Below are 57,671 nucleotides of genomic sequence, written 5' to 3'. Positions count from 1 at the left end.
AGAGATTGCCAATCGATATCTTCGCCATCTTTCTTTAAGTGACCGGTAATAAACTGGACGCTTTGCGCGTGGTCACGGTGAGTCAGTGGTATCCCCGCATAAGCCGTAGCACCAGCGGCTGCTGTAATACCAGGAATGACTTCAAATCTCACAGCATTCTCAGCCAGAGTTTCACACTCTTCACCACCGCGACCAAAGATAAACGAGTCACCACCTTTTAGGCGTACTACATGCTTATCCTCCTGCGCTTTGGTGACCAATAATTGGTTGATCTGATCTTGCGGTACGCAGTGATGATCAAGCTTTTTACCCACATACAGCATTTCTGCTTCTGGGTTAGCCATCGCTAAGATATCTTTTGATACCAAGCGGTCATATACCAACACGTCTGCTTGTTGAATCACTCGTGCTGCTTTTAGTGTAAGTAAGTCTGGGTCGCCAGGACCTGCACCTACCAATGAAACAAATCCTTTGTTTACTTCTTTAACATTCGATGACGATACTTCTGACATGCTGTGCTCCGAAGGTTTGCTTGTTTTATCTCAAGCTTCAATCTATGTGATAAGTCACTGTATTCATGATGACTTATCCAAATCCTTAACCCTTAGATTATCAGGTGTTGATATAAATATTCAGTTTAAATACTAACGAAGATAGAAGTAATTATAACAAAACGATCTATTGCAGGTATTAGATACCAATCGTAGTAAATAACTGTTCATCCTAGCTGGTTAAAACGCTCGATAACTTCGTTAGAATTTTTGATTGTAGGATAACTACTTATCGAAAAATTCTGTCTCGTTCTCAAGCCTTTTTCCTGCGCTATTTCTGATCACTTACTTACTGTGATTGGTATTACTCAATAAGAATCAACACCTTGGTGGTGCTTAAGGCATTTGAACTAAAAAAGCCCCAAACATTTCGTTGGGGCTTTCAATCTCATACTAAATTACGTTTCACCGTATTCAGAATTACTTAGCGCCTAGAGAAGGAGCTGTTTTAGCGTGAGTTAGGTATAGAGGAACACACGTCATTAGTAGACCACCAACGATGTTACCTAGGATTGTTGGGATAAGGTTGAAGTTCAACCATGTCGCAATACCGAAGTCAGCGCCAAGAATCATACCCAGTGGGAATAGGAACATGTTTACTACTGTGTGCTCAAATACTAGTGCGAAGAAGATGAAGATTGGGAACCACATCATTGCTACACGGCCAGACACAGTACGCGCTGTCATGTTACCAATCACACCTAGACATACCATTAGGTTACAGAAGATGCCGCGAACGAAACACGTAATCCATCCGTCCATACCCATGTTTTCAAAACCTAGGCTACGGCCTGTAGAGACAGCAATGAATTTTTGAGCAACAGCGTTTGGCTCTAGAGAGAAGTTACCCGTTAATGAAACAGCAACTAAGAAAGCAACAATCAAAGAACCGATAAGGTTACCAAGACCAACAATACCCCAACAACGTAGGATACGGCCCCAAGTGATGCCTGGGCGGTTGTCGAATTTAGCTAAAGGAGCAAGGCCGAAAACGCCAGTTACTAGGTCGTAACCCATAACACTTAGAATTACGAAACCAACCGGGAACACTAGTGCGCCAACAAGACCAATGCCTGTTTGTACCATTGCTGTAATAGCAACAACAACCGCTAGAGAAAGAATGATACCAGCCATAGTGCTTCGAATCAGAAGATCGCGAGTACTTGTTTTAGTTTTCGCTTCACCCACATCAATCATCGTTTGAACGAATTCAGCTGGTTTGTAATCAGGAGACATAATGTTGTCCTTAAAAAAGTAAAATTAAAAGTTAAAATTGGATAGGAAAAGGCTCTAGTTGCCGAGTTAAGGCAATATCGAGAACTAGAACCCTTGAACTATCAAATCTTACTCATCCAAAGATTAAGCAGAGATTTCTACAGCACCTTTGGTAACACGAGCTTTGTACGCTTTCACGTTGAAATTCTCGTCTTCCATGCACGCACCGGTTGTCAGGTTGAAGCGTTGTTTCTTAAGTGGGCTTGCCACCCAAAGCTCTTCTTTGTGCTCAACAATCAGGCCACGTGATAACACGTTAGACTGGAAGTAAGGGTCTGTGTTGCTAATCGCGAATACTTCTTCAGCCTTAGTTGGGCGGAAGACAGCCACTTGCTCACCACCAACCAACGCACAAACACCTGTACCTGGGATAATGTCTTCGATCTTACAAACTTTGGTAAATGCCATGATGTCGTCTCCCCTTAAACAGATTCTACGTGAATGATGTCGCCCTGATGCTTCGAAGTAATGGCTTCAGGGTGTTTCTCAGTGAATGTAGCTGGACGGTGTTGTTCACGGCCATCATCAACAAACACAACGTTTTCATCACGGTCATCAGCATTGATGAAGTGTGCAAAGCGTTTAAGTTGAGCTTCGTCGTTGATTGTATCTGTCCACTCACAAGCAAAGTTATCTACTAGGCCAGCAATGTCAGTTTCAAGTTGGTCATTGATACCAAGCTTGTTGTCTACAATCACTTCACGTAGGTAATCAACACCACCTTCTAGGTTGTCCATCCATACCGAAGTACGTTGTAGCGGAGCAGCCGTGCGGATGTAGAACATCATGAAACGGTCGATGTATTTGATCAGCGTTTCTTGGTCTAGGTCGCTTGCTAGCAGGTCTGCGTGACGAGGCTTCATACCACCGTTACCACACACGTACATATTCCAACCTGCATCAGTCGCGATGATACCTAAGTCTTTACCTTGAGCTTCAGCACACTCACGAGTACAACCAGACACACCAAACTTCATCTTATGAGGCGTACGGATGCCTTTGTAACGATTCTCGATCATCACGCCAAGACCAACTGAATCTTGAACGCCGTAACGACACCAAGTAGAACCAACACATGTCTTAGCCATACGAAGTGCTTTTGCGTAAGCTTGACCCGTTTCGTAACCTGCGGCGATTAACTTTTTCCAGATTGCTGGTAAGTCATCTTTTTGAGCACCGAACAGGCCGATACGTTGTGCACCAGTGATCTTAGTGTAAAGGTTATATTCAGCCGCAACATCAGCCAGAACGCTTAGCGCTTGAGGCGTTACTTCACCACCCGCCATACGAGGGATAACAGAGTAAGTACCGTCTTTTTGCATGTTACCTAAGAAGTTATCGTTGGTATCGTGCAACTTCACTAGCTCAGGCTTAAGAATGTGTTCACCCCAGCAAGAAGCAAGGATAGAACCTGCTAGAGGCTTACATACTCCACAGCCGTAGCCTTTACCGTATTTCTCTAGTAGCTCATCGAACGTTTTGATTTCTTCGATGCGAATTAGGTGGAAAAGCTCTTGGCGAGAGTAAGCAAAGTGCTCACACACATCGTTCTTAACTTCTACCCCTGCTTTAGCAAGTTCAGCATTAAGTACTGAAGTCACTAGTGGAATACAACCACCACAGCCAGTACCCGCGCCCGTTACTGCTTTGATATCACCGATGGTGTGGTGACCTTCAGCAACCGCTTGAGCGATCTTGCCTTTGGTTACATCAAAACAAGAACAGATAACTGCAGATTCAGGAAGCGAGTCTGCGCCAAGTGTTGGCTTTTCAGCCCCAGCGTGTGCAGGAAGAATCAACGCATCTGGGTGTTCTGGAAGGTCGATTTCATTCAGCATAAGCTGTAGAAGATCACCGTAGTCAGACGTGTCACCAACCATTACTGCACCAAGCAGCTTCTTGTTGTCTTCAGAAACGATTAGACGCTTGTAAACTTCTTGCTCTTCGTTTTGGTAAACGTAGCTCTTACAGCCAGGAGTACGACCGTTTGCATCACCGATAGAACCTACTTTCACGCCTAGAAGCTTAAGCTTCGCAGACATGTCAGCACCTTCAAATGTGCTTTCGTTGCCAACAATGTGGTCAACTGCGACTGTCGCCATTTTGTAACCAGGAGCTACTAGGCCGTAGAACGTTTGGTTCCAAGAGGCACACTCACCGATTGCGTAGATGTCTTTGTCTGTCGTTTGACAGTGGTCGTTAATCTCAATACCGCCACGAGGCGCAATACCCAGCCCCATTTGACGAGCAAGTTTGTCTTGAGGGCGAATACCGGCAGAGAATACGATGAAATCAGTTTCTAGCTCAGTACCGTCTGCAAAGCGCATTACGTTACGAGCTTCAGTGCCTTCAGGAGCAATCTCAAGCGTGTTCTTACTTGTATGTACGTTAACGCCCATGCGTTCGATTTTTTGACGAAGTTGGTTACCACCCGCTTGGTCAAGTTGCTCAGCCATTAGCTTAGGAGCAAACTCAACAACGTGTGTGGTTACGCCAAGTGCTTTAAGTGCGCCTGCCGCTTCAAGGCCAAGTAGGCCACCACCAACAACAACGCCAGATTTAGAGTTCTTAGCCGTCGCTTCGATAGCTTTTAGATCTTCGATGGTGCGGTAAACAAAACAGTCTTTACCTTCGTTACCTTTGATTGGTGGAACGAATGGGTATGAACCTGTAGCAAGGATAAGTTTGTCGTATTGAATTTCACGACCAGTGCTTGAGTAAACTGTTTTCTTTTCACGGTTAACGTTAATAGCACGTTCGCCGATCAGCATATTGATACCGTGTTTCTCGTAGAAGCCTTCTTTGACTAAAGAAAGTTCGTCCGCAGTATGGTGTGAAAAATAAGAAGAAAGGTGTACACGATCATAGGCTACGCGAGGCTCTTCACAGAACACCGTAATGTCCATGTTAGCAACATCTGTCTTCTCGACTAAATCTTCGATATAGCGATGACCGACCATCCCGTTACCGATTACGACTAACTTCATCTTGCTCATAAGAATTCCTGAAGGTTATATATTTCTTAACTGAGCGAATAATGAATTATGAAAGAAAATGAAAATATGATGTAAATCAATTACGAAATCGAACTACCCAAAAGGGGTAGGACAAAAGAGGTAGAAGTGGCTAACTTTAAGCCATAGCAAACGAATAACCATAGATTTGATAAGGTTTAGAGGCGTTTTATAGGCAATTTCACACACAAGCATGCTTGTTGTAATATTTCACAATAGACTAGCAACAATGCAAGTAAATGACAATCATTTTCATTTGTAGTCATAAGAAGTGTAATAACTCATGAAAGCGTTACAGGTTCATGAGCAACTGTGTATAAATGTGAAGAACTGGAGCACAGAAACACAACCGCCCCGCCCCCCTACCCATCGATTCCATTTACAAATTGCACACTCGATTAACTTGGGCTGTCTTACTTAGCTAAAAACAGTTTTCTTCATACGACTTTCTCAGAAATACGTTTGGTTCAACTTATTAAACCTGTGTAATAAAGTGCCTTGATAACGTAGAAATCCGTAAAACAGAGCGATCAGCATAGAGTCATCTAGCCGGAAGTGAAATTCAATGAATGGACGGCGTTAGAAATTAGGAAAGCGTGAAGAAATGGAATTTCAGATAGCAAAAAGGCCAGCATATCTGCTGGCCTTTCGACTTTGAATGTGGAGGCGCCTCCCGGAGTCGAACCGAGGTCCACGGATTTGCAATCCGCTGCATAGCCACTCTGCCAAGGCGCCTTCAATAGTGTTTCGAGAGAACAACTCTTTTGAATGCTACCTAGAGAAGTAACAACCAAATAGATGGTGCCCCGGGCCGGACTTGAACCGGCACAACGCGAACGTCGAGGGATTTTAAATCCCTTGTGTCTACCAATTCCACCACCAGGGCACGCAATTCTTTATTGCGATGCCGATTACTGAAAAGTAAAACACCATCTTAATGTCGATACGAATCAACATTACAAAATTTGGAGCGATACATCGGGTTCGAACCGATGACCTCAACCTTGGCAAGGTTGCGCTCTACCAACTGAGCTAGTATCGCATTTTCATTCATCTGCTTTCTAAAATGAAAGAGAGAATGGAGGCGCCTCCCGGAGTCGAACCGAGGTCCACGGATTTGCAATCCGCTGCATAGCCACTCTGCCAAGGCGCCTTTAATAGTGATTTAAGAGAACAACTCTTGGTTCATCACTCTACTCAAAAGTAGGAGCAAGATAGATGGTGCCCCGGGCCGGACTTGAACCGGCACAGCGCGAACGCCGAGGGATTTTAAATCCCTTGTGTCTACCAATTCCACCACCAGGGCAACGCAATTATGCATGCCTATTACTGAAATAGAACACCATTGCTCAGCGACCTAAGCCGTGAGAACGAGGTGTACTTTAACGGATGGAAAAAATTCGTCAACAATAAATTTTATCTTTTAATTCAAGTGATTAATTATCGCTCTCCAAAGAATAAATTTAGCCCAGCTTGTATGGTTCTTATACTTACCTATAAAGTTCAATGGTGTGTTCAACTCTGAATGAGCAGTTCGAACTATAGCTATCTCCTACTCTTTCGTCTTATTAAAGCATTCAATTCGCGTTTTCATGTGCTTTTCACATTCAACGACTAGAGTTTTAAGTAACTCTTATTAAAGTTTAAAGCTGTGAAACCACTAAAACGATACCAGTACGAGCGCTATGCCGTTCTTTGTAACCTCGCCTACCCTAGAGTTTTTAAGCAAACTCGCTATGGTTTCGATCCAAATGGACAGCGCGTCATAAAGAACCAGTTTGGTAAGACGATGATTCGGGTGCTTTGGAGTAGCGACAAAGATGAAGTGGTTGTGGTTATTAAAGGGTCACACAGTGTATCAGACTGGCTGCTTAACTTTGCTCTTTGGACGAGAAGCTGCAAAAGGATTGGACTCAACTATCGTGTTCACGCGGGGTTTTATCACCTGATGTTTCAAGAGAGCCAGCCGAGCCGCAACGAAGACAAGTTAGGTTTAAGCGTGATTGAGCGATTAGAATCGGTTCTTATACCGTTATTGGAACAAGGGAAAAGGATTGCGATTACTGGGCACTCCTCCGGCGGCGCCATTGGTTGTGTCTTTGCGGATTATTTTGACAAGAAATACCCTGGCTGCATTAAGCGAATCGTGACCTTTGGACAACCAGCAATTGGTGATTGGAGCTTTAAGAAGCGTTATCGCCTTCGCAAAAAAACCTATCGTATCTGTTGTGACATCGACATTGTGACCTTCATGCCGCCCGTACCTTTACTTTATTGGCATGTAGGAAAGGTACTTTGGCTCTACAACGGCAGAATCTATGAGAACACCCCAACGTTTATTCGCCTTGGACGTTCTATTTTTAGCTGGTTGATTAGGCCTTTCTCTTACCACTTGATGAGTAAATACATACGTAATAAAGACTTCTTTGATCAGCATTGAAACTCGTATTTGCACCGCAAAGAAAGAGCACAAACTGCTAGCAGTCTGTGCTCTGGTATTTACTAATCTATCTGTATTGCGCTTTGATTGTTAAAGCTTGAATCGAGACAACTCTTGTTTCAAATCACTTGCTAAATTGCTGAGCTGATCCGCCTGAGACACAGCATCCGTCGCATCAAGTGCCATAACGTCACTCACTTCACGAACAGATTCAGTATTAGCATTAATTTCAGCAGTAACCAGTGACTGCTCTTCCGCAGCAGAAGCAATTTGAGTCGCCATATCACTGATCACTTGAATCGCTTCACGGATTTGAGCCAAGCTTTCTCCCGCCATATCAACATCATGCACACTTGTCTCTGCCATGTCGTGGCTTTGAGTCATCACTTTAACCGCGCTATTTGTCGCCTGTTGCAAGCGCTTGATCTTATCTTCAATTTCTTCCGTTGAAGCATGAGTACGCTGTGACAATACTCGAACCTCATCCGCTACAACGGCAAAGCCACGACCTTGTTCACCAGCCCTCGCCGCTTCAATCGCAGCATTTAGTGCCAGTAGGTTAGTTTGTTCAGCGATCTCACGTATCGTCGCTAAGATAGACGCAATTTGTTGCCCATGCTCTTCTAGCTCGCTGATAATAGATACAGCACTCGTCAGTTCAGTAGCAAGCTCATTGATTGATGATTGGCTTTTTGCCATCTGCTGGAAGCCTTGCTCGCTTAATTCAACCGAATGACTGGCGCTTTTCGCTGTATTGTCTGCGTTAGAAGCGATCTCAGCCGTCGCAGTCGCCATTTCAGTTACCGCAGTAGCTACCATCGTAATTTCATCTTGCTGTCGGCTGACGCTATCACTGCGCTTAAGGGCACTCTCATTGGCATGCTCAGCACCATTGTTCATTGCTGTGGATACTTGAGTAACGTTGGTCATCATTCCATGCAGTCGATCGACAAACACATTGAACTTATCGGCCAACTGACCAACTTCATCTTTGCTGGATACTTGAAGGCGTTGCGTTAAGTCACCTTCACCCTCTGCGATATCTGCGAGAGCTTCGCTCACTCGTCCTAGCTCCATCAACTGGCGAGCAACAAACCAAGACGTCGCTGCAGCCATCACAATCAATACAATCAAGCCTGTAGTGATCTGACTGACCAACATGTCGAACAGAGGTTGTTCCAAGACATCTTTATCCATCTCAATCACAAGCAACCAATCTGTACCACTGATTGGCTCCGCCATGATCACTCGTTCGTGACCATCAACTTGGGTAAAGATCGTCGTTAGATTCTGCGCTGCACTGTTTAAACCAGCAACACTCAACTCCGGAGCGATGTCATTCACCTGTTTAAGAATAAAGTCTTCGTTTTGGTGAGCGACCACCGTACCTTGTTTGTCGATAAGGATCGCTCGACCATTTCCTGGAACCTGGATAGCTAATACGTCTTTAATCAGCTTGTCCAAGGCGAGGTTCGAAGCAACAACACCAATAATGGATCCGTTCTCGGTGACCGGGTCGGTCAGTGTAACCACGAGCGCCTGCATCGTAACGCTTACATACGGCTTGGTTGTGACGGCTTTATTTTGCGCTAACGTCTCTTTATACCAACCACGAACTCTTGGGTCGTACCCTGCTTTATTGAGAGAAGGATCATGACGGAACATCTCCCCGTCTTTATTGCCGTAATAACTCAATCCAAAGCCACCAGATACAAGGGTTTGACGTAAGTGCGGGACAATATCTAATGAAGGGTTAAGTTGAACTTGTTGTTGAAGACCATGTACGGCTTGTTTCTTGTCGTAAAACCAATCACTGATCCCTTTTGCATGGGCGTTCAGCGTATTACGACTTTCACTCTCTATAGCCTGCCAGCTGTTACTTTGAAACGTCTTATAACCCATAAAAAGAAGAATTGCGGATGTAAAAGCAATCGCCAAAACTACAGAGAAAACCATTTTCCTCTTTAGACTAAATTGCATATTAAGAACCTCTTATAGAACAATTAAAGAAATATAAAGAGAAATCCTATCACCCATACTCATGTTTTTATTAGGGTTATCCCAAAAAACCATGAAACAAATTGAGCATTATGTTTAATTGTGACTTTGATTTATTTACTGGTTTATCAACGATAAAGATTATTTAGCCCCAAACAAAAGCGAGTTGTAGAAAACAAAGGAAAAGTAAAAGCAGAGTGCTTAAACAGAGCAGATAAGCAGATAAGCAGATAAGCAGATAAGCAGATAAGCAGATAAGCAGATAAAAAAATAAGACGCCAGATACGAAAAAACCAGCCACTAAGACTGGTTTTTTCTGAATGATGGAGGCGCCTCCCGGAGTCGAACCGAGGTCCACGGATTTGCAATCCGCTGCATAGCCACTCTGCCAAGGCGCCTTCAATAGTGTTTTAAGAGAACAACTCTGTTGAGCATCACCAAACAAGGTAACAATCAAATAGATGGTGCCCCGGGCCGGACTTGAACCGGCACAACGCGAACGTCGAGGGATTTTAAATCCCTTGTGTCTACCAATTCCACCACCAGGGCACGCAATTCTTCATTGCGATGCCGATTACTGAAAAGTAAAACACCATCTTAACGTCGAAATGAATCAACATTACAAAATTTGGAGCGACACACGAGGTTCGAACTCGTGACCTCAACCTTGGCAAGGTTGCGCTCTACCAGCTGAGCTAGTGTCGCATTTTCATTATTCTGCTCTAGAGATCAGAGAGATAATGGAGGCGCCTCCCGGAGTCGAACCGAGGTCCACGGATTTGCAATCCGCTGCATAGCCACTCTGCCAAGGCGCCTTTTTATTTCAACACTTTAGGGACTAAGTAAGTCACTCCGCTGTGTTCGGGTGCCTACTTTACGGATTAAGGAGAGATAGTCAAACAAAAAAGTGAATTTAAATTCTGTTTGCTGACATTTAAATCAAATTGCTGCATGTTCGATCTTTTCAGCTAAAAAAAACACAGCAAATTGGTTTAAGTTCGTGACTCGCGGTCTACCACTTCTTCATGAAGCGACCAACCAAGCTCGGGTGATATGCCCAACAATGATCAAACATGGTCATCAATTGAGGGTTACCGTACTTAGAAAGGCTTACTGCGTGGAAACGGTTCTTATGTTCCTTCAACTTTTCAACCTGAGCGATCATCTCGTCAGACTGCTTAGGGGCAATAAAATCAGACAGTACGATTAAATCGGCATTCTTGTATTTGTCGCCTGTCATCAAATCGATCGATTTCATCAATACAGGTTCCAAATCTGTACCTCCGTGAAATGAATAGCTCAAGAAGTCACTCGCTTCACGTAAGCCATCTTGTCTTGTTAGCTCGTAAGTAATCTGTTCCGAAGAGAAAAGGATCACGTAACAATCTCGTTCTTCCGCAAGAGCAATTTGCATTAGTGCATAGGCCATTGCTTTAGCAGATTGCTCAGGAAAGCCACTCATGGAACCAGAGGCATCTACACAAACAATAAACGGCCCCTTTTCAATATCAACGTGTTTACTGTCTGGCTTTTGCGCCTTAACTTTACGTAACGTACGAGACTTACCTTTGGAGCGGTAACTTAGTAAGCGTTTGTCTGCCAAGTGTTTGTAGAAGATAACTTCAAGCTCTGGGTAAGCCAAGAACATGGTTTCGTTTGGCAGCATCTTGTTAAGATCATCGCTTTCATGAATCCCGACGATATCGTCTACGGCTTCATCGCTTTTCTCTTCAACCATCTGCAGCTCTTCTACAGGGGCTTTATGTAACGAAGGATCGTCTTCCATGCCCGCCATACGACCCAGTTTCTCAGCGATCTCTTGTAGACCTTTGTGTTTATTTAAAAACTCGGCGTGACGCTTCATTACGGTTAAGTCCGTTTTACTTAACTTAGCAGAAGCCATATCCCACAAACGCCCAACACTGCCCTCATCACCAGATTCCGTCACTTTATCCATGTTTTTCATGGTTTCCATACGTTGGTAGAGATCCGCTAACACTTTCTCTTTACTGGTTTCAAGTTCTGTCACTTGGGCTTGCTTGATAGCATCTGACAGCGATTGGTACCACTGATCGCAGAAGTAGTGTGGGAACATCGCATTATAAACGCCCTTGTTGTTTTCCATCAGGCGTCTAGCTTGCAGATAAAACGCTGAGTGCCACTCCAATTTTTTGATGACATTATCGATCTCATCAAAAAACTGGGGTTCATCCCAGTGAATCACTTCTTGATAAAGCGCGATTTCTTCTTGGAATCGGTCGGTCTCACACACCTTCGTAACGCGTTTTTTTACTTTACCGCGCCATTTCACTAGGTGGTTTTTCACCGACGTTTTTACCCCTTTATTCTCAGCAGCCATCATCACTTGAGAACGGGCGATGAGATCATTCATCGCCGTATCAATGATGCCTGAGTCAGCAACCATTAAAGCAAGGTTTAAACCGTCTGCTCCTAACATACTTGTCCCCTCTACTCGAAGTACTGACTCATAAATTTAAGACGCTGAGCAATCTTGCTGCTCTTCACTTTCGCGGTCTCAAGCTCTTGTGTTACCGCTTGTAAACTTGACTCCATCGCTTTTGGTAGCTCTGGGTCAATATAGTTGTGAGGTAGCGCATCGTGGAAATCGGTACGTACTCGTTTCAGCTTGAATTCAGCTTCGTTTAGCTGCTCAAGTGCTCGCTCAGCGCCACTCAACCATTTGTTGTAAAGCTCTTGGTCTAAACCATCAGTGGTCACAACACTGACTAATACCGAGCGGTTCGCGATGTCTTTAATCACTAGCTGGTTCGATGCATCAAGATCCAACTTCAAGCGACACAGATTCTTGTTTTCGTTTACATAACCGTAAATATCTCCGTGCCCTTCTTTAAGCACACGATCGAAATCATCTTTCGCTACGTAAACCCAACGACTATCGCCTTTCTCTGATTCTGAAACTGACATGTTGCTTTGCAGCAGAACTAACTTAACTAAATTGTAAGCACTACCGACGCTGTAAGTCTTCGCGTTTTTAATATCGCTGTGGTAAACGTCTTTACGTAGAAGGCCGCTGGTTGTCTCCATTGAGAGGGAAACAGAAAGTGTTGATTCAACTTCGTCTTGGATATCTTCAAGCTCTTCACGTGACATTTCGATTTGAGCTTTGGACTCTTGTTGATCAAAAGCTCGATTCAACGCAAAGTCTTTAACCACACTACGAACCACATCTCGTGATTCTGGGCTGTGCCACAAACAATCTTGCAGTAAAAGAATATCAAGCGGGTTTACGCTATCACGACCACTGAAGAATGCACTCGCCTTCAGCAGTTTCACAGCTTTCTTCCAACGTCTGTCTGAAACATACAGATCGGATTCAGAAGTTGAACCCTGCTGCTTAACCGTTTCTTCTAGCATGGTTTTTAACTCATACAGCTTATTGAATGCGTTATCTGTCAGTTCAAGCTTGTCGAGTTCTTTTTGCCACTGATGATATTCAATATCCGTGATCGCCAACCCCTTCGGGATCTCAGCTTCTTGAGAAGTGCCTGCAGTCAGCATCGACTTGAAGTTTTGTTTGTTCTGAATGCGGTTTACAAACACGCGAACAAGCATTCGGTCATAAAGCGCTTCTAGACCACTATCTTCATCTGGAAGTTCATTCGACGCAGAGACCAATAAGCGCATTGGTACGCGTTCAATATCACTACCGTTCTTGAACGTTTTTTCATTCACAACAGTAAGGAGTGTATTAAGGATTGCCGGACCAGCTTTCCAGATTTCATCAAGAAAGACGACTTGAGCGGTTGGAAGGTAGCCTTCCGTCAGCCTTACGTAGCGACCGTTGTCTTTCAGTTCTTGGATACTTAGAGGGCCGAACACTTCTTCAGGCGTTGAGAAGCGTGTCATCAAATATTCGAAATAGCTGCTGTTATCGAAAGCTTGGATTAGGCGTTTAGCGATAAGACTTTTTGCAATGCCTGGAGGGCCTAGTAGGAAAACACTTTCACCAGCCAAAGCAGCCAGTAAACAGAGCTTAATGGTATCCTCTCTTTCGTAGACACCATCAGAGAGAGCATGCGCTAATTTGTTAATTCTTTCAGAGAGTAGCGCCTTGTCAGCATGTGAAGAAATAGAAGGGGTCATGCATTACTCCGAAAATCTTTGAACAATAAAGAGTGTAGATTTGTTTTTATACATTTGTTAGCACTTTGTTACAAGTGTATTTTATTATTGAGTTGCATTTATATCAGATGGTTACGTCAGTAATTTCAATGTAATCATAGATTGCAAATTTGAGAGTAGAGTCACGGATGGTGTGAAATTTAATTCAAAACTATGTCTAAATTTTCTTTTATTTTCGACACCATAGGCGTTATGGTGAAGCACGTCTTTCGAATACGAAAAATTGGCAAGGAATGTGGCCAGACTGCATGAATAAAGTTATCCATCAATGGAAAAGTATATCTCTCATAGAAGAGAACGTGACGCTCCCTACGAACGTCGTGGTAAAACATACAACAATCAATCACCCTGGTGCGGCCGTTATTCTTCCTATCACCTCATCTGGAAAAATCATCCTGATTAACCAGTTTCGTCCTTCCCTTAAAAAGTGGCTTTTAGAACTGCCTGCAGGCACGATGGAAGTTGACGAGACACCACTCGAGTGTGCTCAACGCGAGCTAGAAGAAGAAACCGGTTATAGCGCAACGTCTTTTCAAAGCTTGGGGCAAGTTACGCCTTTAGCTGGCTTCTGCGATGAGATACAGCATCTATTCGTCGCAAAAGACCTTAGCCTCACTACCCGCTTTGAATGTGACGAAGATGAAGTCATAGAAGTGATCGAGCTGTGCTTAGAAGAACTGCACGACAAAATACGACACGATCAAATCACCGATACAAAAACTATCGCTTGTTTAAGTAAAGCCCAACTCTGCGGCTACCTATAATACTCTAGGAGAGAAACATGGACTTTCGTTCTGATACCGTAACTAAACCCTCACAAGCAATGCGCAGTGTAATGGCAAACGCAGAAGTCGGTGATGATGTATATGGTGACGACCCAACAGTAAACGAACTTGAGCAGTGGGCTGCCAACGAGACAGGTTTTGAAGCAGCAATGTTCACTTCTTCGGGTACACAAGCCAACCTACTGGGCTTAATGGCGCACTGTGAGCGTGGTCACGAATACCTTTGTGGCCAGCAAGCACATAACTACAAATACGAAGCAGGCGGCGCTGCGGTACTGGGTTCGATTCAACCTCAACCAATCGAGAACAACCCAGACGGCACTCTTGATTTCAAAAAGCTTGCCGCTGCTATTAAGCCAGACGACAGCCACTTCGCTCGCACTAAACTCCTAAGCTTAGAAAACACGATTAACGGCAAAGTACTGCCAATGTCTTACCTAGCGGAAGCTCGTGATTTCGTAAACCAACACGGTTTGCAAATGCACCTAGATGGCGCACGAGTATATAACGCAGCAGTGGCACTAGACGTGCACATCAAAGAGATCGCACAACACTTCGATTCGATGACGATTTGTTTATCAAAAGGTTTGGGTGCTCCGATTGGCTCTCTGCTACTTGGTAGTAAAGAGTACATCGCTAAAGCACGTCGACTACGTAAAATGGTCGGTGGTGGTATGCGCCAAGCGGGTATTCTTGCTGCAGCAGGAAAAATGGCGCTGACTGAGAACGTTACTCAGCTCAAAGCTGACCACGAGAACGCGAAAAACCTAGCTATTGGCTTGAGTAAATTGGAAGGCTTCTCGGTTAACCCGGATTTCGTTCAAACGAATATCGTATTTGCTAAGCTAGACGAGTCAGTGGACATCAACCGTATCGCAGGTGAGCTTAGCGAACAAGGTATTACAATGACACCTGGTAACCCTGTACGTTTTGTTACTCACCGCGACATTAGCGCAGAGGATATTTCTCGTTTCCTAACGGAATTGGAAAAAGCGCTGTAACTCTCTCCAAAGTTCGCAATCTATTGCTATTAATACTTGAGCTTCCCCTAAGGGGAAGCTTTATACTTTTGTTTTCACAGGAGTATATACGTGTTTAGTAAATCCATAATCTTCTTAACTGCTACTCTCTCTTTCTCATTACACGCCAACGGTTTCGGGGACTCAGAACTTGGTAAGCTGAAATCACCTAGCTGCATTTTTTGTCATTCAATTACTGGTGACAACACGGACAATGCTTACCCTAAAATTACTGGTCAAGACCCCACCTACCTCTTCAATACGATGAAAGCGTATCAAAAAGGAAGTAGAAAAGGTGATTACGCAGAAATGATGCAAGCACAACTAAGCAAACTTAATGACCAGGATTTAAGAGATATCGCGGCATTTTATTCTTCACAGAAATGATAGCTTTCACTGCATTAAGTTAATCACAAGCTGAGTAAACATCGCCAAGTCGCCTATACTTCAAGCAAATTCGCATAGCTCATTAAACGTCAGGATAGATATGGCTTTACACGCCCTATTGAACCCTTACAATGTGCAGCAACTATATTTATCAAGGTTTATCTCTATGTCTATTCAATGGTTTCCGGGTCACATGCATAAAGCCCGCAAAGAAATCGAAGAAGTTATCCCACAGGTTGATGTGATCATCGAAGTACTGGATGCGCGTATCCCGTTCAGTAGTGAAAACCCTATGATCTCCTCACTGCGCGGCGATAAGCCTTGTGTAAAAGTGCTGAACAAACGTGACCTTGCCGACCCAGAGTTAACTGAACGTTGGATCGAGCATTTCGAAAAAGAGCAAGGTGTAAAGGCTATTGCAATTACCACCAGCGTTAAAGAAGAAGTAAATCACATCATGGAACTGGTTCGTAAGCTTGCACCACACCGTGAAGAGATTGGTAAGAATATTCGTACTATGATCATGGGTATCCCTAATGTGGGTAAATCAACCATCATCAACTGCCTAGCAGGACGCACAATCGCAGTGACAGGTAACCAACCTGCGGTAACTCGTCGTCAACAGCGTATAAACCTACAAAATGGCGTGATCCTTTCTGATACCCCAGGAATTCTTTGGCCTAAAGTAGAAAACCCGCACAGTGGTTTCCGCCTAGCGGCTACAGGCGCAGTAAAAGATACAGCGATGGAGTACGATGAAGTAGCATTCTACACCGTTGAGTATCTTGCGAAGCAGTACCCTCACCTACTGCAAGAGCGTTACCAAATTGAAGAGCTGCCAGAGTCTGACATCGAGTTGATGGAAGCGATCGGTCGTAAGCGTGGAGCACTTCGTGCTGGCGGTCATATCGACCTTCATAAGTGTTCTGAAATCTTACTTCACGAGCTTCGTAACGGCACTTTGGGTAAGGTAACTCTAGAACTACCAGAAATGATCACAAAAGAGCTGATCGAAGTTGAAGAAGCCGCAGCACTAAAAGCCGAGCAACAAGCTAAGAAAAAAGAAGAGCGTCGTAAGCGTTACTTGAAGAACAAGCGTTAATAGCGATTAATCACTCTCATATATCCCTCTAAACATATTCACGTTCTATTTCATGTAGTACGTGAATATCGTGCCCCTCCTTTGTTGATCTAGCTAACATACTGACAAATCTATAGAAATGCTCGTTTACAATCATCAAGACTGTGACATACTACGCAAATTATTGTGTATCAATTTCGGCTAGTTTCTCAATGCGCTCTTACATCGGGTTCAAAAATCAACGATTTAAAACCTATTTCGACAATGAAATTTATCTGCCGTACATAAATTTCATCTACATCCCGATCTCAATATTCTGTGCTTTTATTGTCACGGACTATATTCACTTCGGTACAGAGTGTATTACACCAATTGCCTTTCGCATCGTACTGTTCTTGATGATGATGGTTGTTGCTCGGTATTGCATCAAGCACAGGCCTAACGTTTTAGAGTTCGTTGAAAGCACCTTTCTTGTCATTAGCTCGCTGTTTCTAGTCTACGTTGGGCGGCTCGCGATTGACCTAGGGAATTTCGATTACCAAGGTGGTATCGTCCTCGTGATGATCTACATAGGTACGTTTTCTAGATTATCGGCCAAATACAGCATCACAACACTTTCATTTATTTTTGCCACCTACCTAATCGGATTATCTCCTTTGCTGTATGCTGCAGAACCTGCGAATGAAGTCGAAACCATTTCTATTTATGTGTCCGCTTATATTTTGATTTCAGCGGCCTGTATTAGACGTGACTTAGAAGTTCACAAACGCTTCGCACAATCGGAACAACTTCGAAAACAAGCGATACAATTACGTAAACAGTCGAATATGTTTGAAGCGCTTTCCTATAAAGACGCGCTCACCGGCTGCTATAATCGACTCTACTTACACCAAGTGATCGAACCGAGCATTGATCGCGACTTATCCATCACATCGATTATGATCGACATTGACCATTTCAAAACCATTAATGATACCTACGGGCACCAGATGGGCGATCTGGTCATTAAAGAGTTGGCCATCGAAATTCAGAAAAAACTACCACTGGGCAGTAACTGTTTTCGATATGGAGGAGAAGAGTTTCTGATTTTGGTACAAAACGGGACTGAAGATTCAATTCAATCACTCGTAGATTCGCTGCTAGAGTGTCCCTCTCGCCTGCGTTTAGAAGTCACAATTTCAATTGGCGTTAAACATTCACCTCAAGCACTAGGCTCGGTAGAGCAACTCATCGATGACGCCGATCAAGCACTCTATATTTCAAAGAAAAACGGCCGAAACCGTACATCTTGGTCTAATTAACTTCTTACCGACGCCCTTTTCTATTGCAAGCGAAACGAAAAAGCCCCAAACATCTGCGTGCTTGGGGCATTAATTGTATTCTCAGTCGCAAAATTGCATCATGACGAACAAAGCGTCAGAGCGTGACAATTACGAAAACGCAGCGCTTTTGGTTCTCTGCTCGAGGTCAACGGGAGAAGCCCAAGAGATCACTTTCTCGTTAACTTGACTTCCGCATGGCGCGTTCCACACCTGCTCCAATTCTTGTTTTCCACCAATCGCTTCATAAAATGCAATAGCTTGATGATTTTCAGACATCACCTCTAGGTAAAGCCCTGAATCAGAATAGTATTGTTGTAATCGTTGAGACAGTTCAGACAACAAACGCTTGCCTAAGCCACGGCCTCGGTAGTTACTGTCTACATGCAATGCATCGATGAACGTCCCGCGTTCAAAGTTATGATTGCCAAATGCGCAGACAAAACCAACCAGTAAACCGCCTTCCTCGAGTAATAGAACATGTTGATTAAAAGGAGGATTAATCAAACGTGTCTGCCAAATAACAGACCTGTCCTCCAAAACCTCATGTTCTAGGTAATCATCAGCAAGAATGCCACGGTAATATAGCTTCCAGCTATCCGCGTGTAATTGGGCAATCCGCTCATAATCTTTATATTCAGCTACCTTAATTTCCATTTATTAGCCCTTAGTACTTCCATTTATGACTTGCTACTACATTTTACACTACCTTTATACAATATTTAAGTAAAACATACTAATACACGTTTACACTTTCAATATTGACTTACACGTGTACGCTGATATTCTAGCGCACAGATGTAAGCTCAATGGAAAATTGCTAATGAATAGTGCCGACAAACCATCAACAAAAAAGCCGCCGTTAATTTGGCTCAATATCTTTGTATTCTCGTTTAGTATGCTGCTTGCTGTTGTTGCGGCTCCCGTTTACGGCTACTTTTTTGGCTATGGAATGGAACATTGGGTATGGCTAGCGATCTGTTTTAGCTTCTGTAACCTTTCAATCACGACTGGCTACCACCGCTTATGGTCACACAAAGCCTTTGAAGCGCATTCGAGCCTCAGATTCCTATTTGCTTTGGGCGGTGCCTTTGCCTTACAAAACAGTGCTCTTCATTGGTCTTCAGACCACCGTGTTCATCACAAGCATGTCGATAACAACGACAAAGATCCATACTCTGCAAAGCGTGGCTTTTGGTACTCACATATAGGCTGGATGATTCGCAACTACAACACGTCTATCTATAAAGATCACGAGAACTGTCGCGACTTGAAGAAAGACAAGATCGTAATGTGGCAGCACAAACACTACATTCTTCTTGCGCTCATCATGAACTTTGGTGTGCCTATCGCATTGGGCCTGATCTATGGCGATGTGATTGGCATGCTGTTAATCGTAGGTGCGGTTCGTTTGGTACTTAACCACCACACCACATTCTTCATTAACTCTCTTGCGCACATCTGGGGCAGCCAACCTTTTACCGACAAGAACACAGCACGCGATAATGGTGTGCTTGCCGTACTTACTTTTGGCGAAGGCTACCACAACTTCCACCATATCTTTGAGAACGACTACCGTAACGGAATTTACTGGTGGCAATATGATCCAACGAAATGGCTGATTAAGAGTGCTTCGTTGATGGGGCTGGCGAGTAAACTTAAGAAAACACCACAAGCACGCATTGAAAAAGCCGAAGCGGCAATGCTATTAAAACGCACGCAGCAGAAGATTATGCACCGTGCGGATAACATTCAAATCGCGGAGAAACTGCAGGCAGAATTTGACTCTCTTGTATCCAATATGAATGAATATTACGAAGTCAAAAAGCAGCTACTAGAAAGCAAGCGCGAAGACGTTGTGAAAAAGTACGAACATTCAGTGCTTAAGGTCCGTTATCAGCAAATCAAGATGAACTTCGAACAGCAAAAGAAAAATTGGGCAATGACGGTCGAGCAATACGCTTAAAATAAAGCAGTATACTTAACACACCAATAACAATACTGTTTGGTTCTTATTCGAAGGCCCTCGTGCAAAGCATGAGGGCTTTTTTATTTTAAAGGTCTAATTAAACACCTGAATTTAAAGCTTTTCTTCAAATTACAAATACCGGTTCCATTTGTCACATTTTTGATGCAATAGCATGTATTACGAAGCCCTTTGTCGTGACCACCATCACTTACAGGTTAATCCTCGTCTCATACCATACGCGTCCCAAAATTCTTTCAGCAATTAGCGGACACACTTTATGAAATTGTTAAAAACATCTATCGCTTTCGCCATCTCTTCTGCGCTTTTGATTGGTTGCAGCAGCGATACCGATTACGTTCAACCTGAAGAAGTAAAGATCGCTACTTATAACCTGTCTTTTGATCGTGACACCTTCCAAGATCTTGTAACGGAAATGCAGATTGAACCAAGCGCTCAAGCAGTACTTGTATCTGACTATCTCAACAACACAATTAGTGCGGCTGACAAAGAGACAGCGGCAAAAGTGATTCAAATCCGCAACGTAGCAGCCGTGATTCAAAAGAATCGACCTGATGTACTGATGATGGCCGAATTTAACAATGACGGTACTGGAACGGACAAGTCAGCACTAGAAGGCTTCCAGAAAAACTACCTTTCTGTTGCTCAAAGCCTTGACGGTGCGGGCGGTGACGCGAACCTAGAGCCAATTTCATACCCTTACTTTGAAAGTTACGCTACCAACACGGGCTTATTGAATGAATTTGGCTTTGACCTAGACAACGACGGCAACGCGGGCACATTACCTGGAGATGCTTGGGGCTTTGGTTTGTACCATGGTCAATACGCGTTTGCTCTGATGTCTAAATATGAGATAGACACTGCCAACACTCGTACATTCCAAGAATTTAAATGGAAAGATCTCGAAGGTGCCACTATTCCAACAATCACTGTTTGCGATGACCCGAGTAAGTTCCCTGCAAATATGGACTGTGGTGACGAGTGGTACACCGCTGCTGAATGGGAAGAAGTTCGTTTATCTTCAAAGAACCACGTTGATGCACCAATCCTAATCCCTACCAAAGATGGTACTGAAACCGTTCACTTACTGATGTCACACCCTACTCCACCGGCTTTTGACGTGGGTAAAAACATCGAGCAAAACGCAGCAGAAGTCGGCTTCTGGCACCAATACATCCAAAACAAATCGTACATCTATGATGACTCTGGAAAAACTGGCGGTCTGGAGCAAGGTCAACACTTTGTCATGATGGGTGATCAAAACCTAGATCCTGTTGATGGCGACGGTATTAGTTCTGTAATGCAAGACTTGCACAATGATGCATTAGTTAACCAAGAAGTCACCAACGGAAGTTTATACCCTACAAGTGATGGCGCCGCTGAACATGCGGTAGATAAATCATCGTCTCACCCACAGCCGAACCGTATCACTTCAACATTTGGACTTGCTGTAGATTACGCACTGCCTTCAGCAACACTTAACATCGTTGATTCTGGTGTTTACTGGTCCGCTTCTTATGAAGAAGGACGCAAGCTATTCAATGACTCACGAATTGGTGATTATGGTAACGGCAAGGACGTATCCTCTGATCACCGAATGATCTGGGTAAAGGCTGATTTCAGTAACTAATTCATTCACTTTTTAAGATGCCCGGCTTAGTGTCGGGCTTTTTTATGAGCGTAATTCACTAATCATCTCGCGATTAAAAAAAGAATTATGGACTAAAATGACCATAGTCATTGGATAGAACGTATCTTTTTCTCTGATTTATAGATACTTATATTATTCGGACAAAGAGATTTATTGCCCTAGGGATTCACAATGACTAAGCTAACCATTATTGCGACAATCGTCTGTAAAGAAGAGAAGATCGAGTTTGTAAAATCAGAGATGATTAATCTCATCGATAAAACCCGATCCGAAGAAGGCTGTATCAACTACGACCTCCATCAAGACAACAGTAACCCGGCTCAATTTGTGTTTCACGAGAATTGGGAATCAGAAGCACTTCTCCAAAAGCACCTAGCAAGCCAACATATCGCAGACTACGTTAAGGCAACTGAAGGTTGTACAGAATCCTTTGTTATCAATCGAATGACACACATCGCCTGACTAGCGGTTTATTACTAACTCAGTAACAAGCCCTGCTCTTAAAGCAGGGCTTCGTTTTTCTATCGCATTACGCTTTATCGATCTCACTTGTGAAACGAAAAAACCCGCCAGAGTAGCGGGTATGGTCAATAATCATGACTGTCAAAAACAGATAGATAATACCAATCGTAGTAAATAACTGTTAGCCTAGCTGGTTCAAAAACTCTACAACTGCGTTAGAATTTTTGATTGTAGAATAACTACTTATCGAAACTTCTTGTCGAAACGAGCAGCCTTGTTCTCAAGTCTTTTTCCTGCGCTATTTCTAATCACTTACTTACCGTGATTGGTATAACAACCATCAATCCAATATTGAGTGCCACTTTACAATGGCACTCTGACATTTCTTTTGCTGATCGCTAGCACGGGGGTACTAGTTAAAAGCACGAGCCAAAATGCCATTCCCTTGATATTGGTAAACACTTGAATTACTACTTACAAAGACTGATTCTCCGGGCTTAAGAGAAACTGACCGTCCTTCTGAAGTGACGGTCGCCTCTCCTTCCACACAGAACAAGATCTCCGCGCTACGTAAATACTGTGACTTGCTCTCATCAGTCGCAGACAAGATATCAAAGCCAAAGTCATCCACCGGAATCGGATAGCTCATCTTGCCCTCTTTCAATACAGGCTTAAGACGAATATCTTCTGGCTTAATCGGCTCAAAGATCGTGTTGTCGATAAGCTCAGGAACGTCTATGTATTTAGGGGTGAGACCGGCACGCAGCACATTGTCTGAGTTTGCCATGATCTCCAAGCCTGTGCCTTGAACATAAGCATGTGGGGTTTCTGCGAATAGGAACATCGCTTCACCCGGCGCCAGTTCAACTGTGTTGAGCATCAATGGGGCAAACAAACCAATATCACCCGGATAGTACTGTTTGAATTCGATGCTGTATTGCAGAGCTTCACGCCCCATGACCGTTTTGGCTGGTCGCGCATGCGCAGCATAAAGCTCATTAAGCGCAGACGCTTTTCGGTCACCTTCAAGAGACATAATGGCGCTAAAGAAAGACTTCAGAGAATCACTGTCGGCATTGGCTTTAAGTACATTAAGTTCAATCGCTAACGAAGGAATATCCGCTTCTTCGAACAAGGCAATAATGTCGTCGATTGGACGAAAGCCATTCATCGCTTTGTAGAAGGTCAGCGCATAAACCAACTCAGGTTTATGGTTTGGATCTTTGTAGTTGCGATTAGACGCATTCAAAGGGATACCAAGTGCATTCTCACGCTCAAAACCTAATTCTGATTTTCGCTTGTTCGGGTGAACCTGAATCGATAACGGTGTTTCAGCGGCCAACACCTTAAACAAGAAAGGCAATTCACCGAAACGTGCCGCCGTGTATCCGCCTAAGACATCGATTTTGTTTTCATCAATCATGTGAGAAAGCGATTCACCGGTATCGCCTACCTTTGAACAACCATTTGGATGAGCACCCATCCAAATTTCTGCTTGAGGCTCCTGGTTTGGGTTCACAATACCAAACAATTGGTTAATGGAGTCTTTGCTTCCCCATGCGTAGTTTTGAATAACGTTGTCGAGTTTAAATAGAGACATAATTACTTCTCATTAAAAATCTGGCTACCAAGCTTGAGCGTGGCGGCGATATTAAGGGCAGTACGAGTCAGGTTTTGATTCGCTTCTGATAAAACTTGGTCTAGAGACTGAGGTGAACGTACGGTTCCAAATAAGCTAGACATTGAACCGTAAAGCTTTTCAACGTCTTGCCCCAAAGAGCCCGCTATTCCAATGGTTGGAATATTCAGCTTTTGAGCTCGCTGAGCGATGCCGTAAGGTGTTTTACCTTGCAGGGTTTGGTTGTCCATCTGCCCCTCTCCAGTCACGACCAGTGAAGCGCCTTCAAGAACCTTATCTGCATCCAAAGCATCTAATACCATCTCAATACCCGCTTTAATTTGGATATTGAATGCAAGACTTAACCCCAGAGGTGTACCACCAGCAGCACCAAATCCAGCTGTGTCGCGATGATTAGTCCCCGTATGCGCCTGAGCGATATCAGCAAAGTGTCCGATCGCAGTATCAAGCTGTTCAACTTGAGCTTTTGATGCGCCTTTTTGCGGACCAAACACGGCACTGGCTCCGCTTTCGCCACATAATGGATTATTCACATCACACGCGACCACGAACGTCACTTCCTTGCATCTAGGGTGCAGCCCATCAAGATCGATACTTGCTAGCTGGCTTAACTCGGCGCCACCACCAGATAGCTCGTTGCCTTGCTTGTCTAATAACTTGCCTCCCAACGCTTGTAAGATGCCAGCACCTGCGTCATTGGTGGCACTACCACCCAAGCCAATAATGATTTGCTCTGTACCTTTATCTAGCGCATCTCTAATCAGCAACCCAGTGCCGTAAGATGATGCTGTGAGAGGTGATCTTTCTTCTACGGTTAATCGATCTAAACCCGATGCTTGGGCAAATTCCACCAAGGCAGTTTTTACCTTTTTTCCATTAACTGTCTGTTCTAACGAAGCCCAATAAGCCGTACATTCGCGACCTAGTGCGTCTGTTGTTTGTAGCAGCTGTTTCTTACCGTTAAGCGCGGTTAGCAGCACGTCTACGGTACCTTCACCACCATCAGCGAGAGGCAGTTTTACGAACTCTGCGTAAGGGAAAACATCGGCAAATCCACGCTCAATGCAAGACGCAACTTGATGAGCGTCGAGTGATTCTTTAAATGAATCAGGGGCAATTACAATTTTCATTGTCGTTCACCATTCCCGCCCACCAAGGTGAGCGGGTGATTGAAATTAGAATTTGATTTGGAATGTTTTCGCTTGGCAAGATGCCAGTTGGCCGAAGGTTTCTGTTGCTACATCACCTTCGCGTACTCGCTCATCCATACTTGTCTCTTTCCAGCTTGAAACCGGTTGAGTGAAGGAGATTGAATCCGACACTGAGCCTGTTTCTGCCGGGTTGTAAACACGCATGATCAACGCATCTTCATCTTCCGCTTTCTTAAGTACGCTTAGTACCGCACCTGCTTGTTGCTTCGATAGCAAGCTGAAGTTCATTGGTAGGTTTTGCTCGCCCACATTCAGCTTCATCGCGTTGTAAGGGATCTTGTTGTAACATTCGATTTGAGTGACATTGTCACGTGCTTGCGCCATGATGTTCGCGTCAATGTGGTTGCCAGAGAAGCCACACAGTGTGAACTCACAAACCAACTTGCCGCGCACTTGTGAATCCGGTGTCGGGATCTTGATACCAGAAGGGCGACCCGGACGAAGCAATAGCTCTTCTTTACCTAGCACGCCGATACCACGGAACAGTGTCAGTGCGAAGGTATCTCGGTTGTCGTCACCTTGAGATGCAATCACTTCAAATTCACGTAGACCATTCGACATGATCGCCATGCCCGCTCTACCGTTTTCTAATGCAGCGAAGTTCATCAGTTGGTAAACCGGAACCGGTGCTTCTTTCCACTTCTCTTCTTCCCAAACCGCCATTGCTGGGTCATTGGTTGGTCGAGTAATACAACCGAACTGGTTATCTGCGACCACAGTTTCAGAAACGAATGGCGTTGGTACTAGCACACGTACACGGTGGTCATCGGCTTGGTTGTCTAGCTCCATACGAACTTCGATGCGGCGAGAACCTTGCTTCAATATCACTTGGCATTGCGCTTCAATGAATCCGTTTTGACCCGTGCGTTCTTCACGCTCTGCCAGGTTTGCAGGCACCTTCATACGGAAAGCGATGTTCGCTACAGATTGGAAGCCTTGGTGGTCAATCGAGGTTTCTACTGGGAATTCGTCTGAGTACAACAGCCACTCTTGACGAGATGGTGAGTAATCGTACTCATCGCCGTCATCAGAACCGTCTTCTAAACGAAGCACTTGGTCGAACACTTGCTCTGTCTCTTTATCGAAAATAGTCAGAGTACCGTTGTCGTTTACATTGATTCGGTAGTATTCGTTCTCTAGCAAGTAGTCTTTCTGCTCCGCGACTTTAACTGCGCCCTTTTCGTTACCTTGAATGTGTAACGTGGTGAAGCCCATTGCTGGTACAGTGCGTTTGATTTGAATATCAAACTCCATGAACGGGTCGTAGTTACCGTAGTGAACGATTTGACGGTCTACTTTACCTGGGTCGATTTGGCGCTTGTCTCGGATGAAGTACTCAACTGGGTTTTCGTTTTCATCAAAGATAGAAAATTCTTGAGCACGGATAGTGATGGTTGTGTTCACCACTTCTTCACGCTCGTACGGAGAAAGGTTAAACATCGCTAGTTTGTCGCAACCTTCGCGATCCGGCATATGGTCGACAATCTTACGCTTATAGAAATGAATCAGGTTTGTCGCCATGTCGTCCGCAAGGATGTAACGGTTTAAGATTTCAGCGTGTACCTTGTCTGAACAACAGCAACCAATCGAGTCATGAGCGTGGTTCTTCATGCTCTCTTTCCACATTTTCTCAATCAAACCGTGGTGGTATTCAAAGCCTAATGTCCAAGCGATAGACGCTAGCGGTTCTAAGATATTTACAATCTTGTTTTCGATTTCTGCGTGGATCAGTTTGATGTCCATACGCGTAGAAGAGATCGTACGGTGAACACGCATGTATTTGCCGTCGTTGAATTCGCCTTTGATTGTGTCGAGTTGGTCGCGTGCCGCCTCTACTTTCTCGAACACTTCTTCGTAACGGCTCATTGAGAACTCGCGATCTGGGTAGATTTCACGAAGCTTGTCCATTACTTCAAAGATGTCTTTTTGAATTGGCATTTGGTCGTGACCGTTCGGTAACAGGATGTCTTTGGTTACCGATGGTTTCTCTAACACTGGGAAGTACTTATCTAGACGAGCACGCAGGCCTTCTTCATCTTGTGGAAGGTATTTACCAATCGCGTAACCCAGCGGAAGTACTTGTGCCGTTACTTCACTGCCGTCGTTTGATTGCCATAAGAATTCTGTTTTGTTGGTACCGTGACGCTCTGAACAACCACGCCAGAACATTGCGCGCGTGATGTCGAAGCCGTTGTAGATCATTGGCAGCTGTGAGCTCATGCTGAATGAATCTGGTAGATAACCGATCTTCATTGCATCGCCAAATTTCATACAGTCGCGAATGCCATACATCATGTTACGTACAATCGACTCACCAGAAACTTGCATTGTGTCGGTTTGAGAGTACCAAGGGCCAATAATTAGCTTGCCCGCTTCAACCAATGCTTTTACGCGTTCTGTGTTCTCTGGTTTGATCGCGAAGTAATCTTCTAGAACGGCGGTTTGACCATCTAAAACGTAGTATTTGTATTCTGGATCGCTCTCCAGACGGTTCATGATTTCTTCCATGTTGTTCACAAGAAGAATACGAGACTCTTCTGTTGTGAAATACCATTCACGATCCCAGTGCATGTGAGGAGTAATATGTACGCGTGATGTAGTCATAATCATTTACCTAAATGTGTCGCTTCGAGTAAAACTAAAGTTCGAACCCAAATACGACTAAATTAAAGTTTTTCAAGGGGTTAAAATTGGCTGCCACTAAATTTAGGGTGCAGAAAACCACGCCCAGAATCTGTGTGAATAAAACCGTTAGGAGCACAGGTATTTAGGACAGCCAAGTTGTTCGTTATTTTTTATATATTGATTTCGCAGTGAGTTAGAAGCTAACTCAAAATTCAGTTAGTTCTGTGTTGCAGTACTTGCTTCAAACTTACCCTTCTCTACAGCGTGACCACGCCACATCAGAAGAGTAATGGTTGAAATCACTGTGCCGACAATCGCAGCACCGAACCAGATCGCAGCAGCAGAGAAAGCGCCTAAACCAGAATCGTGTAACAAGAAGATAGAGAAGATACCTGCGCCCGGAGTGGATAGACCAATACCTGCCGCACCCACCATTGCACCTGTTACTACAGAGCCTAGTAAGAATGAGCCGATTACACGGATTGGATCTTCAATCGCCATTGGGATTGCACCTTCAGTAATACCCGCAAGACCAAGTAGCCATGTCGATTTACCGGTTTCAATCTCAAAGTCTTTGAATAAACGGGGAGCAATCATGGTTGAAGCCGTTACCGTGAACGCCGATACCATTTTTACTGAGCCAAAGATTGCGTAAGGACCATAAACACCGTTTGCCATTGCACCTAAACAGAATGCGTAAGCAGCTTTGTTTACCGGGCCACCTAGGTCGAATGATACAAACAGACCTAAAATTGCACCCAATAACAACGCATTGGTGCCTGACATACCGTTCAACCAGTCCGTTAAACCTTGGTTTAAGAACGCAACAGGTTTACCGATAACAAACAGCATCAAGCTACCCGCTACCAAAGTACCAATCACAGGGTAAAGGTAGAAAGTGAGGAAACCGTTAAACGCAGGACCCAAGCGAACATGCTCTTTTACCCAACGCATTACGTAACCAGCAATCAAACCACCAACAACACCGCCTAAGAAACCTGAACCAATGATGTTTGCAGCAATACCCGCAGCAAAACCAGGACCAAGTGCCGGTTTGTCGGCTAATGAGTAAGCTGTGTAAGCTGCCAGTACTGGCACCATTAATGTACCTAATAGGCCGCCACCTAATTTACGATACATCCACAGCCAAGAATCTTTTGTTGCGTAAAGCTCTTGCAGGTCAAAAATTTGCGCGATAAGAACAGCAACCGCAAGAACAGTACCACCAGCAACGATAAGAGGAACCGCATAAGAAATACCAGAAAGCAGTGCTTGTTTGAGCTCTGTTTTCAGTGGCACTTTCTTAGGTTTATCATCAGTAGCTACTTTGCGCTCTGCACCGTTACCTTTTTTCGACTCTTCAATTGCTTCGTTTAGAATGCGTTCACCGTGTTTAATCGGTTCTGCAACTGGCGTTTCTACACGAGGAATGCCGTTAAAGCGCTCAGACTCTTTAATCGCAACTTCAGCAGCAAATACACAAGCCACTGCATTGTTTAACTGCTCAGCCGTTAAGCGATCTTCAATACCGTTTGCGCCCTGTTTTTCAACATGCACGTTATAGCCAAGCTTTTTGCCCGCCTTTTCAAGATATTCTGCCGCCATATAGGTATGAGCAATGCCTGCAGGGCACGCCGTCACACATACAATTGTCGGTGCATTTGTATCTAAGTTGTCTTGTTTTTCATCTTGTTGATTGTCGCCATCAAGAAGCGCGAAGATTTCTTCAGCGGTTGTTGCTTTTAATACTGCTTCGCGAACATCGTCGTCAACCAATGTAGTTGTCAGTGCTGTAAGCAGATGCATGTGGGTAGAACCCGCTTCCGAATTTGGAATCGCAATTAGGAAGATTAGATTTACATCTTCGTCTTCATCCAAGCCTTTCCATTTCATGTCTTCTTTCAATGTTGCTACAGCGAAACCAGCTTCTTTAACCGCGTCAGTCTTGCCGTGCGGTACTGCTAGGCCTTCGCCAAGCGCTGTCGGGCCTTGCTCTTCACGAGCAAATACTGCATCAAGGTACTCTTGCTTGTTATGCAGTTTGCCTTGCTGATCCAGTTGGTCAGCAAGTGCGTAAATCGCTTCTTCTCGACTGCTAAACGTAGTTTGCAGATTTACGAGCGACTTATTCGTTAGAGTAGTAAGTTTCATAACCTTTGTCCCATAGTCACGGATTAGTACGACAGTCGTCCCTGCCGACGAGAAGAATAATACAACTTCAAGACATTTAATCCGTGATCACGATCTCACCAATACACATTTGCATTTAATTTGTATTTAAACTGTATTGGTAAATCCTTTAAGAAAGCTTGTTATGTATCGTTTAATTTGTATTATATGTACTACAAAACGCCGATACGACGCTCACACTAACCTTTAAAGCAAGGCTTATATAGAGCAAATTTACGTATTTTAAGGTACAGGTTGTTAATCAAAGTCTAGTTGTCCTAGCGCACAAATGAGGCAAAAATGGCAAGACTCCCTATGTATCGCCAAATCGCCGATGCAATAAGAGAAAAGATCAGTTCTGGAGAATATAAAGTTGGAGAAGCACTCCCAACGGAAGCGCAACTGCGTGAAGTATTCTCGGTAAGCCGCGTAACGGTTAGGCAAGCACTGAAACTACTCATCGAAAACGATGAGCTTGAAAGCGTTCAAGGCAGCGGAACTTACGTCAAAGAGAACAAGATCAATTACGACATCTACAAACAGTCGAGCTTTCAAGAAAAGTGGGCGCATTTGGATGTCGTTACCCACAGTGAGGTTCTGGCTTTTGAAATGAAGCCCTGTTCTCTAGCGATGTCTGAACACTTAGATATAAAAGAAGGTGAATTGGTTTTCTACGTAAAGCGTGTTCGTTTCATCGACAACAATCCAATCACAGTTGAAGAAACCTGGTTGCCTGTTGCTTTGTTCCCAGATCTTACTTATCAAGTGATGCAGACATCAAAATACGACTTTATTGAGAACACCAAAGGCATGGTGATTGATCGAAGTGAGCAGGAATTGGTGCCGATTCTTCCGCCTGAAGACGTTGCTAAACAGTTAGGTATTGACCCAGCTCAGCCTATCATTGAAAAACGTACTCGCGGTTACCTCGCCAATAACACGGTATTTGAATACAGCCGAAACTACTTCACGTCTAACGATTACCGATTCACTTTGGTCGCAAGACGCCAGAGATAATGCTAATCAGCGAGTTTCGATAATAGCAAAATGACCAACACAGAGAGCGTCTTGTTCTCTGTGTTTCTATGCTGTTATCTCAATCATAAACCCAACTTTCCTCCCCAAAATATTCCTAAACCAATATCAAGTAACCTCACGAAAGATCATTCACATTCATTTAAATACTGTTCGCGCGCTTTGACCATAAAATGAGCGCCAAATGACAAGAATAACCGTCGACAGGAATGTAGATGAATACCAAACAACTTGAGGACGCGGTCAGTGAAGTGACCTTGTTCAATCAACACCTGCACTTAATCCAATCTGTTCATACTATTCCGACGCCAAAAGTGAATTGGGAGTCGATGGCTATGGAGCCTGCACCTGTGATGCCAACCGTTCGCTTCGACCATAAAGTCAAAGCCATGGAAGCGCTCGATGATTACAAACCTAATTGGTTGGATATGTTATTGGGGAATAAATCGAAGCTGCATACTCTTACTAAGAACGTTGAACGCGCAGCAGAACAGGATATTGAAGACTACAAAAGCGAGTTCGTACATTGGGTACAGAACTACAGTTACTGGGCCAAGCAGAACCAACTTTCAAAGGGTGTTCTGAATAACGATAGCGGAGCCAAACTGACCGCTCTTTCAGAAGCACAACAGAATCCTATCAACGCCTCTGTAGTCGACACAAAACTGATCAACCATAACTTTAATACTTACAAGAATGGCCATCTGTTAGAAATCAATATTCAGGTGAATAAGGACAACGTCATCCCTAAAGAAAGAAAGGTGCTGTGCCAAGGTGAGGTAAAACTAGAGAGCCTATCCGTCCCTGAGAGCAATGTACTGTATCGAGAATATGTGTGTAGTTGTGTTCTTAAATGTGCTCAAGACTCTTTCAATGTATTGCCTGAGACAAGCGTGGTTATCAATGTTGAGCAGGCTTCAGCTGAACATTCCAATGAGACCATTCTTTCGTGCCATATCGAGAAAGGCTTGTTGGAGTTCTTATTGATTGAAGATGACAAACCCTCAGAAATACTCGAGTTCTTCGTACACCTTGAAGATTTTAACCCTCACAGAGGTAATGGCTTCTCAGCGATCCAAACTATCTTCTCCCCTTTACCTATTGCGTCGTAACTCGCTCGAGTTTTCGATTCATTCTCTCACAACTCACACGGCTAGCACTGGGTTCGCCGTGTAGACCACGAATCAAATTAATAACTATGTCGACCGACTCTATTTTTCAAACAAAACACCTCTCAACCAATACAGATCTAGGCAGACGTTGTTTCAACTCCTTAGTTTTTTTCGCTTTGGTTTTATCGGTACCAGTATTCGCAGAAGAGACAGTACTTGTCGATGAGCCTCTACTTAACGAAGAACAAGAAGACGAATCACCGTTTACGACGTTAACTAAGTTAGGGTTTATATACTCTCAAAACACCAGTTCATCCTTGTCTATCAATTCTGGAATATCCGTAGGCTATAAAAAGGAAAACTGGGGGCAACGGGTTCAGTTCGATACCTATTACACGGATGCTGAAAATGATGAAGATGGAACGAATCGCTATACCACCAACTATGGGATTACCTATGACTTGAATGACGTCACTTATATAGTTGCGACTGCACGCTTTGAGCACGACCATTATGGCACCTACCGCAAGCAGTTCATTACCGCTACTGGACTTGGTCGCCATTTTTACGATACCGAAAGAATCAAGCTTCAAGGATCTGCTGGCCCAGGTTATCGAATCAGTAAACGCCAATCCTCTGATGAAGAGTTTCCAAACAAAGAGAACTACGAACTTATTGCCAATGCCAGTATCGATGGCTCTTTAACGCTCACTGAAACGTTTTCCATGGGTGCTACGGCTAATATGGCCTATGGTGAAGAAAACACGAACTACAACCTTAAAGGCTACCTAAAGAACATTCTGATGGGTAATTTAGCACTGACGTTTGATACTGAGTACATCTATAACACCACTGTTGCCTCAGACCAAAGCAATAGCGAGATCTATAGCTCAATGAATCTAAACTACGATTTTTAATAAAAATATCCCCCATCGAACATGCAAAAGGAATTGCGTGATCGTCTGAGTAAACAGCCCGTCCCCATCGCTTGTAACTTATCTGCCATTCGATCTTCCACCACTTGTTTTTCCAACAGAACCGCTAAAGCGACATTAGATTATATAGAAAACGTTAATTCTGTTTTGCGTATTGCGCCGTTTATCTACAAACCTTGGTGTAATAGATTGGACTCAAGCAAACAAAAGGAGCAAATACATTATGTTATCTAATCAACTAGAGCGTGCACGCGCCATCGATTTACCAACACGCGAAGCGATGCTTCAACGAGCTCCTTCTGTGCAACAGTTTTGGGACAGCAATAAGGGCTTGTTCAGCGAGGCTTGGAAAGAGTGGGAAGTGAGTGCGGAAGGCAGCCAGCTAAATTTCGATGATTCACTGCTAGATGCACGCCTGCGTGAAGCTGTCAGAGAAGCTTGGCAAGATCCAACGAAAGAAATCGCGGTAAAAGACTTACTCGAAGAGATCTCTCCTGGGGTGTTTAAGTTTCAGTTCTTTGATGCTGAACGTCTCGCTGAGTTGCGTGATTACTTGGAAGCGGTCTCTAACGCTCAAATCCCGCTGCGCCCACCATATGCCATAGTGCTTAACCGCGGTGGAGCAATGTTAGACAGCCGATCTGAAGGCTACTTAGCAGCGCCGAGTTTCCAAGCATTTTATCGAGATTTACTCGACAGTTACATGCGTCCCATTGCTCGTTTGTTGTTCCCAGAAATTATGGGCTACGATACGCAAACTTTTGGATTCTCTATTCAGTATCAAGCGAACAAAGACACATCTTTGCGCCTTCATACTGATGCATCTTCTGTCACGCTCAATATCAATCTGAATTTACCCGAAGAAGCGTTTTCAGGCTCTGCACTCAACTTTTATGACCCGGCAACGGGCAAAATGAATGAGGCGACATTTACACCCGGCATGGCAATGATCCACCGAGGAAACGTAGCACACGCGGCGCTACCAATTACCAGTGGTGAGCGCTCTAACTTAGTTTTGTGGTTATATGGTGATCGTGGTCAGATCCCACAACACAACTCGGTATTGGAGCCGATAGACGCTCATCTACGTTGGACGGTACCAACGGTTGTGCCTGACAGCTTTGCGCCATTTTAGACAGGTTCCGCCATTCTGATGAACTTCGCACCGTTCTAATCGGTTCGATTAGGATTAGCTCGTTCAGCGGCTAATACAGTAAATAACAAAGCGCCCACCATAATATTGGTGGGCGCTTTTTCGTATCTTAAATTACGTGAATTGTAATCGTTCAGCTGGATTATGCTGGCTTGGTTCTCAATCGAGTCAATACATCCATTTGCTTCAGGTTCGCCATACCAACATACGCGACAGGCACCAAAAACAATGAGAAGAAAGTTCCGACCGTTAAGCCGCCCACCAATACTAAACCGATGTTGATACGACCTAGAGAACCTGGACCATCAGCCAAAGCTAGCGGTAATGAACCTAGGATCATCGTCAGTGAGGTCATTAAAATAGGACGTAACCTTGAACGTGCGCTACTGACCGCGGCTTCTTTTGCACTGGCGCCTGATTTACGTTTCTCATTAGCAAACTCCACCAATAGAATACCGTGTTTCGTCACAAGGCCCACCAGCGTCAGTAAGCCGATCTTTGAATAGATGTTGAGGCTTTGACCAAACACCGATAACGTCAAAATCGCACCAACAATACACAGAGGAACGGTCAGCAAAATGATCATCGGGTCGACAAAGCTTTCAAACTGCGCCGCCAAAATCAAGAAGATGAAAACCAACGCCAGTACGAATAGCACCTGCGCACCTGCCGTAGAATCCACAAGGTCTTTGACAATACCGTTGAATTCGTAGCTCTGTGCTGGTTTCAATAAACTTGGTACCACGTCGTCGATATACGCTTTCACATCACTTGCGGTGTATCCCGGCATGAGGTCAGCTGTAATTTCAGCACTGTCTTGTCCCATGAAGGTCTTGAAGTTCGATTCCGATGTTACCTGTTTGATGGAGACAAACTGAGACAAAGGAAGCCTTTGTCCCGATTGTGAATCCACATACAATTTATCCAAGACTTTGAAATCTCCAAGATCCTTCAGATTCACTTGTACTTGGATTGGGTATGTATAGCCATCATCTGCTTGTAAATCGGCAGCTTTCACTGAACCCAAGAAAGTCGACAGCGCGTTAGTAACATTGCCGTAGTCCACACCAGATAACACAATCGCATTGCGGTCAATCGATAAGTCATAGCGCAGCTGGTCGCGTAACATTGAGTTTTTAACGTTAGTGACACCCTCATAATCCTCAAGAGCCTCCACCACTTTGCTCGCTGTTTCAGACAAAGCGCCGGTATCACGATTCACAGTTGTAAGTTCGAGAATCATGTTAGTCGCAATATTCAAGTTATCCGCTGAGCGAACCTTGAAAGACATACCATAAGCAGAGACTGAACTTTTCGCTTTGGCAATAAACTCATTCACTAATTCATCCGCAGACTGGTCACGCTCTCCCCATGGTTTTAGTAGGACGTGATTGGTCGGTGTACCTTCAATGTAAGACAGGTTGGCTTCAACTGATTCATCGCCTTTAAACACACTGTTTAACTGTTCGTTGTTATCAAGATGATATTGGCGACCAACACCCGTTGGTGGTGTTGAGGTCACCTCTACAAAGCCGGTATCTTCTGTTGGCAACAGAACTTGAGGCATCTTCCAAATGGCCAATGCAGACAACGCAATTAGCATTAAAGCGATACCGCTCATGAGTGCTTTACGGTCAAACCACTTACCAAGCTCCTTAGTGTATCGGTCAGACAGAACATTGAGCTTCACATCGACCTTTTGATACCACTTTGCAGGCGTCGAGACAGGCTTCATCAAGTAAGCGCTCATCATCGGTGAGAGCGTTAACGCGACAAACCCTGAAATGATCACAGCAGCTGCAAGTGTGAAAGCAAATTGCCTGAACAGATCGGCGGTTAAGCCAGCCATTAAGCCGATTGGCAAATAAACAACGGCCAAAGTCAATGTCATCGCAATAACGGGGAAGACGATCTCTCTACACCCTTTAATAGCAGCGTTGAATGGAGTTTCACCCTCTTCGATATGACGGTAACAGTTTTCCGCGACAACGATCGCATCATCAACCACCAGGCCAATCGCCAAAATGATCGCCAAGATTGTTAGGACATTGATGCTAAATCCAAGTAAATGCATCACTGCAAATACACCAATCACACACACAGGAATGGTAATAATCGGAATCGAAGCAACGCGAACAGAACCAAGGAAAAGAACAACGACGGCGGAAACAAGGACAATTGCCTCGACCAAAGTCATAAAGCCTTCATCAATAGCCGCTTTGATAAAGTCAGCTTGGTTATAAACCATTTTCATCTCGATGCCTTCAGGCAGTTGAGGCTGAATTAGGTCGATTTGCTTTTTAACTTTATTAGCAACCGTTACTGGGTTTTCGCTTTTAAGAGGCAAGACCTGAATCGACATCGCTAAGTTGTCGTCAACACGAAGAATACTTGGCGTTAGGCTTTCTTCTCCCATTTTGACTTCGGCGATATCGCCAATACGAATGATCTTTCCGTTATCGACACGTACCACTAAGTCTCGGACATCATCAACGCTGGTCACTTGATTAACCGGGTTAATAGAGAAATCTCGAACCTGACCTTTGATCGTACCCGCAGTAAATGTCGCATTGTAAGAACTCAGCGTACCTACCACATCTGAAGCACTCATGTTGAGCGCCATCATGCGATCAGGTTGAAGCCATACCCTCACCGCTTTTTGGCTACCACCGTATGGTCCCCAAATACCACCGACACCTTGAATATGTTTAAACTGAGGGACAACTTGTTGGCTAATGTAGTCGTACATATCTTGTTTAGACATTTTGCCAGTGTTCACAAACGTGATGATATTACTTGGCATACTGGTGTCTGATGAGTCATCGGTGACCGTTGGTTTATCGGTCATGCTCGGCGGGAAATCACTAATGGCTTCAACACTACTGCGAAGATTGTTCATCAGGCTTGTGTATTCAACGTCATCAACATCATCTTCGAAGATGATTTTTAAATTACAGGTGCCTTCCTGACAGTCCGTAGTCATGGTCTTTACGCTATCAAGACCTGTAGCAGCAGTAATTAATTTGTCCGCGACATTGCGCGACATAAACTCTGCACTTGCACCATTAATCGCAGCCGTTACTGTTGCTGAAGGTGTTTTGTGTTCAGGGAAATACTGAATCGATAGCTTCTGAAATGACAGCATGCCAATTAGTACGATGGCGATGCTCAACACTGAAGCAAAAACAGGATGCTTAATACAAATCTCAGGAAGCTTCATTCGGGCTCTCCTTCGTTATCGCTTCCTTGCTGTTTGATTGACTACTTTGCTCAGCAGTGACCTTAGTTTTGTTGACTGCACTTGGCTCTTCTTCTGAATTTTGTGAGCCGTCAGTCCAATCAACCGTCGGCTCTACAGGGTATTGTTCATCAGTTAGCGTTTCAGTGGTTTGTTCAACCGGTTCAGTTACCTTTTGAGGCATCAACTCTACTGTTTTTTGCTCAACATTCGGGTTCATGACCTTAACTAAAGAGGCTTTCTTAAGGTTCTGTTGTCCCGTAACCACCACGTTATCACCGAGCTGTAGCCCTTTTTCGACAATGACATATCCATCATTAGTATTTACACCGAGCTCAACGATTCGTTGTTCAATATTTTTTCCATTGACTACCCATACGAAACGTTCTGCATCTTTGGCTTGGACCGCGTTTTGAGAAACGACCATTTTCGTTGAGTCTTCACTGGTCATCTGACTCACCTTGGCAAACATGCCCGGAACCAAGCGGTGTTCTGGGTTGGTCACATGCGCGTGAACCTCGACTCGACCTGAGCTTTCATCAACCGCTGGGGCAATGTAGTCTACGACGCCAGAGAACGCTTCATCGGTAAATGCATCAACTTGGATTGATACATACTGTCCTAATTTTGCATTACCTAGGTCCGATTGCCCAATCGAATACTGGACTTCAACTGGATCAAGCTTGATCAAACTAACCAAGGCCGTTGAACTATCAATTTTGCTACCCACAGAGTGGTTGAAGTTTGTTAGCTGACCATCAAAAGGCGCCACCAATAGATAGTCATTCATTAGTGCCTCTTTCTGACGGAAGTCAGCGGCCGCAAGATTCGCTTGTTCTTTTAGCTCTTCAACATCTTGCTGAGACATCGAATCAGGTTGCTTTTTCAGTAGCTCTTGTACTCGCTTTAATTTTGATTTTGCTAGCGCTAACGAGCTTCTCGCTTTATCTAAATCAGCTTTTGCTTTGGTGTTATCTAGTTGAGCAATCAGCTCACCTTTTTTAACCGAATCTCCATCTTTGAAATGGATTTCGAGAATTTTATCGGAAGCGCTAAAGGTCAATGCAGCAGAATCTGTAGCTCTAATTTTGCCGACTTCGTTGATTGAAGAAGTGAATGCTTGTTTGTGAGCCTTTTCAATGGTCACTGGAATCAGGGGCGAGTCTTCGGCAAATGTGGGAGTGATATGTAAGGCAAACAGAGCCAAACAGATTGTTTTACTAAGCTTTGTAAATTTCATTTTTAATAACCATAACCGTCAAATTCATCTGAATTAAACGTTTTTCTAAGCAGCTATTTTTTACTTAATGAGCTTCCAGCTATTTAAATAATGCTAAAACAGCTAATAATGAGAATTGGGCTCAACTCACTGTCGAGCCCAGCAATGTTTATATGATTCCTAAAGTTTTCGTTCTAAACTCCAAAGTAAAAGTTAAAAACGATGTTGATATTGAACACCAAGTAAAACAGCGTCAGCGCTCACATCTGCAGTTATATTGGAACTCGTTCCTGGAATCGTCGTCAGGCTTTCGTCAATATTTTGTGATTCTCCGATAATAAAACCGATACCTACATCCACAGAGTTGTCTTCAGTGAAGTGGTATGTTCCACCAACAGTCACCCAGTGGCGGTTTACATCAGGTATCGATAAAGAGGTTAGCTCGTCGGTTGGAGAGATGTCGTACATGTAACCCGCTCGTAGCACGACATCTTTCGACATTGTGTAAGTACCACCCACCGATACATGCCCTGCATCTTTCCATTGATACTCTTTAATTGAGTCGTCATAAGAGTCTGAAGTCAGTGAATCAAACTCAGACCAATTCACCCATTGCAGGCTGTAATGGAATGCCCATTGCTCGTTAAGTTGATGCCAACCAGAAAACTCCAATGTATCTGGCAATGGCACATTCATGCTTTCAGCGGGTAGCCTACCTTTAGTAATATCCCCTTCAACTTCGATATCCGGGCTATATCGATAAGTAATACCAAACCTATTGTTTTCATTAACTTGGTAAGTAGCACCAACATTAGCGCCCAATCCAAAGCCATCAGCATCAACGTCTAGAAGGTTTTTTCTATGAATTTCGCCTTCCCCGTAGATGACATCTAGCCCTGCACCTAAATTGATCTTTTCAGATAGCTCGTAAGCGACAGCAAAACCTACATTAATACTCGATAACGCTGTTTTCCCACCAAACTCATCTGCTTCGAACGAATCATCAAACTCAACATCGGTACCGAAGTTAGAATGCACAGTGGCACCTAAGGTAAATTTAGAGCCTTGAATAGGATGAACATAGTGAAGGTTTGGAACCAATGTTCCCGCATCGAGAGATTGATCATCGAGCGTTTCTGTATCGCCTTTCATCGGCGTGTAACTCACATTAGAAACATCGATACCACTATCGATATAAACAGCACCTACAGACAACATAGGTCGTTCAATATATGCCATTGCAGCGCTGTTCTTAGCGACGATCGCAGCACTGTCCGCCATTACAGCGTCACCGGCAAACGCGCGACCTAAGCCAGTTGCAGACTGCGCGTTAAGTTGGAATCCAGCCGCGTTGGTCAAACAAGGAACAAGAGCAGCTGCAGTGCCCAATAAAAGTTTATTCTTCATTTTCAGGCACCTCTGTTTCGATATGATCTTCGTTATTGATGACGACGACAGCACCGTCACTCATTACCATTGAAGCAACAGCCACTTGCTGTGTGTCGACAGCTTCACGAACGTCAGACATATTTTCGCCTGGCGTTCCTGGCAAGCCGCTCTCGTCCATCGGCCCTTCGTATGGGAACAAATAGGTTCCATGTCCGCCGGTGGTTGTTCTTACCGCTCCACGTTTTTGTTCCATATTTTCTGATGTGCCTGTTATTGGGTCTAAGCCCAGTGCAACAATCAGAGGCTCAGTGCCTGTTCGAATATTGTCTGGAGCTGTGTTTGGAATGACGCTATCCGGAACGTAATCAACTCCTACATCGCAGGTTTCACCGCAATCTCCAACCGCTGCTAACAAAAGAGTTGGTTGCTGCGCTGTGACTTGGCGTGAGATGAAACTCGCCGGGTCCGCACTATCAATTGTTGTTTGAACACCCTGTTTAAGGTCGGTGACCACTAAGTTGAAAATGTCATCTTCTAACTGACTCACAAATAGTGCGTTGTCCGTAGACTGTGCAACAAACTCGCGTAGCGCCTCGATACACTCTTGATTCGTCGCTTCCGCGGTGCAGATATCGGGTATGACTGTTTCAGCGATACTGCGCTGAACATCTGGGGATTTTTTAACCCCTTCAGACATCTCTGGACCTAAAGTTTGAGAAGACAAAACCAGATTGGTTAGCCCTTGCCCTGGAACAACAAAGTTCACCGTGTTGAATTCAAAATTGGACTTAGTATCCGAGTGAAAATCACGGCTTGCTTGGCTAAACTCACTCACCATCACCGACATAATTCCACCCAGTGATTGTCCGATTAAATGAACCTTATCGTTGTCAACCCAACCTTCTTGGCTCAGCGCATAGCGTAAACCCAGAAAATCTGAAACCGATTGTTGGAGGTTAGAACGAAGCGCTAAAGGAGAATCAATATTGATGAAGAAAGCTTTGTCTGCTCGAGCACTAATTTCTACACCTTTCTCTGGCCCCTCACCATCTGGATCGGTATTGTCATAGCGCATTCGTTCCCCGTGATATGGCATATCAATCGCAACCACGGCATAGCCTTTAGTGGTGTAATCTTTTGCCATCAAAGATGCCGTACCACGCTCTGCAGTAACACCGTGAATAAATATAGCGGTCGGTAATTGTTCACCTTTATTCCAATCCCAGTTGTTTGGAACATAGATATCTGCGGTTATTTCTAGCTCTTCAGTTATCCGAGGTATAGGGTTATCCGCAGTAGGAAAGCCACCCGAAGTGTTGGTAATCCATTCGTAGAGCGGTGGACAATTTTCTTTAGGGTCAAATTCGTCAACGGTACACTCGGCTTCCCTTTCTTTTGTGAATGGTAAGTAAAATGGTATTTTTAGCGTCTTGTGATACAAGTCATAATCCGGTTTTAAGCCCGGGACTTTACTTCTAGTACCAATGAACGAACTACCAAATAGTTCGTGATTTTCCTTCATTGCATCTAAAGGAGAATATGAGCTCTGCGTTTTAAATTGAGCAGCATATACAGGAACACCCTTTTCTGGATAAAGTGCATAATATGAGTCAATAGCATTTATTACCTGCTCTTGAATATTCTCCTCTTTATTGCTTTGTAGCGGCGCACCTGAATATATCAATTCATCAAAACTAGAGTCTGCTTTTAAAGGCTCATCGAATTCAGTTTTTACCCCATCGGTGACAACAATAGAATAAGTCGTCCCCGCTTTTAACCCAGATTCACATTGAATTTTAATATTCGAACCATCGGCGGATATTTGGGTACCCACTTCCTCACCTGTTTCCCCATCAATTAATACAACATTCCCCGCTAAGGTTTCATTATTCAGTGGAAAACGCTTATCAGAATTAATGCTTTGTAATGGAATTAAAATAGGCTCCGCACAAAGTCCCCAGCCGTCTAAAGCCGCGTATGAGTTATTGTAATCCTGATAGTAGGCATCATTCATCGATGACATCGCGGCAGCGGGCTCACCGACTCCGGTAATGGTGCCATCGTCGTCGTACCCATATCCGTCGTTCGGTTTTGGTAGTTCATTAATGTTGTAAGGAACCAATACTGAAACAGGTTCTTGAGTCGAGTCTTCAGACTGACAGCCGAGTAAGGCAAGCGTAATTAGTCCACATAAATATGGCTTATTGAATTCTTTCAAAACAGCTCCTTCGTAGCTTTAGCATTAAACTGGTGTGGTCATGCGATTTATCATTATTAGAGTTGCCATTTGAGTCAGAGATAGACTCGATTTGTCGCAGAGAGCAGGCAACACGAAGTTGGAATGACACATTGATAGAACTACGTAAGAAATTTGAGCACTTAACCCACACCCACTAAATCAGCGTCACGTGCTAATGATCCAATAGCTGCTAACACCAAGCACCTTAAACCACATTAAACAACCTCAAAAAGGTATATAAGGAAATCTAATTAAGCCGATAAGAATCTAAAAATCAGCAACTTAAATATCAAAGACAACAAATTCAGCAAGTTTATATTTGTAACGGTATTTGTTATATTTAGGTTAGAACGCTTATAACAATGAGAACCCAAATGTCTGCTGAATTTATTATCAATGATGATATACAGGTCAATTTAGAAGAGAGTGAAATCCACCACTTTAAGACAGGACGTACATACCCTATTGGTTCTAATGAATCAGAGCTCCTTAAATTTTTCATCTCAAAACCTAACGAGGTGATCACACGACAAGTCCTGATTGAACAAGTTTGGGTGTCTAAAGGTATTTACGTTGAAGATGGAAGCCTGATGCAAACCATCTCAATCTGTAGGAAAGCACTAGAAGATAAGAGTGGAATGATCATTGTCACTGAACGTGGCAAAGGATATCGATTTGCAGGTCAAGTGACGCAAGATAAAGAAGGGGCACTTCGTAAGATTCAAGCGCAAGCAAAGCAAGATTCGCAACAATCATTAGAGACGACTCCGCAAGAAGAAACGGTACAAGAAACCACAACTCCTGCGAAAAAGAGCAGTAACATGCTGACATTGGTTGGGGTATTTATTGTGGTTGCCTTGTTATCCCACTATCTATTTTCTTACTTAGATAGAAATACCTTAGCTGAAAGCCTAACAGGGGAACATTTTATCTCTTGTAAAATAGAAACGGACGAGTTCACATTTAAAGAACTCTATAACGTAACGCTTTACGAATATAAGGGACGTAAGATCATCATCGATAATTCAGGAAAATCTTTGAGCTTCCCTAGCGAATTTAAAGGAGTTACTTGTGAATAAAGACAAACAAATATTCGTTATAGTTGCGCTATTGGGTATTTTAGTCGGATGGCTGACAACATTAATTCCTCAAACACACCTTAAAGGGCATTATTTAGCCAACACGGCATCGGTGGTCAATCCGCCCGATAAAATCATTTACAATCAGGCTTCGGTTAATATCGAATTTAAAAAGAATAACAGTTACGAGCTGCTTTATGTTTCTACTAAAGAAGCGGGCTTTACTTCATCAGGTACGTACACCGTTACTCAACATGATATTTCGTTAGACGAGACTCAACACGAGCAGATCATGCCTAATAGAGAACTCACGTTTTACGAAAAGGTGATGATCAGTGAAGGTTCTGTGCTCTCATCGGATGCTATGACTTATATTCCATTAAACGATGAAGAACTCTTGCTTGTAACTCAGCGTGGCATGATACATTTCTGCAAGAAAGTAATGTGTGCTGACCTGCCAGCCTATTCTAATTCGGAGCCTGAGTTGAACATCAATTAGATATCATCACTCTCTAACTAAACAATTCTTGTAGCCCCCTCCTATTACTGACGTTGAGTTTTCTTCAATCAACTCGACGTCAGTACATCAAAATACTCATTTACGGTGCCAAAAACACACCTTTCTAATCAATTACCTAGCACAACTTGTAAATCCAAACACTTTATAAATCCCAACCGTCATATGCAACCACACCACACAAAAGTGATCCAAGTTATATTCTAACGAACGATAAAATTTGTTTATTAACAACTAAACAACAGTAGTTAATCACGATTTACAACCACAATTAACATCAAAAAAAATGTTTGTCTTAGATCATATCAACCTCAACTATGCCTCGTGCCACAGTGCAGTTTTCTGTACATTCATTGTCATATTCTGAAATAGTTTCTTATATTTTTTTAAACTTTGTGGAGATTTCTATGTTAGAACTCTTGATCGGATTAGTGGTTACCGTCGCTGTTGGTTACTTTATTGTAAAAGGCTATAAGGCGGCGGGCGTATTACTAACAGCTGGCCTTGCTCTTCTTCTTATTACTGGCCTTATTGGTCACACAGTCTTACCAGCTAAGATAGCTTCAACAGGTAACATGGTTACCGATTCACTAGAATTCGTTAAATACATGCTTCAGTACCGTGGCGGCGGCCTAGGTATGCAAATCATGCTTCTTTGTGGTTTCGCCTCTTACATGACGCACATCGGTGCAAACAACGTGGTAGTGAAACAGTTCTCTAAGCCACTGTCTGTTATCAAATCTCCATACGCACTGCTTGTTGCTGCGTACATTGTAGCGTGTCTGATGTCTCTAGCAGTAAGTTCTGCAACGGGCCTTGGCGTGCTATTGATGGCTACCCTATTCCCAATGATGACGGCAATGGGTATTTCTCGCCCAGCTGCGGTTGCGGTATGTGCATCTCCGGCGGCTATCATTCTTTCACCAACATCGGGTGACGTAGTTATCGCTGCAGAGAAATCAGGTTTAGACCTAGACGTATTCGCGGTTCAAACGGTACTGCCAGTGTCAATCTGCGCAATCATCGTAATGGCTGCAGCGGCTTTCTTCTGGAACAAATACCTAGATAAGAAAGAAAACACGCCAATGGAAAAAGTTGATGTTTCTGAGATTGAAACAACAGCGCCTGCTTTCTATGCGGCTCTTCCTTTCCTACCTATCATCGGTGTTTTCCTATTCAACGGCCGTACCATTCCAGGGCTTAAGCTAGACATCTACACTATCGTAGTTGGCTCAATTTTCGTTGGTGCACTTGTTGATTACGTTGTGAAGAAATTCGACGGTGAAAAGACGCTAGAAGATCTAGATTCTTGTTACCAAGGTATGGCGGACGCATTTAAAGGCGTTGTAATGCTGTTAGTTGCGGCAGGTGTATTTGCTCAAGGCCTGATGTCTATCGGTGCGATTGATAACCTAATCGGTCTTGCTGAAGCAGCAGGCGCTGGCGGCATCGCATTAATGCTTATCCTCACAGGTCTAACGGTTGCTGCGGCAATTGCGACCGGTTCTGGTAATGCACCTTTCTATGCATTCGTTGAGCTTGCGCCTTCACTGGCTGCGAAGATGGGTCTAAACCCAGCGTTCCTTATTATCCCAATGCTTCAAGCATCAAACCTAGGTCGTACTATCTCTCCAGTATCTGGCGTAGTGGTAGCAACTTCAGGCATGGGTAAAATCAGTCCATTCGAAGTGGTAAAGCGTACCTCTGTACCAGTCATCTGCGGCCTTATCACAGTGATCTTCGGTACACTTGTTCTAGTACCAATGGCAGCTTAAGTCGTTAATAGTTATACAGATATATAATGCCTAAACAAAAAGGCGCTGAACTTAATAAGTTCAGCGCCTTTTTTAATATCACTCTGCAACACCTTTACAGCTATGGAGAGGCGGATTGAATAATACGGCTTGAAATAGTGTTATTTCAAAGGACCAAGCCCTACTTCATTTCACCATAGCGTTCTAGGTAAAGAACCGTTGCAGCTGTACGAGAAGGTACTTGCAGCTTTTTCAGCAAGCTCTTCATATGTACCTTAACTGTCGATTCAGAAATAAACAGGTGGTCCGCGATTTGCTTGTTACGGTAACCTTTCGCAACTTCTTGCAGGATCTGCATTTCACGTTCCGTCAATTGGTCAAAAATGTCGTTGCGGCTACCAGCGTCACTTAGGTAACGAGCAACTACACTACTGTATGCCTTGTCACCACCATGTGCTTGCTTTAGGAGTTCGATCAATTCATCAGGCTCGGTGTCTTTCAGCAAGTAACCATCAGCACCCGCTTTTACAATCGCTTCAATGTCTGCAGGGCTGTCAGAGACTGTCAGGATTACAATGTTTGCGCTAGAACCGTCAGTGCGAAGTGCTTTCAAGGTATCTAAACCAGACATGCCCTTCATATTTAGATCCAAAAGGATCAAATCAGGTTCTTCTTCATGAGCAAGAGCAACCGCTTCAGTGCCGTTACTTGCTTCTGCAATCACTTCGAATTCGCCTTCAAAGCTCAGTAATTGGCTTATACCTCTGCGCATCAATGGATGATCATCAACCAGCATTACTTTACAAATCGTCAACTTTAACTTCCTTCAAACTTTTATATTTCAATATGACTGTACAGCCTTCACCTTGCGCCGCTTCAATCGTCAAGTCGCCATTCAGTCTTGCCGCACGCTCCTGCATAATGCTCATCCCGTAGTGGTTCACCTTGGAACTACTTGAGTCAAAGCCATCTCCATTATCTTTTATCACGACTAATACTTCACCGTCCTCATCGATACAGCATACATCTATCAAGTCGGCATTGGCGTGTTTTATTGCATTTATTGTTGCTTCACGAATCAATTGAAGCAAGTGAACCTGACTATGCGCATCAAGCTCGATCGATGAGAGATTATTAGTGAGGTTAATCTTCGCATCGGTTCTCTCGCTGAGCTCCTCAAGCATGGTACTTAAGGCGTCTCCAAAGTTGCCCTCTTTAATGGTCAACCTAAATGTGGTGAGTAGCTCTCTTAACTGGGTATAAGCGTCGGCTAAGCCGTTTCCGATCTCAGACGCTATTTGTTCAGATTGCTCTCGGTGCTGTTGCTCTGGCAGTTTGCCAATCACACGCTTTAATAGTGTAACTTGGATTTTCAAGTACGACAGTGATTGAGCCAATGAATCGTGGAGTTCACGTGCAATCGTGGCACGCTCTTCCATGATAATAAGCTGTTCAGCTTTCTTTTGAGCACGATTGTAGTAGATCGCTCTCGATAGCAGTTGAATGAAGCTTTCGATCAGAGCTTTAGTTGAGTGCCCGTGGTGATACGAACAGTATAAATAGCCAAGAATAAGTTCGTTATCGTCGAGTTTCATCTCAAACTTTTCGTAGTCTAAATTCGAATCGTAACCTTCATCCATAATCAACGAACGGCCTGAGTTATCTAAAATCTCGAGCCTCAGTGATCCAACCCCTTCCAAGCTCACGAGATGCTGCAAGATAGCTCGGAAGTTTTCAGGAGCAATACGCGTAACCGTGAGCTCTTGTGACGAGTTATAAAGTGCCTGCAGCGACTGGTTCGCATTTTGCAGCTCAATCGTCTTGGCATCCACCACATCTTCAAGGTTTCGATAAAGCACGCCTAAATCTTTGGCCATCGAGTTGAAGGTTTTGGTCAAAATGCCCATTTCGTTGTTACTGGTCACTTTGAGTTCTACCTCGAAGTCGCTGTTTTTGATTCTTTGGCTCGCACCGACAAGAGCATGTAGCGGTTTAACAACCTGTTTACGTACAAAATGAACAACAAAAAGAGATATGACGAGAATTCCGCCCAAACCGATACCACCAGCCCACGCCAGTTTAATCAATTTGTCTTCTGAGAATTCTTGCAGTTTAAAAACAAATCCATCGATCTCAGTTACGAAGTTTTCAACCAACACGAGATAGTGTTTACGGTCTTCACTATTCAGAACGCGTTTCAATTCATGCCAACGGCCAATAATTAGGTAGTAGTCTTCTGTGATATCCGTCGGAACATCCCAACTCACCAATTTAGTCATCGAAGGCGAATAAAGTGAACTTTCAAACTCACGGATATGGGAATCGAAATCAACAGATTCTATTTGAATATCATGGGCTAAACGATAGCTTTGCATACGCATCGAACCGGCTACATTGACAGCCTCAGCATCGTTCAAGCTTGAAGCTAAGGTAAAGATAGCAAAGCCAGTAGTAGCAACGGACAACAGCAATATAGAGAGTAATGACTTAGCTATTGTACTAGTAACAGATGAGACCGGTTTTATAAGCAAACGTGACTTCCTATTGATATATAACTTGCTATTAGGCTCGTATTGTCACACATCAAAAATCATAGCTCCATTCAATATGTGATCACTCGCCTCGTAATTTATTGATCTATGACAATATATACCCCCAATTAGCCCTTAGGGGGTATTTATACAATTGTTTCTAAACCTACACTACTTGTGATGACAAATTACAAGATATTAATGAAATAATGACCTACAATTACAACATCTTAGCAACATCTAGGGGTTTTTAGTGGTAGATCTGTCAAAACGTCGTCTGTTTTCGAGGAAAAAAGTCGATTCAAGCCAAATTCGTTTGCCTTGGATTAATAACCTAGAGCGCTTTGTAGATGATTGCACTCGCTGCGGAAAATGCATCGAGAGTTGTGAGACTAAGATAATCATTGTAGGTGATGGTGGGTTCCCCACTGTCGATTTCTCTATCGATGAATGTACGTTCTGCTATCAATGTGCAGATGTTTGTCCGGAACCCATTTTTAAGCCAAAGCAAGGAGAGCCTTGGCAAGCAAAAGCACGTATTTCTGATAAGTGTTTAGCGCAACAAAATGTTGAATGCCGAAGCTGTGGTGACATGTGTGAACCTATGGCCATTCAATTTCAACTTAGAGCAGGCTGTGTTGCTCTACCAAAAATCGAGTTAGATGAGTGTAGCGGTTGTGGAGCCTGCGTAGCAGTTTGCCCTACTTCAGCTATTCTTGTGAGTAATGCATAAATAAAAATAACGAGAGCAATTTATGGCACTAAATGAAGTGCATATATCAAGTTTAGTCGTGCATGTGAGCCCAGAGCATCTCAATGAGATCAAAGCTGAGATCGAGCAATTCGATAACGCTGAAATCTACGGAGATAGCCCTGAAGGCAAAATCATCGTGGTCCTGGAAACCGAGAACCAAGGTTTTGTAACGGACACCATCGAAGCAATAAACAACATTAAGAACGTTTTAGGGACAGCTTTGGTTTATCACCAAATCGAAACTGGACTAGAAGAAACGGATTTAGAAACTGGAAGCAACAATTCTCAACTTGAGGGTGAAGTATGAAAATGACAAGACGTGCGTTTGTGAAAGCAAACGCAGCTGCATCAGCGGCAGCCGTTGCAGGTGTAACACTACCAGCAACAGCAACCAACCTGATTGCTAGCTCAGATCAAACAAAAATCACGTGGGATAAAGCGCCTTGTCGTTTTTGTGGTACGGGCTGTTCGGTACTAGTAGGTACTCAAAACGGCAAAGTGGTTGCGACTCAAGGCGACCCAGAAGCACCGGTAAACAAAGGCCTTAACTGTATCAAAGGCTACTTTCTTTCAAAAATCATGTACGGCAAAGACCGTCTAGAACAACCTCTTCTTCGTATGAAAGATGGCGAGTTCCATAAAGATGGTGATTTCGCACCAGTATCTTGGGACAAAGCGTTCGACGTGATGGCTGAGAAATGGAAAGCGTCTCTTAAGAAGAACGGCCCAACAGGTGTTGGTATGTTCGGTTCTGGTCAGTGGACCGTAATGGAAGGCTACGCAGCCGTTAAGATGATGAAAGCGGGTTTCCGTTCAAACAACATCGATCCAAACGCTCGTCACTGTATGGCTTCTGCGGTAGGTGCATTCATGCGTACCTTCGGTATCGATGAGCCAATGGGTTGTTACGATGACTTTGAACACGCAGACGCATTTGTACTGTGGGGTTCAAACATGGCAGAAATGCACCCAGTACTATGGACTCGTATTACAGACCGTCGTCTAAGCCACCCACACGTTCAAGTAAACGTACTATCTACGTACTACCACCGTTCTTTTGAGCTTGCTGACACTGGTTACATCTTCAACCCTCAGTCTGACCTTGCGATCGCTAACTTCATCGCAAACTACATCATTCAAAACGATGCGGTTAACTGGGACTTCGTAAACAAGCACACGCACTTCAAACAGGCAACAACTGACATTGGTTACGGCCTTCGTGATGATGATCCATTACAGAAAGCAGCGGCAAACCCTAACTCAGGTGCAATGACTGCAATCACTTTCGAAGAGTACAAAGCAGCAGTTGCAGAGTACACGGTAGAAAAAGCATCTGAAATGTCAGGCGTATCTGAAGAGAACCTGATCAAGCTTGCGAAGCAATACGCGGATCCAAACATCAAAGTAATGTCTCTATGGACAATGGGTATGAACCAACATACTCGTGGTGTATGGATGAACAGCCTTGTGTACAACATCCACCTTCTAACAGGTAAGATTTCTACTCCAGGTAACAGCCCATTCTCACTAACTGGCCAACCATCTGCATGTGGTACAGCTCGTGAAGTAGGTACGTTCTCTCACCGTCTACCTGCAGATATGGTGGTTGCTAACCCTAAACACCGTAAGATTGCAGAAGACATCTGGAAACTTCCAGAAGGCACTATCCCAGCAAAACCTGGTAAACACGCTGTTGCTCAAGACCGTGCATTAAAAGACGGTACGATCAACGCTTACTGGGTAATGTGTAACAACAACATGCAAGCTGGTCCAAACATCAACACTGAGCGTCTGCCTGGTTACCGTAACCCAGACAACTTCATTGTTTGTTCAGACCCGTACCCAACAGCAACAGCTCAAGCAGCTGATCTTATCCTTCCTACTGCAATGTGGATCGAAAAAGAAGGTGCTTACGGTAACGCAGAGCGCCGTACACAAGCTTGGTACCAACAAGTGAAAACAGTAGGTGAAGCTAAATCTGACCTATGGCAAATCATGGAGTTCTCGAAACGCTTCACTATTGAAGAAGTTTGGGGCGAAGAACTGGTTGCTAAAATGCCTGAGTACCGTGGCAAAACCATGTACGACGTGCTTTACAAAAACGGCAATGTTGATGCTTTCCCTCTGTCTGAAGCTCAAGAGCTTAACGATGATGCACAAGCACAAGGTTTCTACGTTCAAAAAGGTCTATTCGAAGAATACGCAGCCTTTGGTCGCGACCACGGTCACGATTTAGCACCATACGATACTTACCACAAAGTACGCGGCCTACGCTGGCCAGTTGTTGACGGTAAAGAAACACTATGGCGCTTTAAAGAAGGTTCAGATCCATACGCTAAGAAAGGTTCTGGTTGGGACTTCTACGGCAAGCCAGATGGTAAAGCACTGATCATCAATGCTCCATACGAAGCGCCACCTGAAGTACCAAACGATGAATACGATATGTGGCTATGTACAGGTCGTGTTCTTGAGCACTGGCACACAGGTACTATGACTCGTCGTGTACCAGAACTTTACAAGGCAGTACCGGATGCACTTTGTTACATGCACCCTGCTGACGCTAAAGCTCGTGGCCTACGCCGTGGTGATGAAGTTCTTATCGAAAACAAACGTGGTGAAGTTCGTGTGCGTGTTGAAACTCGCGGCCGTAACCGTCCACCACAAGGCTTGGTATTCGTACCGTTCTTTGATGCAAGAATTCTGATCAACAAGTTGATCTTGGATGCAACGGATCCTCTGTCTAAACAGACAGACTACAAGAAGTGTCCAGTTAAGATCACTAAAGTTGCTTAAGCCCTAGGCTTAGAGAAACGATCTTAAGTATTTAATATTGTGGCTGCTTTTTCACCATTTAGAAAAAGTAGCCCTCTCAAAGAATTAGCCTTTAGGCGGAGAAATTAACATGAAAAAACTGATTACTGCCCTACTATCAGCTGGTCTTTTGCTAGCTGGCGTGGCTCAAGCTGAGCTGGATAACCCAGGCGGCATTGGTGGCGTAGAGTCTTTACGTGGTGTAAGTGAACTTGAAGCAACGCGTGCAGCAGACGACTTCAAAAAGTACCCTCGCGACCAAGTGCTTGAGAGCGATTACGTATACCAACCACCATTGGTACCTCACAATATCCGTAGCTACGAAGTCTCTCTGAATGCAAACAAATGTCTGTCTTGCCACAGCTGGAAAAATGCGAAAGAGATGGGTGCAACAAAAATTAGTGTTACTCACTACATGAACCGTGAAGATGCAGTACTTGCTGACGTTTCACCTCGTCGTTACTTCTGTCTGCAGTGTCACGTTCCTCAAGCTAATGCGAAACCATTAGTAGAGAACGAGTTCAAACCTGTTGACTCACTACGCTAATCTTAGCCGTATTGTAGAGAGGCTATTATATGAAATTATTGAAAGCGTTTTGGAAAAGACTGACAACTCCAAGTAAAGCAGCCGTAGGCCTTGTACTTTTCTTGGGGTTCTCTGGTGGTCTTTTATTCTGGGGGGCATTTAACACGGGTATGGAAGCAACCAATACAGAAGAGTTCTGTTCTGGCTGTCACGCACCTATCGTTGAAGAGATCCAAGAGACGATTCACTACTCTAACCGTTCAGGCGTTCGTGCAATCTGTTCAGACTGTCACGTACCGCATGAGTGGACGGATAAGATTGTTCGTAAAGTTCAAGCATCAAAAGAGCTATATGCTCACTTTATTTCAAAGACGATTGATACGCCTGAGAAATTCAAAGAGCGTCGTCATCACTTAGCTGAGCGCGAATGGGCTCGATTGAAGAAGAACGATTCACTTGAGTGTCGTAACTGTCACCAGTTCGATTACATGGACTTCTCCGAACAGAGTCCTCGTAGTGCGAAACAACACTCAACAGCGCTGGCTTCTGGTGAGAAGACATGTGTAGACTGCCACAAAGGCATCGCACATAAACTACCAGACATGCATGGCGTTGAAGGCTGGCAATAAGGAGCAATTGAATGAGTACTTTAGAGAGCGTAATTTGGCATATCCTAGGTTACAGTGCTATGCCAGTTATCATTCTTGGTGGCTTCGTAGGTGTTGCAGCCGTGTCTCTTTGGATTTTATCTATGGGTAAAGACAAAGAAATCGATTAAGAATCGACATTACATCAACGCTATGAGTTATTCTTAAGATAGGTTGATACGAAAAAGCCACTGAATTCAGTGGCTTTTTTATTGTTTGACGTTCTGTACTTTCAAATACGTATACGTACTTTAGGCTTCACTTTCCGGTACGTCTTTCTCTGCGACTTCTGTATCAACGTTCTCTTTATCGACGATAGGAAGTACCTGTTTTACGTAGTTACCCGGCGCCTTGCCAATTACAGGGTGCAGCTCAGAACCTTGATTAAACGGTTCGATTTTCTCATCTGCTTCAAAGCCCTGCAGCCATTGATTCCAGTGAGTCCACCATGAGCCTTCATTGTGAGTCGCATTCGATAGCCACTCGTCTGCAGAATCATCCAAGTTATCGTTTAGCCAGAATCCGTACTTTTTCTTGTCTGGGTGATTAACAATGCCTGCAATATGACCAGACTCTCCAAGCACAAACGTTTTATTACCACCGGTATTCAGTGCGCCACGGTAAGTCCCCTGCCATAAGGCAATATGATCTTCTTTAGCCGAGATGAAGTAGCTTGGTATTTTGATCTTATTCAGGTCAATCCAGACACCGCCTACTTTCACGCCTTTGTCTTGAACAAGTTTATTCTCAAGATAGAGCTCACGCAGCAAGAAATTATGGCATTTAGCTGCAACGTTAGTGCTGTCACTGTTCCAGTACAACAGATCAAACTCCATTGGGCTGCTGCCTTTTAGGTAGTTATCAATGTAGTAGTTCCAGTACAGGCTGTTTTCACGAAGCAAACTGAATGTCACGCTTAATGAACGACCATCCATGAATCCTTTAGCATCGTTCTGTTTCTCAATGGCGTTAATGATCGTTTCATTGATATATGCGCCAACCTCTCCCGGCTGAGAGAAGTCTAATAGAGTCGTAAAGAAGGTCGCGGTTTTAATGCGTTTCTTCATTCTTTTAGCAGCATAGTAAGCGACCGTTGAAGCGAGAACAGTACCACCAATGCAGTAACCTGCAGCATTGATTTGCTCTTTACCCGTGATATCTTCAATTGCCGTCACGGCTTTCGCTACGCCTTCCGTGACATAGTCACCGAACTCTAAGTCTTTTTGCGCTTCACCTGGGTTGCGCCAAGACATCATGAAGACGCTGTGCCCTTGCTCAAGCAACCAACGAACCATTGAGTTCTTTTCACGAAGGTCGAGAATGTAGTACTTATTGATGAATGGAGGAACGATCAACAAAGGCGTCGCGTTCACCTGAGGTGTTTTTGGGTAGTATTGAATAAGCTCGAACAGATCATTTTGAAAAACGACATCACCTTCCGTGTTCGCAACATCAACACCTAATCGGAAGGCATTATTGTTGGTCATACGGATCTTTAGGATATCCGCGCTCGCTTCAACATCAGCTTGTAGCTGCTCAAGCCCATCTAGCAAGTTTTCACCATTGCGCTCAAGCGTTAGCTTCATCAACTCTGGGTTAGTCGCAATGAAGTTACTAGGAGAAAGAGCATTGATAGCCTGACGTGAAAAGAACGCCACACGTTCCTTGGTTTTCTCGTCTATGCCTTCGATTGAATTAATGGTGTCTATATAGCTTTTGCTGAATAACAAATAAGACTGCTTGATAAAGCTGTAAAACGGGTCATTTTTCCACGCTTCATCAATAAAGCGTTTATCACTGCGCTCTTCAGTAATGACGCTTTCGGTATTACCCATCAGTGCGGCATTTTGCCAAATCTTAAGTTGCTGTTCCCACCACTGGGATTGTAACTGAAGGAGAACGGCGGGTTGGTTAGCGGCTTGCTCGAAGATTTTTGACGCATCATCAAAATTCAACTCTTGCATCGCTTGATTTAGGGGAGATTGCGCGGCTTCCTTGTTTTGTTCAAAGTTTTCCCACCATTGCAGGTTTGTTTGTTGAAGTTTAACAAGGTAGTCCGAAAAGAAGTGTTGAAACATAACATGACTCCAATAATCGGAAAATCGCCACCGAGCCTCACAGTAAACACTGTGCTGACTCGATGGCGATTTTATTTATGCAGGTGTAACTGTTTTCAAGTTTTCAGTTGTTAGTGTTTCAACATCTTCTTTGAACTCTTTTGCCACAGCTTGAAGCTTAGCACTGTCACTCATCATCTGTTGAGAGAGTTGAGTTAACGCTGCTAGTTGCTGGCTGTTGAATGCCGTAAGGCTATTCACATCTTTAATTTCACTTACTGCTTTCATTTGAGCAAGACCCATATCCGTGTAAGTCTGCATCGCATTCATTTGCAATTCCGTCATTGTTTGAACGTTCTTTGCAACCAACTTGTTGAACTTGAAGTACGGTTCAAATTGCTTTTCAGTTTGGTCAGTAATCGTTTTAAAAATATCCGTGTACATAAGTAACTCCTGATGAATACATAGTGTAGTAAATTGGTACTGATATCGTTTCAGTTAAGGTGCGATGATTTGCTAACGCACCTGTAGACTGCAGCGATAAATTATTTAGCTTGCCAACGATACATCCGGCGTTAACCTTCAATACCCTTAAGCAGAACAGCGGTTCCCATTCCCCCACCGACGCAGAGTGAAGCAACGCCATAACTGGTCTTTTGCTCAAGCATTTCGTGGATGAGTGAAACAATGATTCGGTTGCCTGATGCTCCTAGAGGATGACCTAGAGCAATCGCGCCGCCGTTAACATTCACTTTTGGTTTAAAAGCGTCTAATGGCAGATCGTGCTGCTCAGAAAGCTGATACATCACACCAAGCGCTTGCGCCGCAAACGCTTCGTTTAATTCAAACAGATCAACTTGTTCAAGTGTTAAATCCGCTTTATCCAGCGCTTTAGACACAGCCTCTACTGGACCTAAGCCCATGATCTTTGGGTCTAGTCCAGACTGTGCGTAGCTTGTTAGCTCGACCAGTGGTGTCAGGCCGTATTTCGATACAGCACTCTCTGATGCCAAGATGATTGCACTCGCACCGTCATTGATACCTGAAGCGTTGCCCGCCGTTACAGTACCTTCACGGTCGAATGCAGGACGAAGCTTTTGCAAACCTTCGAACGTTGCATCCGCTTTCGGATATTCATCGGTATCAAAGGTGATGGTCTGTCTGCGCTGTTTCACTTCAACAGGCACAATTTGCTCAGCAAACTTACCCGCTTCAATTGCAGCTACCGCTTTTTGTTGGCTTTCTAGCGCGTAGTTGTCTTGAGCAAGACGCGAGATATTCAATGCATTCGCAATGTTCTCTGCTGTCACACCCATGTGGTAATGATTGAACGCATCCGTCAGACCATCGCCAACAAGCAGATCTTTCATCGAAATGTCGCCCATCTTGTGTCCGTTACGAATACTTGGTGGAACCACGAAAGGAATTTGAGACATCACTTCCACACCCGCGGCAACAACGACCTCTGCGTCTTGGGCTTTAATATGAGCAGCAGCATCCATGACTGACTTCATACCACTGCCACAGATCATGTTGACACCATAGGCTGGAGTCTCTTCAGGAAGCCCTGCGTAGATAGAAGCCTGACGTGCACCCCCCATGCCTTGCCCTGCTGAAATCACGTTACCTACGATCACTTCATCAATGACATCTAGGGGAAGATCTACTGAATCCAAAGCCCCTTTAATTGCGACGCCAGCTAACTCACCCGCGCTAACGTTTTTCAATGAACCCGTAAATGAACCAATTGGTGTGCGTTTCGCTGCAACAATAAATACTTTTTCCATTATTCAATTCCTGTCAGTTTCGCCATTAGTGCATGTACAAACCGCCATTTACAGACAAAGTCTCGCCTGTAATGTATGCACCAGACTCACTGGCTAGGAAACCAACCGCTTCGGCAATTTCCACAGGCGTTGCTAAACGTTTCATTGGGATTTGGTTCTTGATTGAATCCAATACTTCAGGCTTCATTTGCTCAATCATTGGCGTTGCAGTGTAGCCAGGGGCAATCACGTTCACTGTTACGCCACTGCGAGCGCCTTCTGCAGCTAAGGCTTTCGAGAAACCAATCATTCCCGCTTTAGCGGCCGAGTAATTAGTTTGTCCGAATTGACCTTTAAGACCGTTCACTGAAGAAATGTTGATCACTCGGCAGTTACCTTTCTCACACATAGGAGCGAATAGTGGCTGAGTCACGTTGAACAAACTGTTTAAGTTCGTTTCGATAACCTCTTTCCACGCTTCTGCGTTCATCTTTTTGAACACGCTATCACGTGTAATGCCGGCGTTATTGACGAGAACATCTATCGTTCCCTCTTCTTCTAACAACTTGCTTAGGCTCAATGCACATTCTTCAGTATTCGTGACATCCAATTCAAATAATCGCACTTGGTCTTCAGTAAATTTTTTCTCATTGAACCAATCCAATGCACACTGGTAGTTTCCAGTAAAGTACGTCGCAATCACACGATATCCGTCTGCGACTAACTTAGATGATATTGCCGATCCGATACCGCCCTTTGACCCTGTAATTAAAGCAAGTTTTTTCATTAATGGTTCCATCCCTTACAAGCAATTAAATAACAATGATGTTAATAAGATAATGTCTTATTAGATAATTAAACTTTCGTTTTGCTTTAATTAAACACTACCTATCAAAATCAAAATTTATTATTACAAACAGAAAATAATTTCTATTGATGTCTAGAAACCTGACTTGGATCTCAAAAATCATGAAATGTTGCGCACATGTAAAATCACAACAAGCCATTGATTTAAAAAAGATATTTTTAATATTGCTTGTATCAACAACACGATAAGTCACTGTAAAACCAAGATAAAAATATAATCCGAACCTTGTTTCAATAAGAATGCAATATTGAATTTACAATTTAT

44 protein-coding genes and 9 tRNA genes (1 of these 53 running past the window's edge) are annotated in these 57,671 nt (G+C 43.8%); 22 read left to right on the top strand and 31 right to left on the bottom strand.

Translation table 11 applies throughout. From position 1 onward, the window contains the following. From cobA to OH460_RS02465, 9 genes are all read right to left on the bottom strand, one after another. Positions 1–512, bottom strand: partial view of a uroporphyrinogen-III C-methyltransferase gene (gene cobA / locus OH460_RS02505; protein WP_269994769.1) — the 5' portion only. The gene continues 259 nt to the left of window position 1, outside the view; the window shows 512 of its 771 coding nt (coding positions 1–512); its start codon is at positions 510–512; its stop codon lies off the left edge, out of view. 459 nt (positions 513–971) lie between these two features. Beyond that, positions 972–1,787 (bottom strand): formate/nitrite transporter family protein, encoded by an 816-nt coding sequence (locus tag OH460_RS02500; RefSeq protein WP_017062558.1) that lies wholly within the window; start codon positions 1,785–1,787, stop codon positions 972–974. A gap of 123 nt (positions 1,788–1,910) precedes the next feature. Beyond that, positions 1,911–2,234, bottom strand: coding sequence for a nitrite reductase small subunit NirD (gene nirD, locus OH460_RS02495; RefSeq protein ID WP_017066844.1), 324 nt, complete (start codon positions 2,232–2,234; stop codon positions 1,911–1,913). A 14-nt stretch (positions 2,235–2,248) separates the two neighbouring features. Beyond that, complete coding sequence (nirB, locus tag OH460_RS02490) at positions 2,249–4,822, bottom strand: nitrite reductase large subunit NirB (protein WP_269994762.1); 2,574 nt, start codon at positions 4,820–4,822, stop codon at positions 2,249–2,251. A 679-nt stretch (positions 4,823–5,501) separates the two neighbouring features. Beyond that, positions 5,502–5,575, bottom strand: a tRNA-Cys gene (locus OH460_RS02485). Positions 5,576–5,639: 64 nt separating this feature from the next. Continuing rightward, positions 5,640–5,726, bottom strand: a tRNA-Leu gene (locus OH460_RS02480). 80 nt (positions 5,727–5,806) lie between these two features. Continuing rightward, positions 5,807–5,882 (bottom strand) — tRNA-Gly (locus OH460_RS02475). A gap of 37 nt (positions 5,883–5,919) precedes the next feature. Beyond that, positions 5,920–5,993 (bottom strand) — tRNA-Cys (locus tag OH460_RS02470). A gap of 66 nt (positions 5,994–6,059) precedes the next feature. Next, positions 6,060–6,146, bottom strand: a tRNA-Leu gene (locus OH460_RS02465). A gap of 345 nt (positions 6,147–6,491) precedes the next feature. Here OH460_RS02465 and OH460_RS02460 point away from each other — a divergent pair. Then, positions 6,492–7,280 (top strand): lipase family protein, encoded by a 789-nt coding sequence (locus OH460_RS02460; RefSeq protein ID WP_269994760.1) that lies wholly within the window; start codon positions 6,492–6,494, stop codon positions 7,278–7,280. Between the two features lie 90 nt (positions 7,281–7,370). On the opposite strand, the gene OH460_RS02455 is transcribed toward OH460_RS02460, so the two are convergent. From OH460_RS02455 to OH460_RS02425, 7 genes are all read right to left on the bottom strand, one after another. Next, positions 7,371–9,260 (bottom strand): methyl-accepting chemotaxis protein, encoded by a 1,890-nt coding sequence (locus OH460_RS02455; RefSeq protein ID WP_443088671.1) that lies wholly within the window; start codon positions 9,258–9,260, stop codon positions 7,371–7,373. Positions 9,261–9,602: 342 nt separating this feature from the next. Further along, positions 9,603–9,676 (bottom strand) — tRNA-Cys (locus OH460_RS02450). A gap of 64 nt (positions 9,677–9,740) precedes the next feature. Next, positions 9,741–9,827: transfer RNA gene (locus OH460_RS02445), tRNA-Leu, on the bottom strand. 80 nt (positions 9,828–9,907) lie between these two features. Then, positions 9,908–9,983: transfer RNA gene (locus OH460_RS02440), tRNA-Gly, on the bottom strand. Positions 9,984–10,019: 36 nt separating this feature from the next. Further along, positions 10,020–10,093, bottom strand: a tRNA-Cys gene (locus OH460_RS02435). Positions 10,094–10,290: 197 nt separating this feature from the next. After that, positions 10,291–11,736, bottom strand: coding sequence for an ATPase RavA stimulator ViaA (gene viaA / locus OH460_RS02430; protein WP_008216424.1), 1,446 nt, complete (start codon positions 11,734–11,736; stop codon positions 10,291–10,293). A gap of 11 nt (positions 11,737–11,747) precedes the next feature. Continuing rightward, positions 11,748–13,403, bottom strand: a complete 1,656-nt coding sequence (locus tag OH460_RS02425) for an ATPase RavA domain-containing protein (RefSeq protein ID WP_061030876.1) — start codon at positions 13,401–13,403, stop codon at positions 11,748–11,750. 287 nt (positions 13,404–13,690) lie between these two features. Between OH460_RS02425 and OH460_RS02420 the strand changes: the two genes are divergently transcribed. The 5 genes from OH460_RS02420 to OH460_RS02400 all read left to right on the top strand — a co-directional run bounded on the left by OH460_RS02420 (position 13,691) and on the right by OH460_RS02400 (position 18,015). Beyond that, positions 13,691–14,206 (top strand): NUDIX hydrolase, encoded by a 516-nt coding sequence (locus tag OH460_RS02420; RefSeq protein ID WP_269994756.1) that lies wholly within the window; start codon positions 13,691–13,693, stop codon positions 14,204–14,206. Positions 14,207–14,223: 17 nt separating this feature from the next. Then, positions 14,224–15,228 (top strand): low-specificity L-threonine aldolase, encoded by a 1,005-nt coding sequence (gene ltaE, locus OH460_RS02415; RefSeq protein WP_269994754.1) that lies wholly within the window; start codon positions 14,224–14,226, stop codon positions 15,226–15,228. 90 nt (positions 15,229–15,318) lie between these two features. Further along, positions 15,319–15,633 (top strand): c-type cytochrome, encoded by a 315-nt coding sequence (locus OH460_RS02410; RefSeq protein WP_269994752.1) that lies wholly within the window; start codon positions 15,319–15,321, stop codon positions 15,631–15,633. Between the two features lie 166 nt (positions 15,634–15,799). Further along, positions 15,800–16,735 (top strand): ribosome biogenesis GTPase YlqF, encoded by a 936-nt coding sequence (gene ylqF, locus OH460_RS02405; RefSeq protein WP_004740137.1) that lies wholly within the window; start codon positions 15,800–15,802, stop codon positions 16,733–16,735. 254 nt (positions 16,736–16,989) lie between these two features. Then, positions 16,990–18,015 carry a GGDEF domain-containing protein gene (locus OH460_RS02400; protein WP_269995334.1) on the top strand — a complete coding sequence of 342 codons (1,026 nt, stop codon included), beginning with the start codon at positions 16,990–16,992 and terminating at the stop codon, positions 18,013–18,015. 129 nt (positions 18,016–18,144) lie between these two features. Here the strand turns inward: OH460_RS02400 and OH460_RS02395 are convergent, their stop codons facing one another. Further along, the gene (locus OH460_RS02395; protein WP_061030872.1) at positions 18,145–18,690 is read right to left on the bottom strand and encodes a GNAT family N-acetyltransferase; all 546 of its coding nucleotides are present in this window, start codon (positions 18,688–18,690) and stop codon (positions 18,145–18,147) included. A gap of 166 nt (positions 18,691–18,856) precedes the next feature. Between OH460_RS02395 and OH460_RS02390 the strand changes: the two genes are divergently transcribed. The 3 genes from OH460_RS02390 (at position 18,857) to OH460_RS02380 (ending at position 22,133) form a co-directional block, all read left to right on the top strand. Next, entirely contained in the window at positions 18,857–19,999 is a 1,143-nt protein-coding gene (locus OH460_RS02390) for an acyl-CoA desaturase (RefSeq protein WP_105058245.1), read from the top strand. Between the two features lie 280 nt (positions 20,000–20,279). Then, positions 20,280–21,650 (top strand): endonuclease/exonuclease/phosphatase family protein, encoded by a 1,371-nt coding sequence (locus OH460_RS02385; RefSeq protein ID WP_269994745.1) that lies wholly within the window; start codon positions 20,280–20,282, stop codon positions 21,648–21,650. Between the two features lie 192 nt (positions 21,651–21,842). Further along, on the top strand, positions 21,843–22,133 hold the full coding sequence (locus OH460_RS02380; RefSeq protein ID WP_269994743.1) for a putative quinol monooxygenase: 291 nt from the start codon (positions 21,843–21,845) through the stop codon (positions 22,131–22,133). A gap of 412 nt (positions 22,134–22,545) precedes the next feature. On the opposite strand, the gene manA is transcribed toward OH460_RS02380, so the two are convergent. The 4 genes from manA to mngA form a co-directional block, all read right to left on the bottom strand. Beyond that, positions 22,546–23,733: a mannose-6-phosphate isomerase, class I gene (gene manA, locus OH460_RS02375; protein WP_269994741.1), complete on the bottom strand. Its 1,188-nt coding sequence runs from the start codon at positions 23,731–23,733 to the stop codon at positions 22,546–22,548. 2 nt (positions 23,734–23,735) lie between these two features. Beyond that, on the bottom strand, positions 23,736–24,902 hold the full coding sequence (locus OH460_RS02370) for a glycerate kinase (RefSeq protein ID WP_269994739.1): 1,167 nt from the start codon (positions 24,900–24,902) through the stop codon (positions 23,736–23,738). 45 nt (positions 24,903–24,947) lie between these two features. Further along, on the bottom strand, positions 24,948–27,587 hold the full coding sequence (gene mngB / locus OH460_RS02365; RefSeq protein WP_269994737.1) for a mannosylglycerate hydrolase: 2,640 nt from the start codon (positions 27,585–27,587) through the stop codon (positions 24,948–24,950). Between the two features lie 237 nt (positions 27,588–27,824). Continuing rightward, positions 27,825–29,759, bottom strand: coding sequence for a PTS 2-O-a-mannosyl-D-glycerate transporter subunit IIABC (gene mngA / locus OH460_RS02360; RefSeq protein WP_269994735.1), 1,935 nt, complete (start codon positions 29,757–29,759; stop codon positions 27,825–27,827). A gap of 318 nt (positions 29,760–30,077) precedes the next feature. On the opposite strand from mngA, the gene OH460_RS02355 reads away from it, so the two are divergent. From OH460_RS02355 to OH460_RS02340, 4 genes are all read left to right on the top strand, one after another. Then, positions 30,078–30,794, top strand: a complete 717-nt coding sequence (locus OH460_RS02355) for a GntR family transcriptional regulator (RefSeq protein ID WP_009845448.1) — start codon at positions 30,078–30,080, stop codon at positions 30,792–30,794. Positions 30,795–31,027: 233 nt separating this feature from the next. After that, positions 31,028–31,924 (top strand): hypothetical protein, encoded by an 897-nt coding sequence (locus OH460_RS02350; protein WP_269994731.1) that lies wholly within the window; start codon positions 31,028–31,030, stop codon positions 31,922–31,924. A 176-nt stretch (positions 31,925–32,100) separates the two neighbouring features. Next, entirely contained in the window at positions 32,101–32,841 is a 741-nt protein-coding gene (locus OH460_RS02345) for a DUF481 domain-containing protein (RefSeq protein ID WP_269994729.1), read from the top strand. Between the two features lie 241 nt (positions 32,842–33,082). Next, on the top strand, positions 33,083–33,994 hold the full coding sequence (locus tag OH460_RS02340; RefSeq protein WP_269994727.1) for a 2OG-Fe(II) oxygenase: 912 nt from the start codon (positions 33,083–33,085) through the stop codon (positions 33,992–33,994). Positions 33,995–34,154: 160 nt separating this feature from the next. Here OH460_RS02340 and OH460_RS02335 read toward each other — a convergent pair whose 3' ends face one another. From OH460_RS02335 to OH460_RS02320, 4 genes are all read right to left on the bottom strand, one after another. After that, complete coding sequence (locus tag OH460_RS02335; protein WP_269994725.1) at positions 34,155–37,232, bottom strand: efflux RND transporter permease subunit; 3,078 nt, start codon at positions 37,230–37,232, stop codon at positions 34,155–34,157. Next, complete coding sequence (locus OH460_RS02330; protein WP_269994723.1) at positions 37,219–38,490, bottom strand: efflux RND transporter periplasmic adaptor subunit; 1,272 nt, start codon at positions 38,488–38,490, stop codon at positions 37,219–37,221. The genes OH460_RS02335 and OH460_RS02330 overlap by 14 nt, the downstream gene beginning before the upstream one ends. Positions 38,491–38,682: 192 nt before the next feature. Next, positions 38,683–39,876, bottom strand: a complete 1,194-nt coding sequence (locus tag OH460_RS02325) for an outer membrane protein transport protein (protein WP_269994721.1) — start codon at positions 39,874–39,876, stop codon at positions 38,683–38,685. Then, positions 39,866–42,076 (bottom strand): lipase, encoded by a 2,211-nt coding sequence (locus OH460_RS02320; protein ID WP_269994719.1) that lies wholly within the window; start codon positions 42,074–42,076, stop codon positions 39,866–39,868. Before OH460_RS02320 ends, OH460_RS02325 begins: the two co-directional genes overlap by 11 nt. Before the next feature lie 395 nt (positions 42,077–42,471). Between OH460_RS02320 and OH460_RS02315 the strand changes: the two genes are divergently transcribed. From OH460_RS02315 to dcuC, 3 genes are all read left to right on the top strand, one after another. Continuing rightward, a complete protein-coding gene (locus OH460_RS02315) occupies positions 42,472–43,176 on the top strand; it encodes a winged helix-turn-helix domain-containing protein (RefSeq protein WP_269994717.1) in 705 nt (234 codons plus the stop codon). Beyond that, positions 43,169–43,675, top strand: coding sequence for a hypothetical protein (locus OH460_RS02310; protein WP_128164492.1), 507 nt, complete (start codon positions 43,169–43,171; stop codon positions 43,673–43,675). Before OH460_RS02315 ends, OH460_RS02310 begins: the two co-directional genes overlap by 8 nt. Before the next feature lie 425 nt (positions 43,676–44,100). Continuing rightward, positions 44,101–45,468 carry an anaerobic C4-dicarboxylate transporter DcuC gene (gene dcuC, locus OH460_RS02305; RefSeq protein WP_032498406.1) on the top strand — a complete coding sequence of 456 codons (1,368 nt, stop codon included), beginning with the start codon at positions 44,101–44,103 and terminating at the stop codon, positions 45,466–45,468. A gap of 160 nt (positions 45,469–45,628) precedes the next feature. Here dcuC and OH460_RS02300 read toward each other — a convergent pair whose 3' ends face one another. Beyond that, on the bottom strand, positions 45,629–46,261 hold the full coding sequence (locus tag OH460_RS02300) for a response regulator (protein ID WP_269994713.1): 633 nt from the start codon (positions 46,259–46,261) through the stop codon (positions 45,629–45,631). After that, entirely contained in the window at positions 46,248–47,978 is a 1,731-nt protein-coding gene (gene narQ / locus OH460_RS02295; protein ID WP_269994711.1) for a nitrate/nitrite two-component system sensor histidine kinase NarQ, read from the bottom strand. The genes OH460_RS02300 and narQ overlap by 14 nt, the downstream gene beginning before the upstream one ends. 253 nt (positions 47,979–48,231) lie before the next feature. Between narQ and napF the strand changes: the two genes are divergently transcribed. The 6 genes from napF to OH460_RS02265 all read left to right on the top strand — a co-directional run bounded on the left by napF (position 48,232) and on the right by OH460_RS02265 (position 52,847). Beyond that, positions 48,232–48,711: a ferredoxin-type protein NapF gene (napF, locus tag OH460_RS02290; protein WP_269994709.1), complete on the top strand. Its 480-nt coding sequence runs from the start codon at positions 48,232–48,234 to the stop codon at positions 48,709–48,711. A 22-nt stretch (positions 48,712–48,733) separates the two neighbouring features. Beyond that, positions 48,734–49,039, top strand: coding sequence for a chaperone NapD (locus OH460_RS02285; RefSeq protein ID WP_017058194.1), 306 nt, complete (start codon positions 48,734–48,736; stop codon positions 49,037–49,039). Next, complete coding sequence (gene napA, locus OH460_RS02280) at positions 49,036–51,525, top strand: periplasmic nitrate reductase subunit alpha (RefSeq protein WP_171730729.1); 2,490 nt, start codon at positions 49,036–49,038, stop codon at positions 51,523–51,525. The genes OH460_RS02285 and napA overlap by 4 nt, the downstream gene beginning before the upstream one ends. A gap of 109 nt (positions 51,526–51,634) precedes the next feature. Then, the gene (locus tag OH460_RS02275; protein WP_008219291.1) at positions 51,635–52,090 is read left to right on the top strand and encodes a nitrate reductase cytochrome c-type subunit; all 456 of its coding nucleotides are present in this window, start codon (positions 51,635–51,637) and stop codon (positions 52,088–52,090) included. 29 nt (positions 52,091–52,119) lie between these two features. After that, a complete protein-coding gene (locus OH460_RS02270) occupies positions 52,120–52,698 on the top strand; it encodes a NapC/NirT family cytochrome c (protein WP_008219293.1) in 579 nt (192 codons plus the stop codon). Between the two features lie 11 nt (positions 52,699–52,709). Next, positions 52,710–52,847, top strand: coding sequence for a TIGR02808 family protein (locus OH460_RS02265; RefSeq protein WP_008219295.1), 138 nt, complete (start codon positions 52,710–52,712; stop codon positions 52,845–52,847). Between the two features lie 120 nt (positions 52,848–52,967). Here the strand turns inward: OH460_RS02265 and phaC are convergent, their stop codons facing one another. The 4 genes from phaC to OH460_RS02245 all read right to left on the bottom strand — a co-directional run bounded on the left by phaC (position 52,968) and on the right by OH460_RS02245 (position 57,326). Then, a complete protein-coding gene (gene phaC, locus OH460_RS02260) occupies positions 52,968–54,794 on the bottom strand; it encodes a class I poly(R)-hydroxyalkanoic acid synthase (RefSeq protein WP_186170616.1) in 1,827 nt (608 codons plus the stop codon). A gap of 75 nt (positions 54,795–54,869) precedes the next feature. After that, on the bottom strand, positions 54,870–55,217 hold the full coding sequence (locus tag OH460_RS02255; RefSeq protein WP_008219299.1) for a phasin family protein: 348 nt from the start codon (positions 55,215–55,217) through the stop codon (positions 54,870–54,872). A gap of 131 nt (positions 55,218–55,348) precedes the next feature. Beyond that, positions 55,349–56,560: an acetyl-CoA C-acetyltransferase gene (locus tag OH460_RS02250; protein WP_269994698.1), complete on the bottom strand. Its 1,212-nt coding sequence runs from the start codon at positions 56,558–56,560 to the stop codon at positions 55,349–55,351. 25 nt (positions 56,561–56,585) lie between these two features. Further along, positions 56,586–57,326 carry an SDR family oxidoreductase gene (locus OH460_RS02245; RefSeq protein ID WP_269994696.1) on the bottom strand — a complete coding sequence of 247 codons (741 nt, stop codon included), beginning with the start codon at positions 57,324–57,326 and terminating at the stop codon, positions 56,586–56,588. Positions 57,327–57,671: the final 345 nt, after the last annotated feature.

The organism is Vibrio sp. Makdt, from assembly GCF_027587015.1.
In the GTDB taxonomy this organism is placed as follows: Bacteria; Pseudomonadota; Gammaproteobacteria; order Enterobacterales; family Vibrionaceae; genus Vibrio; species Vibrio chagasii_B.
The sequence above is the reverse complement of the archived record's forward strand: the minus strand, read 5'-3'. Positions and strand labels throughout refer to the sequence as shown.

Coding starts and splice junctions, on each gene's coding strand:
- OH460_RS02500 (WP_017062558.1), bottom strand. CDS start 1,787: ATGTCTCCTGATTACAAACCAGCTGAATTCGTTCAAACGATGATTGAT.
- nirD (WP_017066844.1), bottom strand. CDS start 2,234: ATGGCATTTACCAAAGTTTGTAAGATCGAAGACATTATCCCAGGTACA.
- nirB (WP_269994762.1), bottom strand. CDS start 4,822: ATGAGCAAGATGAAGTTAGTCGTAATCGGTAACGGGATGGTCGGTCAT.
- OH460_RS02455 (WP_443088671.1), bottom strand. CDS start 9,260: ATGCAATTTAGTCTAAAGAGGAAAATGGTTTTCTCTGTAGTTTTGGCG.
- viaA (WP_008216424.1), bottom strand. CDS start 11,736: ATGTTAGGAGCAGACGGTTTAAACCTTGCTTTAATGGTTGCTGACTCA.
- OH460_RS02425 (WP_061030876.1), bottom strand. CDS start 13,403: ATGACCCCTTCTATTTCTTCACATGCTGACAAGGCGCTACTCTCTGAA.
- OH460_RS02420 (WP_269994756.1), top strand. CDS start 13,691: ATGAATAAAGTTATCCATCAATGGAAAAGTATATCTCTCATAGAAGAG.
- ltaE (WP_269994754.1), top strand. CDS start 14,224: ATGGACTTTCGTTCTGATACCGTAACTAAACCCTCACAAGCAATGCGC.
- ylqF (WP_004740137.1), top strand. CDS start 15,800: ATGTCTATTCAATGGTTTCCGGGTCACATGCATAAAGCCCGCAAAGAA.
- OH460_RS02395 (WP_061030872.1), bottom strand. CDS start 18,690: ATGGAAATTAAGGTAGCTGAATATAAAGATTATGAGCGGATTGCCCAA.
- OH460_RS02390 (WP_105058245.1), top strand. CDS start 18,857: ATGAATAGTGCCGACAAACCATCAACAAAAAAGCCGCCGTTAATTTGG.
- OH460_RS02385 (WP_269994745.1), top strand. CDS start 20,280: ATGAAATTGTTAAAAACATCTATCGCTTTCGCCATCTCTTCTGCGCTT.
- OH460_RS02380 (WP_269994743.1), top strand. CDS start 21,843: ATGACTAAGCTAACCATTATTGCGACAATCGTCTGTAAAGAAGAGAAG.
- manA (WP_269994741.1), bottom strand. CDS start 23,733: ATGTCTCTATTTAAACTCGACAACGTTATTCAAAACTACGCATGGGGA.
- OH460_RS02370 (WP_269994739.1), bottom strand. CDS start 24,902: ATGAAAATTGTAATTGCCCCTGATTCATTTAAAGAATCACTCGACGCT.
- mngB (WP_269994737.1), bottom strand. CDS start 27,587: ATGACTACATCACGCGTACATATTACTCCTCACATGCACTGGGATCGT.
- mngA (WP_269994735.1), bottom strand. CDS start 29,759: ATGAAACTTACTACTCTAACGAATAAGTCGCTCGTAAATCTGCAAACT.
- OH460_RS02355 (WP_009845448.1), top strand. CDS start 30,078: ATGGCAAGACTCCCTATGTATCGCCAAATCGCCGATGCAATAAGAGAA.
- OH460_RS02350 (WP_269994731.1), top strand. CDS start 31,028: ATGAATACCAAACAACTTGAGGACGCGGTCAGTGAAGTGACCTTGTTC.
- OH460_RS02340 (WP_269994727.1), top strand. CDS start 33,083: ATGTTATCTAATCAACTAGAGCGTGCACGCGCCATCGATTTACCAACA.
- OH460_RS02335 (WP_269994725.1), bottom strand. CDS start 37,232: ATGAAGCTTCCTGAGATTTGTATTAAGCATCCTGTTTTTGCTTCAGTG.
- OH460_RS02330 (WP_269994723.1), bottom strand. CDS start 38,490: ATGAAATTTACAAAGCTTAGTAAAACAATCTGTTTGGCTCTGTTTGCC.
- OH460_RS02325 (WP_269994721.1), bottom strand. CDS start 39,876: ATGAAGAATAAACTTTTATTGGGCACTGCAGCTGCTCTTGTTCCTTGT.
- OH460_RS02315 (WP_269994717.1), top strand. CDS start 42,472: ATGTCTGCTGAATTTATTATCAATGATGATATACAGGTCAATTTAGAA.
- dcuC (WP_032498406.1), top strand. CDS start 44,101: ATGTTAGAACTCTTGATCGGATTAGTGGTTACCGTCGCTGTTGGTTAC.
- OH460_RS02285 (WP_017058194.1), top strand. CDS start 48,734: ATGGCACTAAATGAAGTGCATATATCAAGTTTAGTCGTGCATGTGAGC.
- napA (WP_171730729.1), top strand. CDS start 49,036: ATGAAAATGACAAGACGTGCGTTTGTGAAAGCAAACGCAGCTGCATCA.
- OH460_RS02275 (WP_008219291.1), top strand. CDS start 51,635: ATGAAAAAACTGATTACTGCCCTACTATCAGCTGGTCTTTTGCTAGCT.
- OH460_RS02270 (WP_008219293.1), top strand. CDS start 52,120: ATGAAATTATTGAAAGCGTTTTGGAAAAGACTGACAACTCCAAGTAAA.
- OH460_RS02265 (WP_008219295.1), top strand. CDS start 52,710: ATGAGTACTTTAGAGAGCGTAATTTGGCATATCCTAGGTTACAGTGCT.
- phaC (WP_186170616.1), bottom strand. CDS start 54,794: ATGTTTCAACACTTCTTTTCGGACTACCTTGTTAAACTTCAACAAACA.
- OH460_RS02255 (WP_008219299.1), bottom strand. CDS start 55,217: ATGTACACGGATATTTTTAAAACGATTACTGACCAAACTGAAAAGCAA.
- OH460_RS02250 (WP_269994698.1), bottom strand. CDS start 56,560: ATGGAAAAAGTATTTATTGTTGCAGCGAAACGCACACCAATTGGTTCA.
- OH460_RS02245 (WP_269994696.1), bottom strand. CDS start 57,326: ATGAAAAAACTTGCTTTAATTACAGGGTCAAAGGGCGGTATCGGATCG.